A 57,671-nucleotide genomic window follows, 5' to 3' on the forward strand; every position below is an offset into this window, starting at 1 on the left:
GACACCGTCAGACGAAAGTCGCCTCACCGCGTGGCAGCCTGAGCTGGTCCCCGAGCCCTTCTCCCGTGCCGCCCTTCGGCGGTTGATGACTGCCAAGGCGGGGGTGCTTCGGACCGGGGGGTTGCTGCGGGAGGCCGCAGAGTCGCTCGACGCTTGGGCCGACGTCGTGCTTCCTGAGAATGTGCCGGATTCTGCGGATCCGAGCGTGCACGAGGATGCTAATTTGCTCCTTGCCGCGCAGTTGTTGGTGCAGGCGGCGGGGGCGCGGCGGGGGTCCCTCGGGGCGCATTATCGGAGTGACGCCGCCGAAACCCATCGCGACGAAATTGTTCAGAGATACACGATCGGCCGGAAAGCGAGCCTCGTCAATGACTAGCCTGACCCTCCCCGCAGCACCCGTCCGGGACATTTTGGAGCGGGCTTTCGCGGAGGACGCGCCGAGTGGCGACATCACCTCGCAGTTGCTCATTCCCGCAGAAGCCCGGGCCACTGCCGTGCTCAATGCCCGGGTTCCGGGGGTCTTCAGCGGCGGCACGGTGTTCCGCGACGCCATGCTGCTCGTCGACCCGGACACCGAAGTGGAGCTGCTGCTCGCGGACGGTGAAGCATTCGACGCCGGAACCCACCTAGCGCGGGTCAGCGGCCGCGCCCGCTCGGTGCTGCTCGCCGAACGCGTCGGGCTCAACCTTGCCCAGCGCATGAGTGCCATTGCCACCAAGACCGCCGAGTTCGTCAAGCTGGTCGACGGCACCAAAGCCCGTATTACAGACACGAGGAAGACAACCCCCGGGCTGCGGGTATTGGAACGCTACGCCGTACGCTGCGGCGGGGGAGCCAACCACCGCTACAGTCTGTCCGATGCCGTTCTGGCCAAGGACAACCACCTGGCCGTGATGACCGGTGGGGACTCCGCCAAGCTCACCGCGCTGCTCAAGGCCGCCAAAGCCCAGCTGGGCCACACCACGCACTTCGAAGTGGAAGTGGACAATGCCGAGCAGATCGAACCTGTGCTAGCGGCCGGTGTCGACACGATCATGCTGGACAACTTTTCCCTTGAGGAGCTCCGTGCCGGTGTGAAGCAGGTGGCCGGCCGCGCCGTCGTCGAGGCGAGCGGCAACGTCAACGTGAACACTGTGGCGGACATCGCCGCCGCGGGAGTCGATGTCATTTCCATCGGCGGACTCACGCACAGCGTCAACGCGCTGGACCTCGGCCTGGACGTGACGCTCGACGTGACACCGGACCCATCCCTGGCTTTCGGCTGAGGCCATGATCTTCCTCGACGCCGCGGCGACCACACCCGTCCGCAGGGAAGTCCTCGAAGCGATGTGGCCGTACCTGACGGGGGAGTTCGGCAATCCCTCAAGCCATCACAGCCTCGGCGAAGCTGCTGCGAACGCGTTGTCGGGTGCACGGGCGTCGGTAGCGAAAGCCTTGGGTTGCCGGCCCGGCGAGATCACCTTCACTTCCGGCGGCACCGAGGCGGACAACCTGGCAGTGAAAGGAATCGCCCTCGCGAGACGTGCGGCGGACGCTGCGCTGAACCGCGTTGTCATCAGCGCCATCGAGCACCCCGCCGTCGAAGAATCCGCGCTCTACCTGCAACGCGTCCATGGGTTCGAGGTGGACGTGGTCCCCGTGGACCGGCACGGCGTGGTGACGCCCGAGGCGCTCCGGGCTGTGCTGGGTCCGGAGACAGCCCTCGTCAGCATCATGTATGCGAATAACGAGATCGGGACAGTGCAGCCCGTGCGGCAACTCGCGGAGGTGGCTGCGGAACATGGCGTGCCGTTCCACACGGACGCCGTCCAGGCTGCCGGCTGGCTACCGATTGGCGTCAAGGAACTGGGAGTAGACGCGCTGAGTATCTCGGGCCACAAGCTTGGCGCGCCGAAGGGCAGCGGCGTGCTCTACGCCAAGGGAAGGCTGCGCATTGAACCGCTGGTCCATGGCGGCGGCCAGGAGCGCGGCAGGCGCTCCGGGACCGAAAACGTTGCGGGTGCCGTTGCGCTAGCCACGGCACTGACTCTTGCCCATGCAGGGCAGTCGGAACTGGCGGGGCGTGTCTCGGAATTGCGGGATGCCTTCATCCGCGCTGTCCTTGACGCCGTGCCCGTTGCTGTGCTGACCGGCCACCCCTCGCAGCGCTTGCCATCTGTCGCGTCCTTCTGCTTCCCGGGGACGAGCGGCGAGTCGGTCTTGCTTGAGCTTGAGCGGCTTGGCGTGGTGTGCTCGAGCGGATCGGCCTGCGCTGCGGGATCCGACGCTCCCTCGCCGGTCCTGCTGGCCTTGGGAATCGAGGCCGAGGTGGCCCACACTGCTGTCCGTTTCAGCTTCGACTCCACGGTGACGCCAGCGGAACTGGAGCAAGCCGCGGAAGCAGTGGCCGCCGCCGTCGGGAGCGTTCAGGGGCTCGGTCGCCGCTGACGTCCCCGACCCAACTGACTCGCATTTAATGTCGTTTTGAGGGCTCAAAACGACATCTACTGCTAGCCAGTTGGGAATCCGACAGGGAATCAAACGTGGCGGGCCCGGCGGAAAATCCAGTGCCGCAGCATCGTGAACCGCACCGCCGTCGCGACGAATCCGGACAGCGTGGTGGTCCAGAGGTCCTCCTCGAGGGTGGCTTCGGGCCGCAACGCGTGCAGCACGCCCAGGCTCCCGCCGGTGATGACCAGTGCCACAGCGATCACGATCAGCCCGTTGAGGTGGTCCTGGGCTCTCTTCCGGTTGCCGCTGATCTTGAAGGTCAGCCGCCGGTTCAGGGCCGTGTTCATGAGCGAGGTGATGATCAGCGCTGCGGCGTTGGCAGGTTGGGGTCCCATCCACGGCCGGAACAGAGCGTACAGCGCCAGCGACGTGACGGTGCAGATGATCCCGACGCCGGTGAAACGGATGAGTTGCCTGACCGCCGGATAGCGCAGCACGCCTTTGCGGCGCTTGCTTGTATTTGGCCTGGAAGGGGACGTCTGCCGCGTCTCAATTGCCGGCACGGCAGGAGGCTCCATGGCTCAAGCCTTTCATATCTAGCTGGGAAATTTCTCCCAAGATGCTGCGACGACGGGGTTGCTGAGCTCTCCAATGCCCTCAACCCGGCAGGTCACAAGGTCTCCGGGCTCGATCCTGGCGCACTCAGCCGGGAAGCCTGTGAGGACCAGGTCTCCGGGGTGCAATGTCATGAACGAAGTGAGGTAGACGAGGATCTCGTCCACTTTCCATCCGAGGTCGGCCGTGCTGGCCGTCCGCAATTCCTTGCCGTTGTGCACGATACCGATTGAAAGGTCGCCCTCAGCGAGGTCGGTGACGATCCACGGTCCCGCAGGAGTGAAGGTGTCCTGGCTTTTCGCGCTGATCCATAGTTCGTCGGTCTTTTGCAGGTCCCGCGCCGAGACGTCGTTGCCGATCGTGAAACCGAGGATCGCGTCGCGCGCATTGTCGAGCGTGAGCCCGCGGACCTTTCGCCCGACGACGACGGTCAGTTCCGCTTCGGGGTCCACGTAACCGACATCCGAGGCCAGTTCGATGGCGTCGCCCGGTCCGATGACACTTGTGGCGGCTTTGTGGAACGCCTGCGCGGGCAGATCCCGGCCCGGCTGCCCGGTGTTGTGTGCCATACCGAACACATTGGCGGGCACAGACGGCGCAAGGAACGTGAACGCTTCCTCGGAAACCTCGGTGCCCCTCATCCATCCCGGTCGCCCGGCACTGCTGCTGTTTGCCGACGAGCCGGGGAACGGGCTGTCCACTACAGTCCAGTTCCGGCCTTGTGCGGAGGCGAAGTCGTCGGCGTCGTTCGCGACGAAGAAGTGTTCGTCCGGCGAGGCGGGGGAGAGCGGGCGGACCCGGGCGATCCGGTGAGCACGTGTGGAAGTCATGAAGACATCCTACGTCCTTCGGCCTCATTAGACGGGAAGGTAGAGTTCCCCCACGGGGATGTCCGCGGCCAGGCGATTCGCCGGACCGGCCAAGGGGCAGGCCCAGGCCTCGTTGTATGCGCAGGACGGGTTGTAGGCGAAATTGAAGTCGAGCACGAACTCTTGTTGCCCGGATCCGCGAAGACCGTGGAAGGCTCCCTTGATGGTGTCCAGCAAGTAGCGGCCGGCGCCGTAACTTCCTCCGGGTTTGCCGGCCGTGGCGTCGCGGAAGGGCACGAAGATGCCGCCGCCGTAGCTGCGCAGGCGCCACACGGCCAGCGAGCCGAGCTCGTCGAGGTCGAAGGTGCCGAGGCGGACAAACGGCACCACGCCGTCGGTTCCGGTCTGGACGTTCATCTCCTGGCCCGCGCCTTCCGGAGAAAGGGAAGCGTAACGGCGAAACCGGGAATCGTAGTCCGCCGTGCGCAGGCCCGAGAAAGACCGCTTGCTGGCGGGAGTCAGTGCCGAGGCCGGGTGGGTTCCGAACATGCGGTCCCGTTCCTGGCGCCAGTAGACATGGGCTTGGAAGGGGTCGTCCATCGCGATTTTACGCACGTCGTCATACAGGGCAAACGTCCGCAAACGCCAGTCCGCGATGTCCATCGCGGAGATGTCCGCCACATTGTTTTCGTCCTCATCAAGCTGATCGGGGGCCATGCGTCCAGCCTAGCCCTACGATGCGGGCCGAAGCGGCGCCGCAAGTGCATCGGTTGGGTTTCACGTGCGAAACGCCGATCGAGACAGGCAGGCGGTGGCTCGGCGCCGCTAGGCTGGTGCGCATGAGAGCAAAGCGGATCCCGTTGAAGTTTTCAGTCGCCGTCCTCGGTGCCCTCATCGTGGTCGCCACGGCTGGCTGTAGTTCCGAGGGCAAGGGCGGGCCTGTATGGACGGCCGGGTCCAACAGTGCGGCACCAGGGAGCGCGACGCCGTCGGGCTCGGGTACGGCACCGCCGTCGGGCAGTTCCACTGGGAGCCCCTCTGCCGCCAGTACCGCGACGGCGGGGGCGACCGCCTCGGCGTGGAAGACATACTCGGATCCGGCCAAGAAGGTCAGCTTTGATCTTCCGAGTGACTGGATTGCGCAATCGGTGACGCCCGACGCCGGTTCCATGCCGGGCGCACTGAAGATCGAGGTCAAAGACGCCAAGGGCGGCTATCTTGCGACCCTGCACACGGGACTGCCCTCGGCGAGTCCGGCAGACTGCAATCCGGCCGCCAAGCGCCCCTACACGGTGGTCAGCAGCGTGCCCATAGACCTGCCCCATGCCGACGGTGATTCCATGATCCCCCCGCACGTGGTGTTCCGGGTCATCCAAGGCTACAAATTCTTCGGCTCATACGGAATCACCAACTTGGTGGCCGGCACTGATGGCCAGGCCTGCCAGTTGCGGAACCTTGTGGTGGGACCCGCCGGAAAGGGCAACTACTACTTCGGGGACATGCAAGCCGTGCATGCCTTCGCCACGGACGAAGTTGTTGCTCCCGCGAAGTCCTTTGACACCTTGGACCAAGCGGCCAAGTACGTCGACCAGAGTTCGGAATTCGCCAACGTCCAGCGGATGCTATTGTCTCTGAAGGTCAATCTGTAGAACCCGGGATTGACAGAAACTCGTCGGCGCCAACCCTGCATAATTTGTGGGTTGTCCAGCCGCAACACTCCGGAGATCCATGGAACGCAACGTTGCTGCCCAGCTCGTTTTCAAGACCGTAGCCAACACCAAGGTGGCCATGGCAATAGCCGTGGCCAGCAATCCTGGCTATGAATCGTTGACCGAAGAGCTGTCAGTCACGGTGGAAGGCGAAGCTGTTCCGCTCACCGAGCTGACGGACCATCACGGTGGACGTTTCCAGTACATGGAGTTCGAGGAACCCAGCGAGGTAACTGTTGATTACCGCGCCTCGGTGGAGGGCTTGGGTGTCCCCGATGAGTCCTCCCGGATGGAGCTCATCCGCTATGTCCGTCCCAGCCGCTATGCCGAGTCCGATCGGCTTCTTCCGACGTCGTACGCCGAGTTCGGCGGGCTGCACGGCGAGGAGCTGTTGCAGGCAGTCCGGAACTGGGTCCACAACGAGCTCCGTTACGTCAGTGGTTCCTCGCGGGGGACGGACGGCGCAGTGGAAACGCTCCTGCACCGCAAAGGTGTTTGCCGGGACTTCGCCCACCTTGCCATTGCCCTCCTGCGCTCCAAGGACATCCCCGCCCGTCTCGCCGCGGTGTATGCGCCCGGGTTGAGCCCCATGGACTTCCATGCCGTGGCTGAGGCCCACATCGACGGAACCTGGTACGTGATCGATCCCACCGGCCTGGCTCCGCGCGAGTCCATGCTGCGTATTACGGCCGGACGCGATTCCTCGGACACGGCGTTCCTGTCCACGGTGGGCGGCAGCTTGTCGTTGAAGAGCTTGAAGGTCACCGCGATAGTGGCCGACGCTTTGCCGGATGAGGATCCGGCAAAGCTGGTCGTCCTCCGCTAGTTTTCGCTAGCCTTCGCGCGGCTGCTTGTGTGCGACGAACACTTGCAGCTTTTCCGTCAGGCGAAGCAGCTCACGCTGCTCTTCGGCTGTCAGGGCCGGGGCCACAAGTTCGGCGATGTCGCGGATGTGCTCGCGGCCGATCTCCTTCTGTAGTTCCTGCCCGGCCGCCGTAAGCCCCAGCAGGATCCCGCGTCCGTCGTCGGGAGCGATGCTGCGCTCCACGAGACCGCGCTTCTCCAACCTGTCAACCAGCCTGCTCAGGCTGGATTGGCTGAGCAGGACGTGATCGTTGATCTCGTTCAGCCGCAGCTTGCCCGTGGGGCAACGGGAAAGAGTGAACAGGACGTCATACTCCTTGATGGGCAGCTTCTTGAACGCCTGCCCGGCCTGGAGCCGGCGCATCACCGCCACCTGGGAGCGGAACAAGGACTCCCAGGTTTCGGCGGCGAGGCGCACGGCGGACGAGGTGGGTGCTGCGGTGGTCATGGGGTCCGCCCGGCGGAATTGGAAACCGCCTCGCTGGCCGAGGCGATCACGGACGCTGCCACCCGGGATGCATGGGTGGGTGCATCAGGTACGTGGGCCGGCTTGCGGTCCTCGAATTCCTTGCGCAGGACCGGCAGGACTTCTTCGCCAAAGAGGTCCAGTTGCTCCAGGACGGTCTTGAGCGGTAGGCCCGCGTGGTCCACAAGGAACAGTTGGCGCTGGTAGTCGCCAAAGTATTCGCGGAAAGTCAGGGTCTTTTCGATGACTTCCTGCGGACTGCCAACGGTCAGGGGCGTCTGGGACGTGAAGTCCTCGAGCGAGGGTCCGTGGCCGTACACCGGTGCATTGTCGAAGTAGGGGCGGAATTCCTTCACGGCGTCCTGGGAGTTCTTGCGCATGAAGAACTGCCCGCCGAGTCCCACAATGGCTTGGTCAGCGTTGCCGTGCCCGTAGTGCTCATAGCGTTCGCGGTAGAGTCCGATCAGCTGCTGGTAGTGCTCTTTGGGCCAGAAGATGTTATTGGCGAAGAAGCCGTCGCCGTAGTACGCGGCGAGTTCCGCGATCTGCGGGCTGCGGATGGAGCCGTGCCAGACGAAGGGCGCGACGCCGTCAAGCGGGCGGGGCGTGGAGGTGAAGTTCTGCAGCGGCGTGCGGTACTTGCCGCTCCAATTGACGGTGTCCTCATCCCAGAGCCGGCGGAGCAGGGAATAGTTCTCCACAGCGAGTTCGATCCCGTCCTGGATGTTCTTGCCGAACCAGGGGTAGACGGGGGCGGTGTTGCCGCGGCCCATGATGAGGTCCACGCGGCCATCCGCGAGGTGCTGGAGCATCGCGAAATCTTCGGCGATCTTGACGGGATCGTTCGTGGTGATCAGCGTGGTGGACGTTGACAGCGTGATGCGTTCAGTCTGCGCTGCGATGTACGCCAGTGTGGTGGTGGGGGAGGAAGAGAAGAAGGGGCGGTTGTGGTGCTCGCCGATCGCATAGACGTCCATGCCGATCTCTTCGACCTTCTTTGCGATCGCCACGGCGGCCTTGATGCGTTCGTTCTCCGTGGGGGTGTGGCCCGTGGTGGGGTCAGTGGTGATGTCGCTGACGCTGAATACGCCGATCTCCATGATGTGCCTTTCTGCCTGCCCGATTGGTGTGCGGGCTCTGCCAACAGTCTATCCCAAAATAGATGCATTTGCATGTATCACTGCCTGCAACAGGGTACGGCATCATTTTGTTCCCGGTGTATCGCCCTACTCGGCGGGACTGGAGGCAGACCGGCGGCCGGTGAGTTTCGGAATCATTCCGGTAGTCCAGTCCGCGTGTTCGTCCTCGCCGTGTCCGGCGATACCGTCCTTCGCGACGTCGGGGCGTTGCATGAGTGCCTTGAGCAGCGCCTTCTTCTCCCGCCGGCCTTCGACCAGTTTGTAGAGGACGGGCACAAGGACGAGCGTCAAAGCCGTGGACGAAACAAGGCCGCCGATAACCACGATCGCGAGCGGCCGGGAAATGAACCCGCCGCCTCCCGTGAGGCCCAAAGCCATGGGCGTCAGGGCGAATACTGTAGCAAGCGCCGTCATGAGGATAGGACGTAGCCGCTGCCTGGCGCCGTGCGTGATGGCATCCGCCACGGTCATTCCGGGGCTGCCATCGTGTGGTTTGCGGTACTGGTTGATGAGGTCGATCAGCACGATCGCATTGGTCACGACGATTCCCACCAACATCAGCATGCCGATCAGGGAAGGCAGTCCGAGAGGAACACCCGTGACCAGGAGCAAAGCGATGGCGCCGGTCGCCGCGAAAGGCACGGAGACCAACAGGATGAGGGGCTGGATGAGGGACTTGAACGCGGCCACCATGATGACATAGACAATGGCGACGGCGGCCAGGAGCGCGAGGCCGAGCTGGCGGAAGGAGTCCGCCTGCTGAGTCGTGGCGCCGCCGATGGTGGCGGTAACGCCCGCAGGCAGCTGCACCGAGGCCAGCCGGTCGCTGACGGCCGTGCTGACGGCGCCAAGATTGGAGCCCGACGGCGTCACGGTCACCTTCGCGCTCCGCTGGCCGTTGCTGCTGGTGATGGAGACCGGAGTGTCCACTTGGTCTACGGACGCGATGCTCGAGAGCGGAACCGGCCCCGCCGGCGTCGGGAGATTGATGGCCCTGACATCGGCGATGCTGCTGAAGTGCGTGCCTTCGCCGATCTGTACCGGGAAGTCCGTGGTGTCGATACGGACAGTGCCTGCGGGGACGGGACTGACGGTGGACGCCAGGACGCCGGCAACTTGTTCTTCGTTCAGCCCGGCGGCGACGGCCTTGGCGCGATCAACCTTCACCTGCACTACCGACTGGCTGGCATCCAGGTTTGTGGCTACCTCGGCACTCCCGGGCACGCCGTCCATGGCCTTGGCCACCGCGTCGCTTGCCGTCTTGAGATCCGCCGAGTTGGCAGCGTTGATGGTGATGTCGACGCTGGAGGACGTGCCGAGGCCGCCTTGCTGCGCACCAACAGTGACCTTCCCGGGAGCCGAGGCGCTGGCGAGGCGGGACCGGACTGTGTCCTGCAGTTTCTGCTGGTCAGCCTTATCGTCCGTCACCACCGTGAAAGTCGAGTTGGAAGCGCCACTTGAGGTGAGGGCGGCGAATCCCGTTTGGGCGTTGCCCGAGGTGACCTGGACGTCCTTGATTCCGTCGATCCCGCGGAGGACCGATTCCAGCTGCGCGGCGGCGGCGCCGGTCTGCTCCAGGCTGGTGCCGGCAGGAAGGACCTGGCGCACGGTCATGCTGTTCTGGCCGGAGTTGCCGAGCAGGTCCGTGGCGAGCAGAGGGGACATGGCAGCTGTTCCACCCAATACCAGGACCGCGGCGACGATCGTCATGACCGGGTGCTTCTGGGTCTTGGACAGGATGGGCAAATAGCCGCGCTGCAGCCGGCTGCGTTGCTCTGCCTCGTGCGCCTTGGTTCGGGCATCCTCCGCGGCACGGACGTCCTCCGCGGCCGTGGCCGGCGACGGCGATTTGAGGAACCAGTACGCCAGCACCGGAACGATGGTGAGGGACACGAGCAACGAGGACAACAGGGCGATGGTCACCGTCAGGGCGAACGGCCGGAATAGTTCGCCCGCCAGGTTGCCCACAAAGGCGATCGGCAGGAAGACGGCAACCGTGGTGAGGGTGGACGCCGTGATGGCGCCGGCGACTTCCCGGATCGAATTGAGGATGGCCGCGAGCTTGTGCTCGCCGTAGCTGAGGTGCCGTTTGATGTTCTCGATCACCACGATCGAGTCGTCCACAACACGGCCGATTGCGATGGTCAGTGCGCCAAGCGTGAGGATGTTGAGCGAGTAGTGGGTTGCCGATATGCCGATGAACGTGATTAGGAGCGACAGCGGAATGGATACCGCCGTCACGAGCGTGGAGCGTACGGACATCAGGAACACGAGGATGATTGCCACCGCGAAGCTAAGTCCAAGAAGGCCTTCCGTGGTGAGGTCCTTGATGGACTTTTCGATGTACGGGGCCTGGTCGAACACTGGCGTGAAGTGCGCATTGGAGCCGAGTTCGGCTTCCATCTGGGGAATGGAATCCTTGACAGCGTGCGAAATGGCGACGGTATCGCCGTCGGGCTTCTTCGTGATGGACAGGGCCAGCGTGGGTTTCCCGTTAGTCCGGGTAATCGAGGTTGCGGCGTCGTCCTTGATGCCAACGTCGGCAACCGAGCCGATCGTGGTTCCGGCCTTCGCTCCGGTGAGCGGCAAGCCCTTGATGACGTCGAGGGAGTCCACCGGGCTGCCGATCTGCAGGGAGAGGGTCTTGCCCTGATCCTCGATGGTTCCGGCCGGGACGAGAGTCCCGTTGTTCTTGAGGGCGTTCGTAAGGGACTGAACCGTGGCGCCGCTGGCGGCCATGGCCTGGGCTTTGGGTTGGATCAGGATGTGCTGGGTAGCCCCGCCCGTCACGTCGGCGCTCCGGACCCCGTCCAGTTTCTGGAGCCGGGGGACGCTCAAGCGCTGCAGGTCCGTGTTCAGCTCGCTGAGGGACTTGTCCGAAGAGACCGCCAGGTACACGATCGGGAAGTCGCTGATGCTGCCGGCAAAAGACCGGGGCTCGACGTCGGCAGGCAGAACGCGCTTGGCGTTGGAGATGGCGCGATCGATCTGGTTGCGTGCGCGGTCCAGGTTCGAACCGTAGGTAAACACCATGGAGATCTGCGAAACACCGTTCCGCGACGTCGACGTGGTCGATTCCAGGCCCTCGACGCTGTTCAGTGCCGCTTCGAGGGGACGGCTGAGTTGCTTGTCGACAACTTCCGGGGACGCGCCCGGCATCGCCGTGATCACCGAGATCTGCGGGAACTCGATCGAGGGGATGAGCTCCTGCTTGAGGGAAGACATGGTGATCACGCCGAACACCGCCGCGAAGACGGTGATCAGCGCAATCAATGCCCTGTTCGCCAGTGAAAGCTTTGCCAGACGGAACATTGCACTGTCTCCTGGGATCTACGGTCTGTTTCTTGTCTCGAACCGGCCGCAGCCCGGACGGTTGCTAGTGCTGAACGGCGTCGGCGGGCTCAAGCTGGAGCGAACGGGCAGTGCTCGATTCCAGCTCGGCGGCAAGGTCCGGATTGTCGTTCAGTTTGACGCCGTAGCCTGGCATCATTTCCTTGAGCTTGGACTGCCAGCCCTTGAAGTTCTTCGGGAAGGACCGCTGGAGCATCTCGATCATGATCGGGACCGCGGTTGAGGCTCCGGGGGAGGCGCCGAGCAGTGCCCCGATGGAGCCGTCACGAGCCGTGATGACTTCGGTGCCGAACTGCAGCACGCCGCCCTTCTTGGAGTCCTTCTTGATGATCTGCACCCGCTGGCCCGCGGTGATGAGCTCCCAATTGCCGCCGTCGGCCTGGGGGTAGTACTCGCGGAGGGACTCCACCTTGGCGTCGTGGCGCTTGGCGACTTCCTTGATGAGGTACGCAGTCAGGTCCATGTTGTCCTTGGCCACGGCCAGCATCGGGATGATGTTGCTCGGGCGGATGGACAGCGGCAGGTCAAGGTAGCTGCTCGTCTTGAGGAAGTTGGTGGAGAAGCCGGCGTACGGGCCGAAAAGCAGGGAACGCTTGCCGCCAACGTAGCGAGTATCCAGGTGCGGCACGGACATGGGCGGGGCACCCACGGAGGCCTGGCCGTATACCTTGGCGCTGTGCTGGCCGGCGATAGCCTCGTCAGTGCAGCGGAAGAACTGCCCGGAAACCGGGAAACCGCCGTAGCCCTTGCTTTCCGGGATGCCTGATGCCTGGAGCAAGTGGAGCGCTCCGCCGCCGGCGCCGACAAAGACGAACTTGGCGTGGATCTGGCCGTGTTCGCCGGAAGCGGGGTGCTTGAGCGAAAGGTCCCAGCCGCCGTCGGAGGCTTTGCTCACATTGGTGACGTCGTGGCCGTAGTTGACTTCAACGCCGTTGGCAGCGAGGTAGCCGGTCAGTTCGCGGGTCAAGGCGCCGAAGTCGACGTCGGTGCCTTCCGCCGCGCGGGTGGCGGCAACGCGCTGCTTGGCGTCGCGGCCCCTGACGATGAGCGGAGCCCACTTGGCGATCTGTGCCTGGTCTTCCGTGTATTCCATGCTGCGGAAGAGCGTGTTGGGCTTGAGTGCCTCGTAGCGGGTCTTGAGGAAGTCTGCGTGCTTGTCTCCGATGACGAAGCTCATATGCGGGACGGTGTTGATGAAGCCCTTGGGGGAGCCGATCAACTTGTTGTCCACGAGGTGGGACCAGAACTGCCGGGAGAGCTGGAATTGCTCGTTGATGTGGAGGGCCTTGGACGGGTCAACGGAGCCGTCCTTCGCTGCAGGTGAGTAATTAAGCTCACACAGCGCTGCGTGCCCGGTTCCCGCGTTGTTCCACGGTCCGGAGCTTTCCAGGCCGGCTTCGTCGAGTCGCTCAAAGAGGGAGATGGTCCAGCTGGGTTCGAGTTGCTTGATGAACGCACCCAAGGTTGCGCTCATGATCCCGCCCCCAATAAGGACGACGTCAGCGTGGTTTGTCTTGGAAATGAAGGTCACGATCAATCTCCGATAGCGGCGGCACTGGCTGTCACAGAATATCCCCGCGTAGGCGCATAACTGAAATTGCGGCGGGACGTCAAGACTTCAGGCGAACGTTTGTAAAAACTTCGTTTAAGACAGGCGACGCCGGGTACTTCTCGACGCGGTCGGAAAGGGCCAACGCCGAGATCGGGAAGGCGATGGGTACCGCAGGGACCGTGGCAGCGATCTGGGCATTGATGGTCTGGTACTGGGAGTTGCGGTCAGCGCCGTCGGGCAGACCCCGGGCCCGGTCGATCTTTGAGAACACCTGTGGATCGCTGTAGCCGAACTCGCCGTTGTTTTCGCCGAACAGCGTGCCCACGAAGTTGTCCGGGTCTGAGTAGGCGCCATTCCAGCCGAGCAAATGGAGCGCATGGTCACCGGGGGACTGGACCTTCTGGAGGTAGCCGTCGTCCCAGTTCACGGGTACCGGCTTGATGTTCAGCCCGATGGCGGTGAGCTCCGCACTGATCTCCGCGTAGATCTTCTCCGGAGTGGGAAGGTAGGCGCGCGTGACATTGAGCGGGTAGTAGAACTTGAGTTCCTCGCCTTTGTAGCCGGACTTGGCGAGCAGTTGCTTGGCTTTGTCCGGGTCGTATCCCAGGGACGGTGCGTTGTTGTTGAAGCCGCTCAGCTTGGGGGGAACGAACTGGGTCGCCGGCGAGGTGTTGTCGATGAAGAACTTGTGGATGAGGGTGTCTTTGTCGATGGCCATCTCGATTGCCTGGCGCACGCCAAGGTTCTGGAGGGGCGCCACGGACTCGTTCATCCCCAGGTACATCACGGAAAACGGATCCCGTTGGACGATTTGCATGCCCTTCTTGACCAATTGGTCGAAGGTGCCGGCGGTGACAAGGTCATATCCGTCGATGGTTCCTGCGAGCAAGGCCGAGAGCCGGGCCTGCGGATAGTCAAACGGAATGAAGTTGACTGTGGCTATCTCTCCGCGGTCGCCCCAGTAGCCCTTGTAGCTGTTGAGCGTGATGCGGTTCTGGGTCCATGAGGAGAAAACGTACGGGCCCGTGCCCACGGGGTGGGAGGCGTAGGCCGATGCCGGCTGACCGGACAGTTTCTTGTCCAGGGCGTCGGCCTTGCCGTCCGTCATCGCTTTCGGGGACGACATCGCGAACGCCGGCAGCGTCAAGGCCTGAAGGAAGCCCGTGAAAGGCTTGGCCAGATTGATTTGGACGTGGTCGGGAGAGACAACCTTGCAGTTCTTGAAGAGCGAAAGGGAAGGTTCGTCCGAGAAGGATTTGAAGACGCTCTTGAATGCGATGCCCGGTGCCTGCTGACGCACGGCCACCGGGAAGTTGAACCAACGGTTGAAATTGCTGCAGACGGCTGCGGCGTCAAAGACGGTTCCATCGTGGAAGGTCACCTTTGACCGCAACTTGAAGTCGTAGCTAAGTCCGTCATTCCCTTGCGACCAAGAGGTGGCCAGCAGGGGAGTTGGCTGGCCGGTGGACGCGTCGACCCCTACGAGGCCTTCCATCACTTGCCGGGTGACGCGATACGACTCGGAGTCGTTCGTCACGGCGGGATCGAGCCCAAGCGGCATCGACGGGGTGCCAAAGTTGAAGGTCTTGCTCGGCTCTGCCGAGGCGCCGCCCGCGGCCGATGTCGACGGTGCCGGTCCGGGACTTACAGTGCACGAGGTCAAGGCCACGGCCAGAAGGCCTGCGCCGATTTGTAGCGTGACTCGGCGAAGCTTGCTGCTTACCACTCTTGTCCCCTCAAGGCAGTTGGACGGGCTGAGGCCCGCGGCAGCCGGACCGCAGTCCAGTCTAGTTCAGGGCCCTGAGTCCCGGCTGGAAACCGGAAGTGCCCCGGCCAAGGACCGGGGCACTTCCTGAATGTGCGCAAGGGGGGACTTGAACCCCCACGCCCGAAGGCACAGGAACCTAAATCCTGCGTGTCTGCCAATTTCACCACTCGCGCTGGTGTTGGTATCCGGACCGGGATCCAGGGATTCCCGCTCCGGTCATATACCGGCCTCCATTGTACCCGCGGTTTCGCGCCACCTATTCCAGCCGCGCCTATGCGGCGATGCCGTGGCTACTTGTCGAGTTTGAGGTCCCTGCGGAGTTTGGCGACATGGCCGGTGGCCCGCACGTTGTACTGTGCCACGGCCACCTTGCCGTCGGGGTCCACCACGATCGTCGAGCGGATGAGCCCTTGGTAGGTGCGCCCGTAGTTCTTCTTTTCGCCCCAAGTCGCATAGGCCTCAGCCACGTGGTGCCCTTCGTCGGACAGCAGGGGGAAAGTCAGTGCTTCTTCGGCCACAAACTTTTCCAGGTCCTTCACCGTGTCCGGAGAGATGCCAAGGACCTCGTAACCGGCAGCCTGAAGGGTTGCGAGGGAATCGCGGAAGTCGCAGGCTTGCTTGGCACATGCCGGCGTGGAAGCCGCGGGGTAGAAATAAATAACGGTATTGCGGCCGCGGTACGAGGCCAGGCTGACCTCGCGACCCGTGTGATCCTTGAGGGTGAAGTCCGGGGCAGTGCCGCCTGGAATGAGTCGTTCGGCCATTTGTGCTCCTTGCTAGCGTTCGCGATCACTTAGCTTAGTGACGGGCTGGCCGCTTCACGAATTGAACGTCGGTCCTGATCTGCGCGCTGCGGTCTATATACTGGCCCTTATGCCTGATATGGAACGGTGGCCCACCGGGCGCCTGCTCTCCACGGCCGCGCGACTCGTGGAGCATGCCTGGAACGAGAAACTGCGCGGTATGGACCTGACCCATGCCGGGGTCATTGTCATGGAAGTACTTGCCGTCAACGGACCGACCACGCAGTTGACGCTCGCACAGATCGTCCGGGTTCAGGCTCAGACAATGGGGAAGACGCTCACCAGGCTGGAAGCCCACGGCCACGTCAGCCGCGCGCGCAGCGTGTCCGACCGCCGGAGCCAAGTAGTCAGTTTGACCGAGGCGGGGGAGCACACCCTCGGGCTCGCCACGCAATTGGAACGCGAAGTGCTTGCACCTGTGCCCGTGGACACTGCCAAACTGCGGCGGGAGCTCCAGTCGCTGGTACGCGAACTGGCGAACAATCATTCCTCGGCAGTCGTAAACGACATTGTGGCCGCAGCGGATTCAGGCGCGGCGCCGGGCGAAGCCTCCAACTAAGCTTCTGGGGCCTGGTCCGGTGAAGCTGGTCCGGTAAAGTCCGGCCCGCGGCGGAGCCGGCGGAAAAGCAAAAAGATCCCTGGACGGCCATTCAGCCATCCAGGGATCTTCCCTTTGGTGCACCCCCCGGGACTTGAACCCGGAACCCATTGATTAAGAGTCAATTGCTCTGCCAATTGAGCTAGAGGTGCAATTGTTTGTTGCTCGCAACGCAAAGAAATAACCCTTGAGCGGCTGCTGCCGCTCAAGGGTCCTTCCCTTTGGTGCACCCCCCGGGACTTGAACCCGGAACCCATTGATTAAGAGTCAATTGCTCTGCCAATTGAGCTAGAGGTGCATTTGTCGATTTCGATCAACGGAGGGCTTTTCTTCCCTCGTTGATCTCCGCAACGACATGTAACTCTACACGACAGTTGCCGAAGTGTGAAATCGGCCCGGCCCTCCTGCGCGTCACTGGCGGGAAGGCTTCAGGACCAGCGCAAAGTCAGGGTTTTGGTTGTTGCTAAGGACCCAAAGCGTGCCGTCCGGCGCAAGCGAAATGTCCCTGAGTCGCCCGTAGTCCGCAGTGAGGTATGCCACGGGATTCCCCGCCGTTTCTCCGTTGAGCGGTACCGTCCACAAACGCTGCCCGCGCAGCGCGCACGTGAACGCCGTTCCGTTCACGATCTCCAGCCCGCTCGGCGAGGCATCCGCCGTCGACGGCCAGACCACTTTGGCGTCGATGTAGCCGGCGCGGCCGGGCGCCCCGGTCACTACCGGCCAGCCGTAGTTGCCGCCCGCCTCGATGAGGTTGAGTTCGTCGTTGACGTCAGGGCCGAATTCGCTCGCCCACAGCCTGCCGGAGCTGTCCCAGGCGAGCCCTTGCACATTGCGGTGCCCGTAGCTGTAAACGGGGTTGCCAAACGGGTTGCCCGGCGCGGCTTTGCCCTCGGGGGTAAGCCGCAGGATCTTCCCGCCGAGCGCATTGCGGTCCTGCGCCCGCTCGGGGTGCTGCGCATCTCCCGTGCCGACGTAGAGGAACCCGTCGGGGCCGAAGCGGATGCGGCCGCCGTTGTGGGTCGAGGCTTTGGGGATGCCTGAGAAGATGACTTCCGGTGTGCCGAGGCTCAGCCGCCCGTCCGCGGCCTGCTCCAGGCGGGTGCGCGAAATTCTGTTGTCCGATTCGGCGGTGAAATAGGCGTAAAGCAGGCGGTCGCTGGCGAACGCGGGGGATAGGGCCAGCCCCAGCAGTCCGCCTTCGCCGCCGGGTACGACGCCGGGAAACTCGCCAACCGTCGTGGACCGGTCGTTCCGGACCGATTTGATCAGCTTGCTGTCGCGTTCGGAGATGATGGCAGTTCCGTCGCTGAGGAAAACGATGGACCACGGGAGTGTCAGATTCAGGTCAAGCTTCCGAAGCAGCTCCGGTCCGTTGCCTTGGGTGGGCACCGGACCGGGAGTACTCCCTGTGCAGGCGCCTACCAGCAAAGCCACGAGGCAGGCCACCGCTATCAGGGCCCGGGCAAGCGCAAGGCGGGACCGGAAAACGCTCCCCGATCCCGCCTTTGCGTGGTTCATTGCTCGTCCTGGTTGCAGGGCCCCTTGCCGCCGTGGATCCTCAGGTCCGTGGGGCCCTCAGCGGCGGTTCCTGCGAGGCGGACGGAAACCGGCTGCCTCGGCGTGGGCGCTCGAAATAAACCAGACCTCGGCCTTGACCTCGTCGTACGACGGGCTGTCTTCATCGTGGTAGGTCATGGTGTCCGCGTTGCCTTTGACCGTGTAGCCAGCGGGGCCGCTCCCGTCGGCGCCGGCCGCAGCCGATCCTTCACCGTAAGGCTGGTCAGCGGCAAGATGCCCGCCAAGCGGCGGCGCGCCGGTGGAATCCCCGGCCTGGGTGGTTGACTCAAAAGGCGCCGGAGCCGCGTCGGGAGCCTCGGCCCGGTCTTCTTGCATTTCCGCAGCAGGGTCGACTGCCTCCGCCGCGGCGGATTCCGCACCGGGAAGCGTCGGTGCGTGGGCGTCCGTGTATTCGCGGTGGTGGATCGGAGCGGGGGTTACGGGTGCGCCGCCTTCGCTCCAGGTAGCTTCCCACTCGGCGCTGTCGGCCAATTGTTCGGGGGTTGCTGGTTCCGTAGTCGACGAGGCCGGAACGCCGGCAGCCGCGGGAACGGAGGGTCCGGCGTCGGCCGCCGTAACGTCGTCGGCCGTCACGCCCTCTTCAAATTCGGGCTCGGCAGCAACCGGCCCGGTGGCCTCTGAAAGCGCATCCTCTGAAAGCGCATCCGCGGACAGTACGGGTTCTGAGAGCGTGGGCTCCTCGAACATGGGCTCCTGCGCCGAGGTTCCGGCCGAGGGCGGCTCTTCCGGGGCGGCCATTCCGGTGTCGAGGGGAGGGGAAGGTCGCTCCCAATCGTCGACGTCGAGGCCCCCCGCCTCAGGTTCCGTTTCCGGCTCCGGCTCGGCTTCGGGTGCGGCCGCCTGCGACCCGGCCACGTCTTGATGGGCGGTCGCAGTTGCGGCGACCAAAGGGGCGGAGCCTGTCAGGGCGGCGGCTGTGACGTCCATCTGTGGGGACGAGGCGGTCGGCGACGGTGATGCCGGGGCCATGGCGCCCGGGGAAGACTTCGCGCTATTGCGGCTCAGGAGCCACCAAACAATCGCGACGATCAACACGATGACGATGACAGCGATCAACCATTCCATGGGAGGAGCCCTTCTGTCTGTTCAAGTGGCGCAGGTCTGTTCGAGTGGCGCAGTGGTCGTGATTTGACGTTACGTCCGTGTCACCGGGCTGTCTAGGTTAGTCAATCGATTCGCGCCCTTCAGCGCTCCCGTGGTCCTGTCGGATGGAACTGCGGTCGACGATGAGACTGATGTCTCACATATCGAGACGACTGTCCATTATTTGAATGAAATATTGAATGAAATAGCGCTAAATTCGCCTTAACCCGCCAAACATGTTCGTTGGCCACAGCCCAAAAGTCATAGACTCGTGCCCATGAGTGACCACACCCCAATTGCGACAGACAACCAGCCGGACATCAAGCCACGCAGCCGGGTCGTAACGGACGGCATCCATGCCGCCCCCGCGCGAGGCATGTTCCGGGCCGTAGGCATGGGCGATGACGACTTCGCCAAGCCCCAAATCGGCGTCGCGAGCTCGTGGAACGAAATTACGCCGTGCAACCTTTCGCTGAACCGACTCGCCCAGGGTGCCAAGGAAGGCGTTCACGCCGGCGGTGGTTTCCCCATGCAGTTCGGCACCATTTCCGTTTCGGACGGTATTTCCATGGGCCACGAGGGCATGCACTTTTCGCTTGTTTCGCGCGAAGTCATTGCAGACTCCGTTGAAACCGTCATGCAGGCCGAGCGCATTGACGGCTCCGTCTTGCTGGCCGGTTGCGACAAGTCCCTCCCGGGCATGCTGATGGCGGCCGCCCGCCTGGATCTCGCCAGCGTCTTCCTTTACGCCGGCTCCATCATGCCGGGCTGGGTCAAGCTCGAAGATGGCTCGGAGAAGGAAGTCACCCTCATTGACGCCTTCGAAGCCGTGGGCGCGTGTGCTGCCGGAAAGATGAGCAGGGGCGACCTGGACCGCATCGAACGTGCGATCTGTCCCGGTGAAGGTGCCTGCGGCGGTATGTACACGGCCAACACCATGGCCTGCATCGGCGAAGCCCTCGGCATGTCCCTGCCGGGCTCGGCTGCCCCTCCCTCGGCAGACCGCCGTCGTGATGACTTTGCCCGCAAGTCCGGCGAGGCAGTGGTCAACCTGCTGCGCCTCGGCATCACCGCCCGGGACATCATGACCAAGAAGGCGTTCGAGAACGCCATCGCCGTCACCATGGCGTTCGGCGGTTCCACCAACGCCGTCCTGCACCTGCTCGCAATCGCCCGGGAAGCCGAGGTCGAACTGACCCTGGACGACTTCAACCGCATCGGCGACAAGATTCCGCACCTGGGCGACCTCAAGCCCTTCGGCCGCTACGTCATGACCGACGTCGACAAGATCGGCGGCGTGCCGGTCATCATGAAGGCGCTGCTCGACGCCGGCCTGCTGCACGGCGACTGCCTGACGGTCACGGGCAAGACCCTTGCCGAGAACCTGGCTTCCATCAACCCGCCGGACCTCGACGGCAAGATCCTGCGTGCCCTGGACAACCCGATCCACAAGACCGGCGGCATCACCATCCTGCACGGTTCGATGGCCCCGGAAGGTGCCGTCGTGAAGAGCGCCGGCTTCGATGCCGATGTCTTCGAAGGAACCGCCCGCGTGTTCGAACGCGAGCAGGGTGCCCTTGACGCCTTGGACAAGGGCGAGATCAAGGCCGGGGACGTCGTCGTGATCCGTTACGAAGGACCCAAGGGCGGCCCGGGCATGCGTGAGATGCTCGCCATCACCGGCGCCATCAAGGGCGCGGGCCTCGGCAAGGACGTGCTCCTGCTGACCGACGGCCGCTTCTCGGGCGGAACCACGGGTCTCTGCATCGGGCACGTTGCGCCTGAAGCCGTCGACGGCGGTCCTATCGCCTTCGTCAAGGACGGCGACAAGATCCGCGTGGATATTGCTGCCCGTTCGTTCGACCTCCTGGTGGAAGAAGCCGAACTCGAGTCCCGCAAGGTCGGCTGGGAGCCCCTCCCGGCCAAGTTCACCAAGGGCGTCCTCGCGAAGTACGCCAAGCTGGTGCACAGCGCCTCCACGGGAGCCTACTGCGGCTAGTTCCCGGTTCCGGCCCAACTGACTCGCAGTTGTTGTCGTTTTGACGCCTCATAACGACAACAACTGCTAGTCAGTTGGGTGGCCGGGGTAGGACCAACCCGTGGACAATGGGGTCCACATAGTGAGATGACATCTTTATCGTTTGACACCTATCTCACTAAGAGGGAACACTGAACGCATGATCGCATTCGTTACTGTCGGCGCCACCGTGGGCACTGTCGTACTTACCAAGCGCGTGGCCTCCTAGCCCGACTGGTAACGAACCGTCACGCGCAACCCCTCGAAGAGCCGCAAGGCTGAGGGGTTTTTTTATTTCCCGCAGGGGACGGCGCATTGAGCAAGAACCCGCATGAACGCAGTACCCAAGTAGTAACTTTCACTAATTGAAGATCCCCAAAGGAAGAGTCCGATGAGCAAAGGATCGCCGATCAGCCCCTCGCTGATGGCTGCAAAGTCCGCTGGAGCCCCCAAGGCTCCGGAAAAGGTCGACCGTACGGCTGACGCCGTCGTCGACAATGCTGCAACTCTCTCTCCTGTACTCGGGCCGAACAACGTTGTACCCCCAACGGTGATGACCGGCTCGGAAGCTATTGTCCGCTCGCTCGAAGAACTCGGCGTGGACGATATTTTTGGTTTGCCCGGTGGCGCGATCCTCCCCACCTACGACCCTTTGATGGCCTCCAAGATGAATCACGTCCTGGTCCGTCACGAACAGGGAGCCGGCCACGCAGCGCAAGGCTACGCCATGGTTACCGGACGGGTTGGCGTCTGCATCGCCACCTCGGGCCCCGGTGCCACCAACCTCGTTACCGCCATCATGGATGCCCATATGGACTCCGTGCCCCTCGTTGCGATTACCGGCCAGGTATCGGCTTCTGTCATCGGCACTGATGCCTTCCAGGAAGCAGACATCGTCGGCATCACGATGCCGATCACCAAGCATTCCTTCCTGGTGACGGATCCCAACGACATTCCGCATGTCATGGCCGAGGCTTTCTACCTTGCGAGCACGGGGCGTCCCGGTCCCGTATTGGTGGACATCGCCAAGAACGCCCAGCAGGGCACCATGACCTTCTCCTGGCCGCCCAAGATCGATTTGCCGGGCTATCGTCCGGTGGTCCGCGGCCACAACAAGCAGGTGCGCGAGGCTGCCCGGCTGATCGCTGCGGCGAGCAAGCCCGTCCTGTATGTCGGCGGCGGTGTGGTCAAGGCCCACGCATCGGCCGAACTGCGCGAGCTCGCGGAACTCACCGGCGCTCCCGTGGTGACCACACTCATGGCCCGTGGCGCATTCCCGGATTCCCACCCCCAGCACGTCGGCATGCCCGGCATGCACGGCACGGTTTCTGCGGTTACCGCACTGCAGCAGTCCGATCTGTTGATCACCCTCGGTGCGCGCTTCGATGACCGCGTGACGGGTGTCCTCAGCACCTTCGCTCCGCACGCAAAGATCATCCACGCGGACATCGACCCCGCGGAGATCTCCAAGAACCGCACGGCCGACGTTCCGATCGTGGGCTCCGTCAAGGAGATCATTCCGGAACTGAGCGAGGCTGTCCGCAACGCGTTCGAGCAATCCGGCACTCCGGACCTCGACGGATGGTGGGCGTTCCTCAACAACCTCCGCGATACCTACCCTCTGGGTTGGACCGAGCCGGAAGACGGACTCAGTGCCCCCCAGCGGGTCATCGAACGCATTGGTGCGCTCACGGGCCCGGAAGGCATCTACGTTGCAGGCGTTGGCCAGCACCAGATGTGGGCCGCGCAGTTCATCAAGTACGAGCGTCCCCACGCCTGGCTGAACTCCGGCGGTGCCGGCACCATGGGTTATGCCGTGCCGGCAGCCATGGGCGCCAAGGTCGGCGAACCCGACCGCGTGGTCTGGGCGATCGACGGCGACGGCTGCTTCCAGATGACCAACCAGGAACTGGCCACCTGCGCCATCAACAAGATTCCCATCAAGGTGGCCATCATCAACAACTCCTCGCTGGGCATGGTGCGCCAGTGGCAGACCCTCTTCTATGAAGGCCGCTACTCCAACACGGACCTGAACACCGGCCACGACACCGTCCGTATTCCCGACTTCGTCAAGCTGGCAGACGCCTACGGCTGCGCAGCCTTCCGCTGCGAGCGGGACGAGGATATCGACGCAACCATCCAGAAGGCCCTGGAAATCAATGACCGTCCCGTGGTCATCAACTTCGTGGTCAGCCCGAACTCCATGGTGTGGCCGATGGTCCCCTCCGGAGTCTCGAATGACCAGATCCAGGTTGCCCGCAACATGACCCCGGAATGGGAAGAGGAGGACTAGCCATGAGCCGCCACACACTGTCCGTTCTGGTCGAAGACAAGCCCGGTGTGCTGACCCGCGTGGCCAGCCTCTTCGCCCGGCGGGCCTTCAACATCAACTCCCTGGCCGTCGGCCCCACCGAGGTCTCCGGGATTTCCCGGATGACCGTCGTCGTCGACGCCGATGGCGACCTCATCGAGCAGGTCACCAAACAGCTCAACAAACTGATCAACGTGATCAAGATTGTCGAGCTGACTCCAGAATCTTCCGTGCAGCGTGACCACATCCTGGTCAAGGTACGTGCGGATGCCGCGACACGCCTGCAGGTCACCCAAGCTGCAGACTTGTTCCGTGCCTCAGTGGTTGACGTTTCCACAGACTCGGTGGTCATTGAGGCAACCGGTACCCCGGAAAAGCTCGCAGCGCTGCTTTCAGTGCTCGAGCCGTTCGGCATCCGCGAAATAGTGCAGTCCGGCACCTTGGCCGTTGGGCGGGGATCCCGCTCCATGAGTGACAGGGCGTTGCGCAGCGCTTAGGCATTGTCCTATGTACTGCGTAGTAGCCCGATACCGAACCACAGACAATATCTACAAAACCACTCAAGAGGAGTTACGCAAGTGACTGAAATGTTCTACGACGACGACGCAGACCTGTCGATCATCCAGGGTCGCAAGGTTGCCATTGTCGGCTACGGTTCCCAGGGCCACGCCCACGCGCTGAACCTGCGCGACTCGGGCGTCGAGGTTGTCATCGCGCTCAAGGAAGGCTCGAAGTCGATCGCCAAGGCCGAAGACGCGGGCTTCACGGTCAAGAACGTTGCCGACGCCGCCGAATGGGCCGACGTCATCATGATCCTGGCACCGGACCAGCACCAGCGCGCGATCTACAACGACTCCATCAAGGACAAGCTGACCGCCGGCAAGGCCCTTGCCTTCGCCCACGGCTTCAACATCCGCTTCGGATACATCGAGGCGCCCGAGGGCGTTGACGTTATCCTGATCGCCCCGAAGGCTCCCGGACACACCGTCCGCCGCGAGTTCGAAGCCGGCCGCGGTATCCCGGACATCATCGCCGTCGAGCAGGACGCTTCCGGTTCCGCTTGGGAACTGGCCAAGTCCTACGCGAAGGCAATCGGCGGCACGCGCGCCGGCGTCATCAAGACCACCTTCACCGAAGAGACCGAAACCGACCTCTTCGGCGAGCAGGCTGTCCTGTGCGGCGGTGTCTCCCAGCTGATCCAGTACGGCTTCGAGACCCTGACCGAAGCCGGCTACCAGCCGCAGATCGCCTACTTCGAGGTTCTTCACGAGCTCAAGCTCATCGTTGACCTCATGTGGGAGGGCGGCATCGCCAAGCAGCGCTGGAGCGTTTCCGACACCGCAGAGTACGGCGACTACGTCTCCGGCCCGCGCGTCATCGACCCCCGGGTCAAGGAAAACATGGCCGGCGTCCTCGCCGACATCCAGTCCGGTGCCTTTGCCAAGCGTTTCATCGACGACCAGGACAACGGCGCCGTCGAGTTCAAGGAACTGCGTGCCAAGGCTGAGCAGCACCCCATCGAGGGTGTCGGCCGCGAGCTGCGTTCCCTGTTCTCCTGGCAGCAGCAGGACGAGGACTACGTCGAAGGCTCCGCAGCCCGCTAGTCAAGGCACACGTTGAAGCCGCGGCAGGAGCCGTAGCAATTCAACACAGAACGCCGTTCGGGATAGGCTCGAAATGAAGCCGCCCGGCATGGAGGCCGGACCCGGTATACCGGGTCCGGCCTTCGTCGTCAAAGAATCGTTTCACCAAAACCCCACCTGAAAAAGAGAGCTAAAGAGGTCACCGGTGACTAGCACCAAGCCAGTAGTACTCCTCGCTGAGGAACTTTCGCCCGCCACGATCGAGGCCCTTGGTCCGGACTTCGAGATCCGCCAAACCGACGGCGCGGACCGCTCCCAGCTGCTCTCCGCAATCGTCGACGTCGACGCCATCCTCGTGCGTTCAGCCACCCAGGTGGACGCCGAGGCAATTGCCGCAGCCAAGAACCTCAAGATCATCGCGCGTGCCGGTGTCGGCCTGGACAACGTGGACATCAAGGCCGCCACCCAGGCAGGCGTCATGGTCGTCAACGCCCCGACGTCGAACATTGTGTCCGCTGCCGAGCTGACGGTCGGCCACATCCTCAGCCTCGCCCGCCACATCCCGCAGGCCAGCTCCGCCTTGAAGGGCGGCGAGTGGAAGCGCTCCAAGTACACAGGCATCGAACTCTTCGAGAAGAAGATCGGCATCATCGGCCTCGGACGCATCGGAGCGCTCGTCGCTGCCCGGCTGCAAGGCTTCGAGACCGAGATCCTCGCCTACGACCCCTACATCACCTCGGCCCGTGCGGCCCAGCTCGGTGTCAAGCTCGTCACCCTCGACGAGCTGCTCGAGAAGTCGGACTTCATCACCATCCACATGCCCAAAACCCCGGAAACAGTGGGCATGCTGGGCGCCGACGCCTTCAAGAAGATGAAGGAAACGGCCTACGTTGTCAATGTCGCCCGTGGCGGCCTGATCGACGAAGAGGCCCTCCACGAGGCCTTGGAAGACGGACAGATCGCGGGCGCAGGCATCGACGTCTTCGTCAAGGAGCCGAGCACCGACCTTCCCTTCTTCGGCATGGACAACGTCATCGTGACGCCCCACTTGGGTGCCTCCACTGACGAAGCCCAGGAAAAGGCCGGCGTGTCCGTGGCGAAGTCCGTGCGCCTCGCCCTCGCCGGCGAACTCGTGCCGGATGCCGTCAACGTTGCTGGTGGCGTGATCGCTTCCGACGTCCGCCCCGGAATCCCGCTGATCGAAAAGCTCGGCCGGATCTTCACGGCCCTGACCCACGCATCCCTGACGCAGATCGACGTCGAGGTCGCGGGCGAAATCGCGAGCCTGGACGTGAAGGTCCTCGAACTGGCGGCGCTCAAGGGCGTGTTCGCCGACGTCGTGACCGAGCAGGTCTCCTACGTCAACGCGCCCGTCATCGCAGAGCAGCGCGGCATCAACACTCGCCTGATCACGACGCCGGAAGCCGAGGACTATCGCAACGTCCTGACCATCCGCGGGGCACTCAGTGACGGCTCACAGATTTCCGTGGCCGGCACGCTCACCGGACCCAAGCAGGTCCAGAAGCTCGTGGGCGTCAATGGCTACGACGTCGAAATCCCGATCAGCGAACACTTGGTGGTTGTTTCCTACGCGGACCGTCCCGGTGTCATCGGCACCATCGGCCACATCCTGGGCATGAACAACATCAATATCGGTGGCATGCAGGTGGCACGCCAGAGCGAAGGCGGCCAGGTCTTGGCGCTGCTGACGATCGACACTTCGGTGCCGCAGCAGGTCCTTGAAGCAATCAAGGCCGGCATCGGCGCCGACATGGTTCGCGAAGTGGATCTGGAGGACTAGCATCCTCACCGTTTGAGCTAGAATAGTGTGCCGCACTTCACATCGGCCACATATCATTGGCCGGTCTGCCTACAATGGCTTGGTCCGAAATTCGGAACCGGCGGCAGGCCGGCCAATAACTTTTGCACGCACCCGGTGGATTCCTATTGCCTCGGCATGGTTCCAGGGACAGCAGTGTGCACACCCGCAATCCAGGACTCAGGGAGCCCTATGAACGCCGTCCAGAGGTTCATCAGAAGCCGTGTGCTTCTGTTGACCGCGGCCATTTTGATCGTCGCCATGTGTTTGTCCGTATTCATCCAGAGCCAGTCGCAGGCCGCGCTGAACCGGACAGTGGATGAGAACTCACGCGGCCTGTACGACATCCTGGTCCAGGCCAAGTCCGCGAATACCAAGGACGGCGGGGCACTCCTCCAGCCGGACATCGCGAACGGCCAGGGCGGCATCAGCTTCCCGCAACTCGAGAAGATCCGCGGGCTGAGCGGTGCGTCGGTAGCGGCACCCATCAGCCTCGTGTCCCGGGTGACGCAGAACCTGGAAACTCCGCGGCTTGATGCTATGGATTACCTTGGCTACAACGCGGGGCTGGCTGGTGGAGCCACCGCGGGAGATCCAACCGGAACGGACTCCAAGAGCTGGCCCGCGCCGGAGTCCGTCCTCCCCGCGCAGCCGAAGAAGTACCGCCTCACCGCCACTGCCGTGAGCTCCGACGGAGTGTCCCAGCAAACCCTCTTCCAGACCAGCGCTGAAGGCACGCTCGGCAAGGGGCAGGTCAAGGAGCAGCAGACTGCCGGAGGCAAGAGCATCCGCATCGCCGGTCCCGCGGGAGAGACCGGCATCAAGTTCCCCGCTCCTGCCGGTGGCTCGGAGCACAACCTCTTCAACCTGTCGGTGGCGCTGCCCATGGCTCCACAGGTCACCGAGTCTGTCGTCGCCGTCGATCCGACAGCTGAACGCGCCCTCCTGGGCTCGGCCGGAGACTTCCTCGCCCCGCTGCAAAAGGCGCCCCCGGCCGACACCCGCAACGCGGGAGCCATCGGCCGCTACTTCGAACAACTCTTCGCCAAGAGCCCCACGCAGCAGGAACTCGAACAGGGCCCGGATTTCATGGGCGTCAAGCTCAAATACTGGGCGCCCCTCATGACCCAGTACCAGCAGGCAAAACTGTCCGGCCAGATCACAGATGCCTCGCAGGCCATTCCTTTGATCGTCCGGCAGGGAACCTCGCTGGACCTGAAGTACTCGGTCAAAATCCAGGAAATCGATGATTCGGGCAAGGTCGTCAACGACGTCGGCACTGTCTCACGTTCCTTGGACAAGGACTACCTGCCGTTCGTGTCAAAGTCGCCGTTCGCCCTGTCATGGCCCGGGTCCACCGACCACAGTCAGTTGCTCGGTAACATGGGCAACTTCAGCCAAGGCCTGTACCAGCCGGCCCAGTGGAGCACGGACTTCGCAGCCGCACCCAAGTACAAGGACGGCGAAACCTCTGCGAATGGAGCCGTCGCCAAGTCCGCCACACCGGGGGACTGGGTTACCGTCAACAAGCTGCCTGAGAAGTCGGCCTTCGGCGCGATCGTGGACCAGAGCCAACGCAAGCCGGTCGACGAGCGCTCCTACCGGGAGAACCTTGCCACGGGATCGAAGCCCGCTACCCCGCTGCCGATGGTCTACGGGACGTTTGATCCTGCCCAGATCCAGAAAGCGGCCGGCGACGTCAACAAGCTGCCCTTGGGTGGCTACGACCCGGCCCCGATGACGCTCCAGAAGGACGCTTCGGGCAATGACACCGCCGCCAAGGGCCTCAAACCCTCGCTGAGCGATACTGGCCTCGTCAGCCAGTCTGCCGGTGCCATTACCGACTACTACGGCCTTGCCGCAGCGCGCGGTTACGATTCCAACGCCAACGTTATCGATGCCGTCCGGGTCCGCGCCAGCGCACCGGGCAACTGGAAGCAGGCCCAACCGGAGGTCGACAAGCTCGCAGCCCAGATCCGCGACATGGGTCTACAAGCCACAGTGGTGGCCGGCTCCGCGCGTGAAGACGCCAACATCTTCGTCCCGGGGTATTCCAAGGACGACGCCGGCAAGGAATCCGCCCTGGGCACCGTCCAGCAATCGTGGGTTCGGCAGGATGCCGCCGACGCCGTGTCCGGTTCCCTGACGGGCACCAACATCACCCTTCTCTTCCTGACGCTGTGCGGGGCCACTCTCCTGACCGGCGCTTCCACAGTCAGCTATATCCGCCAGCGACGCAGCGAGGCGGGGATCCTCCGCGCCATGGGCTGGACCCAGAGGAAAATCCGAAGTTGGGTCCTCGAGGAGTTCGGCATCGGTGCGGGGATCGTCGCTGTGGCAGGCATTGCGCTCAGCCTTCTGAGCTGGAACCTGGCCACGGTCATTGTTTCCGCGTCCGTGTTGCTCATTTACTGCGCCGCCGCATACATCGCGGCCCAGCAATTGCGGCACCGCGACATCGTTGACCAGGAACCCCAACACGATGAACGCCTGATCCCGGTGGATTCGCCGCTGACGTTTGCGTACCGCCAACTGGTCACACACCGCTTCAGCTCAGTAGCGCTGGCTGTGGCTGTGGGAGTGTTCGGGGCGGCCGTCGGTGCCCTGATCGCCTTGCTCATTGACATCCCGCGCGCAGCTGGAGCCAGCGCCCTCAGCGGGCTCGCCTCAGCTACCGTAGCCCTGCCGAGCGTCATCCTGGCAGTCTGCGGAGTGCTCGTGGGCCTCGTACTGACCTTGGTCACGGGTCGGTTCGAACTCCAGGCCAGGCGGGAGCAGCTCGGCACTCTCCGGGCCATGGGCTGGAACCCGGACATGCTGGGGCAGGTCCGGTTCTTCGAAAATGCCTTGGTCGGAGCAGTGGCACTGATCCTGGGCGTCGTGGGGGCGCTGGGTCTGGGCCTGTTGCTCGCTCCTTATGCCGCACTTTGGGCCGCTTTGGCCGGAGTGGTGGCCGTAATTTGCTGGATTCCCATTGCAACGAAAGTGGTCAAATGACTGACAACCTCGAACCCGATCTGACCGCGACCACGGAATCCACCGACGAGTCGTTCCAGACCCGCGCCAACACCATCGTGCGGGCCGCTGACCATGGTATGCCGCTGCAGTTGAGCAACATCACCATCCGCTACGGCGGTGACAAGGGTGGCGCGGAGCCAGTCACCGTCGTCGAGGACTTCAACCTGACGCTGCACGCCGGTGAGATGCACTGCGTCGCCGGGCGAAGCGGCTCAGGCAAGACCAGCATCCTGACGGTGGGAGCGGGACTCACGCTTCCGACGTCGGGCCGTGTCCTCTGGGAGGGCGATTCCCTCGAGAAGATGGGCGACGACGAAATCGCCGACCGTCGCCGCGCCCTGATCGGGTACGTGGATCAGGGCGGCGCCTTGATCGACGGCATGAGTGCTTTGGAGAACGTGCTGTTGCCGGCCGTTCCCGACGGCGAAGTGGAGCAGCGCACCGAAATGGCCAAGGACCTGCTGGACCTGGTGGGGCTGGGCCGGCGCATGCGCCACCGTCCGGCGCAGCTGTCTGGCGGTGAGCGCCAGCGTGTCGCGATTGCGCGGGCCCTGATCCTGGGAACCCGTGTCCTGGTGGTGGACGAGCCAACGGCCAGCCTGGACCGCACTTCGGCAAACCGCATCATCAGCATCCTGAAGGACACCACCAGCGACGGCATCGCCGTGCTGGTGGCGTCGCACGACCACGAGCTTGTCAGGCTCAGCGATACGCTGACTGAATTGAACTAGTCCCCACCGCCACCCTCGCCTCGCAAGTCCCCAGCCGCCCCCTAGCTTCGCAAGCTCAGCCAGGGAACCCGGCGGCTGTGGGCCCACGGCCAGGGAACCCTGGCGGCGTGGGCCCCCCGGTGCTTCCGGACCGGCCGTCACATGCCGCCGGTCCGGTCTTTCCATCTCCAAGAGAAGGTAACTTCGTAGAGTGACGTCTCCACATAAACCCCCGTTCTACATCACCACCGCCATTACGTACCCGAACGGCGAGCCGCATATCGGGCATGCCTACGAGTACATTGCCACCGATGCGATGGCCCGGTTCAAGCGCCTCGACGGCTATGACGTGATGTTCCTGACCGGTACGGACGAGCACGGCATGAAGATTGCCCAGGCGGCGGAGAAGGAAGGCATCTCGCCCAAGGAACTCGTGGACCGGAATGCCGAAATCTACAAGGCCGCCCACGCTGCCTTGGGCATCTCCTACGACCGCTTCATCCGCACGACGGACGCCGATCACTACGCCGCTTCGCAAGCCATCTGGAAGAAGATGGAAGCCAAGGGGGACATTTACCTGTCCAAGTACGAGGGCTGGTACTCCGTCCGCGACGAGGCTTACTACACCGAGGACGAGACCGTCCTGAAGGACGACGGCGTCCGCTACTCGCGCGGTACTGACACCGAAGTGACGTGGACCGCGGAGGAGAGCTACTTCTTCCGCTTGTCCTCCTACCAGGACAAGTTGCTGGCCTTGTACGAGGGGCAACCGGAATTCGGCGCTCCCCAGTACCGCTTCAACGAGGTCATCAGCTTCGTCAAGCAGGGCCTTCAGGACTTGTCCATCAGCCGCACGACTTTCGACTGGGGCGTCCCGGTCCCGGGGAACGACAAACACGTCATGTACGTGTGGGTCGATGCCCTGACCAATTACTTGACGGGGGTCGGCTACCCGGACGCCGAATCGGAGGCGTTCCGGAAGTTCTGGCCCGCGGACGTCCACGTCATCGGCAAGGACATCTCACGGTTCCATGCGATCTTCTGGCCGGCCTTCCTGATGAGCGCCGGCCTGGAACTGCCGAAGCGCGTCATGATCCATGGCTTCCTGACCAACAATGGCGTCAAGATGTCCAAGTCCCTCGGCAACGTGGTGGCCCCTAAGGACTTCGTGGAGCAGTACGGCCTGGACCAGGTGCGCTTCTTCTTCCTCCGCGAAGTGCCCTTCGGTGCCGACGGCAGCTACAACCACGAGGCGATCGTGGGCCGCATGAACGCAGACCTCGCCAACAACTTCGGCAACCTGGCACAGCGTTCGCTGTCCATGGTGGCGAAGAACTGCGAAGGCAAGGTTCCGGTTCCGGGCGATTTCTCGGCGGAGGACACCGCGCTGCTGGCCCAGGCCACCGGACTGCTGGACGTGGCCCGCACCGCTTTCGAGAAGCAAGAGTTCAGCCGTGCCCTCGAGGCAATCTGGGCCGTGCTGGGTGACACCAACGCGTACTTCGCCGAGCAGGCCCCGTGGGTTCTGCGCAAGACCGACGTCGAGCGCATGAACACCGTCCTGTACGTCACCCTGGAGGTTGTCCGCATCGTGGCGATCCTCGTCCAGCCGGTCATGCCGACGTCGGCGGCCAAGCTGCTTGAGGTCCTGGGACAGCCGGAAGGGGAGGCCCGCCAGTTCGCGGCCATCGCGACGCCGATCGTCCCCGGCACGGAACTCCCGGCCCCGGCCCCGGTGTTCCCGCGTTACGAGGAGCCCGCCGAGTCATAGACGCCCGCTCACATATATGGTGCGGGACGCAAACGCTCCTTTAGATCTGACCCGTCAGCCGGGCAGATCTAAAGGAGCGATTGTTTTGCCCGCTCATATGTGAGCGGGGATCGACGAAAATGCCATATATGTGAGCGAGCGTCGGAGGGGAGAGCGTTCAAATGGTGAGACGATTTTGACCAATATGTGGATGCGTTGGCAGTCTGAAAACATGAGCGCAACGCAACCCGCCGCAACGATCAACCTGGCTGTCATTCCCGGCGACGGCATTGGCCCCGAAGTTATTGCCGAAGCCCTCAAGGTCCTGGAAAAAGTCGTCGCCGAAGAAGGCGTCACCTTGGAACAGACTGAATACAAGCTCGGAGCCCAGCACTGGCTTGAGACCGGCGAAACGCTCCCGGATGAGGTCCTGGCCGATCTGCGCACCCGCGATGCCATCCTCTTCGGCGCTGTCGGTGCGGCCCCGGGGGACACCCGCATTCCTTCCGGGATCATTGAACGCGAGATGCTGCTGAAGCTCCGCTTCAGTCTGGACCACTTTGTGAACCTGCGCCCCTCGCGGCTCTACGGCACGGTGGGCAGCCCGCTGGCCAACCCTGGCAACATCGATTTCATCGTTGTCCGCGAAGGCACCGAGGGTCCGTACGTCGGCAACGGCGGTACGTTGCGCGGTGGCACCCCCCACGAGGTTGCCACCGAAGTGTCGCTCAACACGGCCCACGGCGTCGAGCGCGTCGTCCGGGACGCCTTCCGCCGCGCCAGTGAGCGTCCCCGCAAGCACGTCACCCTCGTGCACAAGCACAATGTCCTGGTCTTCGCAGGCCACTTGTGGAAGCGCACCGTCGAGGCCGTGGCCAAGGAATTCCCCGAGGTCACCCACGACTACCTGCACATCGACGCCGCGACGATCTTCATGGTCACCGACCCCTCTCGTTTCGACGTGATCGTCACCGACAACCTCTTCGGCGACATCATCACTGACCTCGCCGCGGCCATCACCGGCGGCATCGGTCTGGCAGCCTCGGGCAACATCAACATGGACCGCACCGCGCCCTCCATGTTCGAACCCGTCCACGGCTCCGCGCCGGATATCGCCGGACAGCAAAAAGCGGATCCGACCGCCGCCATCTTGTCCGCGGCCCTGTTGCTGGACCACCTCGGCTACACGACCGCCGCCCGCAGGATCGAGGCCGCCGTCGTCGCTGACATCGAAAGCCGCAATGGCGAGAGCCGCAGTACCGCGGCCATCGGCGACGCCATCACCGCCGCACTTTAGGGTCTGTACTGGCACTTTAGGGTCTGTACCCGGGCGTAAGCTTTACTTGAATTATTTACTGCTGCCGTGGTCCGTCGCTGAACCATATCCTCCAAGAGATGGTTCGCTCTGCCTGGTAGCCGACTGGAGGAAACATGACTCAGACTGCCCACGGCGTCGAATTCAGCCAGCAGCTCTCGGAGACCCCGAAGTCTGCTGAGGAGCGTGCAGCTATCCTGGCAAACCCGGGATTTGGCGACTACTTCACCGACAACACCGTCATTGTCGACTACAGCGTTGACACCGAGGGCAAGGGCGGCTGGCACAGTGCCCGCGTCGAGGCCTACGGACCGATTTCGCTTGATCCTTCGGCGGCAGTGCTGCACTACGGCCAGGAGATCTTTGAAGGGCTGAAGGCATACCGCCATGCAGACGGTTCCGTTTGGACGTTCCGTCCCGAGGCCAATGCCGCCCGGTTGAACAAGTCGGCCCGTCGCTTGGCCCTCCCGGAACTGCCCGAGGAATACTTCCTCGGTGCCATCCGCGAACTCGTGCAAGCGGACAAGGAATGGGTTCCGTCCGGCGACGGCGAAGCCCTGTACTTGCGCCCGTTCATGATCGCGACGGAAGCGTTCCTCGGTGTCCGCGCCGCCCGCGAGGTGTCCTTCCGGGTCATCGCGTCTCCGGCCGGCAACTACTTCGGCGGCGAGCTCAAGCCGGTATCCATCTGGATCTCCCGTGAATACGCGCGTGCCGGCCGTGGCGGAACCGGTGCAGCCAAGTGTGGTGGAAACTACGCCGCATCCCTGATTGCCCAGATGGAAGCCGAGGAGAACGGCTGCAAGCAGGTCCTCTTCCTGGACCACTTCAACGACGACGCCGTCGAGGAACTCGGGGGCATGAACGTCTTCTTCGTCATGAAGGACGGCTCACTCGTCACCCCGGCACTCACCGGAACCATCCTCGAAGGTGTGACCCGTTCTTCCGTCATCCAGGTGGCGAAGGACATGGGCCGCGAGGTTTCCGAGCGCAAGATCACCCTCGCTGAATGGCGCGACGGTGTGGCCTCCGGCGAAATCGCCGAGGTCTTCGCTTGCGGAACCGCGGCCGTCATCACGCCCATCGGCGTGCTCAAGGACAAGACCGAGTTCATCGGCTCCGAGGATGCCAAGGCGGGCGAAACCACCATGGCCATCCGCGAGCAGTTGCTCGGCATTCAGACCGGAACGGTCGAGGACAAGCACGGCTGGCTCACCCGCCTGGCCTAAGTCCCCACCGGCTCCCAAGCCTCGCAAGCTCGGCTCGGGTCCCTCGCCGGCGTGGGCCCTACCGGCTCCCAAGCCTCCCAAGCTCGGCTCGGGTCCCTCGCCGGCGTGGGCCCTGTCTTGGAAAATGCCCGACGGCGGCCTCCCACTTTGGTGGGCGGGTCGCCGTCGCCGTTTAACCAGCGACCGGGGTGCTCCCGGGGCTGGCTTGCTGGATCCTCGGTCCGATGAGCGCTTCCATTTTGGCCTGCAGATACTGCTGGCCGGCCACGGACGGGTGATCGCCGTCGGGACCAATGAGGTCCGAGGCATCGTCCATGATCCAGCCGAGGTCGATCGGATCGATGAAATCGGCCCCGGCTTTCAGGGCAGCGGCTTTGTCCTGGTCGCGGATGTCGAGCCTTTCCGCCTCGGGGGTGCGCGTATACGAAGGCGGCCCTATCACCAGGATGTCGGCTTGCGGAGCGCGGGCCTTGACTGAGGCGAACGCCCGTGCAGCCGCAGCCTCGGTTTCTCCGGGGGAGGTGCCCATGTCATTTTCGGACCCAAAGAACAGCACCACGCGGGTCCCGTCGGTTACCGCCGCGTCCACTTGGGAACCGAAGGTCGATCCGTCTTCGCCAACGCTGACATAGCCGCTGCCATCATGCGCGGCATTGACGATGGTCGCCTGGAACCGTTGGAAACCGGGATCGTTCCTCACCAGGTTGGGCCAGGCCTCGTCAGGGGAAGTGCCGCGACCCGTGCTGAGGGAGTCTCCGATGATCACTATGGTGGGCGGGCCCACGGCGGATCGGGGTCCGGTGGCGGAGAAACAGGCGCTGAGGACCGCGAGGACGGAGAGGCAGACGGCGGCGATCGCCATCGTCGTCAAGAGAGGATTTCGTCGGGTGTGATTCCGCAACAAACCGACTCCTCCTCCGCAACTGTCCACATGTATCCGTCCCGGTTCCTTGGCACCATGCTACGTCGTGTGCCGTTCCTGCCTCTTGGAACCGGGTTTCCCGTTGCCGGGTCCGGCTCATTGGCGTGTGCCAAGATGGAGAAGTGAATCCGGTCAATGACGCCACTTTCCAGAACAGCAGTCCCCTCACCCGATCGTTGCTCGCTCCCAATCCGGGTCCGATGAGCCTCGACGGCACCAACTCGTACGTCATTGCCGCGCCGGACGCTCCCGGAGTCGTCGTCGTCGATCCCGGGCCGCTCGACGAATCGCACCTCGCGGCCCTGGCCGCCGCGGGATCCGTGGAGCTCGTTCTCATCACCCATCGCCACAAGGACCATACCGAGGCCTCTGCGCGCTTCCACGAAATCACCGGCGCACCTGTCCGCGCGGCGGATCCGGCGCACTGCCACGGAGGCGAACCGTTGCGGGGTGGCGAGGTCATCGAGGCTGCAGGTGTCGAGATCCGCGTGCTTGCCACGCCGGGCCATACTTCGGACTCAGTCTGCTTCCACCTTCCCGGCGACGGACCCGATGGCTCTGTGCTCACGGGCGACACCATCCTGGGACGCGGAACCACGGTCCTGGACTATCCCGATGGACGGCTGGGGGATTACCTCCCCAGCCTCGACATACTCGAAAGCCTCGGCCCCGCAACACTGTTGCCCGCTCACGGTCCCGTGCTGCCGGCCGTCGACGTCGTATGCCGCGAGTACCGGGCTCACAGGGAGATGCGACTGGACCAGATCCGCGAAGCACTCGCGCGGCTCGGGCCCCAAGCCGGGGTCCAGGCCGTCACCGACGCGGTGTATCCCGACGTCGATCCTTCCGTGCGGTGGGCCGCTGAAACGTCGGTGGCGGCGCAACTGGACTATCTGCGAGGCTAGCGGGCGTCCACCACAGTGCGCGCGTGGTGGCCGCCGGCGGGCGGTACGCTAGAAACCATGCGTATCGCCCGGTTTGTTGTTGATTCTGATCCCGTCTACGGCGTCGTCGAAGGTGAGCCCGGCAGTGAAGTCATCACTGTCATCCACGGCGACCCCTTCTTCAACGGCGTTGAGCGGACCTCGGTCCGCCACAAGCTGGAGGACGTGCGCCTGCTGGCACCGATCATTCCGCGCAGCAAGGTCATTGGCGTCGGACGGAACTTCGCAGAGCACGCCCGGGAACTCGGTAACGAAGTTCCGCAGCACCCCTTGTTGTTCCTGAAGCCGAATACCGCCGTCGTTGGCCCTAACGATCCGATCGTGTTGCCTGAGTTCTCGGAGGAAGTCTCCTTTGAGGCTGAACTCTGCGTTGTCATCGGCCGCATCTGCAAGGATGTGCCCGAAGATCGCGTGGACGATGTCATTTTCGGTTACACCTGCGGAAACGACCTCACGGCCCGCGACGTCCAGAAGACGGACCTGCAGTGGGCGCGTGCCAAGGGCTTTGATACCTCCGCGCCGCTCGGCCCGTGGATCGAGACGGAACTCGACCCCGAGGACCTGGCCATCAAGGGGTGGCTCAATGGTGAGCTCCGCCAGGACGGCAGCACGAACCAGATGATTCGCAGCGTTCGGGAGCTGGTGTCCATCGTTTCGCAGGCTTTCACCCTGCTTCCGGGTGATGTCATCATGACCGGGACTCCGGCCGGCGTCGGCCTGGTCCAGGAGGGCGACCGCTATGAGATCGAGATCGAAGGCATAGGCCGCTTGTCCAATCCGGTGGTCCGCCGGTAGAGGTTTGGCGGTCCGCCGCGTCAACCGCTTTGCACCCACGGGCACTGGGCTTTCCGTCCTGCGGCACGGGGTAAAGTTGGAACCATTATGACTACTGTTGCTGCGTCGAACTCTGCCGCCATTCCTGCCGTGAACGCTGAAACCCCGGTCCGCGTCCGGTTCTGCCCCTCACCCACGGGAACTCCGCACGTTGGGTTGATCCGTACGGCCCTCTTCAACTGGGCCTACGCACGGCACACCGGTGGCAAACTGGTTTTCCGGATCGAGGACACGGACTCGGCCCGCGACAGCGAGGAGAGCTACCACCAACTGCTTGACGCGTTGAAGTGGCTCGGCATCGACTGGGACGAGGGCGTCGAGGTTGGCGGCCCGCACGAACCGTACCGGCAGTCGCAGCGCAGCGACATGTACCAGGACGTCATCGCCAAGCTCAAAGCCGGCGGTCACATCTATGAGTCGTACTCCACTCCCGAGGAGATCGAGGCACGGCACCGGGCTGCGGGCCGGGATCCGAAGCTCGGGTACGACGGCTTTGACCGCCACGTCACCGAGGAACAGCTCGCCCAGTACAAGGCCGAGGGCCGCAATGCTGTGTTGCGCCTGCGCATGCCGGACGAAGACCTGACCTTCAACGACCTTGTGCGCGGGGAGATCACGTTCAAGGCCGGATCCGTGCCCGACTTCGCCGTGGTGCGCGCCAACGGCGCCCCGCTGTACACGCTCGTGAACCCCGTTGACGACGCACTCATGGGTATCACGCACGTCCTCCGCGGCGAAGACCTGCTCAGCTCCACTCCGCGGCAGATCGCCCTCTACCGGGCCCTCTACGCCATCGGTGTGGCCGAGTACATGCCCGAGTTCGGCCACCTTCCCTACGTCATGGGCCAGGGCAACAAGAAGCTTTCCAAACGCGATCCGGAATCCAGCCTCTTCCTGCACCGTGAACGTGGCTTCATCCGCGAAGGACTGCTCAACTACTTGTCCCTCCTGGGCTGGTCCTTGAGCGCCGACGAGGATATCTTCACCGTGGAGCAGCTCGTGGCCAACTTCGACATCCACGACGTCCTTGGCAACCCGGCGCGCTTCGACATCAAGAAGGCCGAAGCCATCAACGGAACGCACGTGCGCATGCTCACTCCGGAGGACTTCCGTCAGCGGCTCGTTCCGTACCTGCGTGCCGCAGGCTTCGTGGGGGAGATCCTGACTCCGCGCCAGGAAGAGATTCTTGCCGAGTCCGCGCCGCTGATCCAGGAGCGGATCACCCTGCTGGGCGAGGCTCCCGAGATGCTTGCCTTCCTGTTCAAGAACGACGACGCGATCGACGTCGCCGACGACGCCCGCAAGGGACTCCCCGAGAACCTGGGCGAGGTGCTCGACGCCGCGTTGGCTGCGCTCGAACCCCTCGCCGACTGGACAGCAGAAAGCATCCAGGCAGCACTCAAGCAAGCCTTGGTGGAGGATCTTGGGATCAAGCCGCGCCTCGCGTTCGGCCCGGTGCGCACGGCAATCTCCGGCCGCCGCATCTCGCCGCCGCTGTTCGAATCGATGGTCATCCTGGGCAAGGATTCCTCGCTCACCCGCTTGCGCGCGTTCCGCGGCTAGTTCAGGCACTCCGTGATCAGCGCACTTCATGAGTCATTCGGCACGGTCCGGGGTGTCCTGTTCGACATCGACGACACCTTGGTGGACCTTGAGTACGCCATGACCACGGCCCTACGTGACGTGAGCGAACACCTCCTGCCCGGCCTGGACCAGGCCGGGTGGGAGAAGTTCGGACGGATCTTCACGCACGAAACCACGCACTTCTATGACCGGTACCTCGCCGGCGAGTTGACGTTCAACGAGCAGCGCCTCCTGCGGGGCCGTGCGGCCCTGGGGCATTTCGGGGTGGAACTCGGCGGCGAGGACTCCCATACGTGGCTCAATGACTATTCCCGCCTGCAGCCCAGTTATGTCAGGGCCTTCAGCGATGTCCTGCCCGTCCTCGACGCCCTCGACGCCGCGGGCATCCCCTATGGCGCCGTGAGCAACAACGTCCACGACTACCAGCGGGTCAAGCTCGACAGTGCGGGGCTTGCCCGGGTCTCGGTCCTTGTCGGAACGGACACCGTAGGTGTGCCCAAGCCGGACCCCGCCATTTACCTGGAAGGGGTCCGGCGCTTGGGCACCAACCCGGGTGAGACCCTCTTTGTGGGCGACAACCGCCTTCTCGACGCCGAAGGCGCCACTTCCGCCGGATTGCTGGGCATCTGGTTGAACCGCACAGGTGAGCTCGCGTCCGACTTTTCCGGCCGGGAAATAGACGCCTTGACGCGACTGCTCGCCTGAGGCTTCTGCAGCTACGCGCCCAGCCGGAACTTCCGCAGGAAAACGAACGTTCCGACGGAACCCGCCCCCAGGACGCCCACAAGTCCGAGCGCGGTGCCGGTATCCGACTTTTCGGACATGCTCGACGGCGATACCGCCGCAGCTCCCTGATGCAGTTCCGCTGTGCCCGCCGCGATTCGCGCATTTCCGTCCGCGAGTTTTTCGGCACCGGTGGACAACTGGGCTGAGCCCGCGGCCAGTTTGGCATTTCCATCGGACAACTTGGAGGCGCCGGCCGCCAATGCGGTGGAACCGTCCAGGAGACCGGGGGAGGAGGGATCTGCAGGGCTGCCCTTGATGCCCGTCATCAACGAGTCCGTGCCTGCAGCCAAGCGGGATGTTCCGTCCGTCATGCTGGCGGTGGCCTTGAGGAGTCCCGGGTGCTCAGGGTCTCCAGGTACGCCGTCCATGCCCACGCGGATCTTTGCGGTTCCATCGGCGAGCATCTGGGTTCCCAGAACCACGCCGGGGGACGCGGGATCCTGGCTGTTGAGCTTCTGGGCGAGCGTGGCGAAACCGGCCGTCAGCTTTCCGGTCCCTGCCGCGAGCTTCCCGGTGCCGTCTGCGAGCCGTCCGGTGCCATCGTGCAGTTGCGCCGCCCCAGCCGAAAGCTGTCCCGCTCCGGCCTGCAATTGCGAGGCTCCGGCATCGAGGCGATGCGCGCCGTCGTTGAGCGCGTTGATCTGCGCCTTCAGCGTTGCCAGGGGCACCACGCCCTGGATGCCGTTGGCCGCATCGGCGAGCTGCTGGAGTCCTTGGGCCAACGCAGCGGAGCCCGTTCCCTTGGTGGGATCGTCTCCTGCCCCCGGGTAACCTTTGAGCTGATCGGTGCCCGCCGCGAGCCTCGAAGCGCCCGCGTCGAGTTGGGCAGCACCGGCGTTGAGCTGGGCGGCTCCGTTGTTGAGCTGGTTCGCGCCGGTGTTTAGTTGAGTGGCGCCGTCGCCGAGATTGTTTTCAGCGTTGCCGCCCGGCGTCGGGGTCAGCGCCGCGGAAAGCTGTACGGCACCGGCCGCGAGCTGCTGTGCGCCGTCGTCCACCTTGTAGACTCCCGGTGCAAGCTTGGCGTTGACGTCATTCTGGATCTTCACGGCCCCCGTGGCGAGTTTGTCGGCTCCATCCTTCAACTGCTGGGCTCCCGGAGCCAGCTTGGCCTGGATTCCGTTCTGGACTTTCGACGCGCCATCCGCCAGCTTGGCCGCACCTGTCCCGGCTTCCGCAGCTCCACCCGCGAGCCTTGCGGCGCCGTCCTTCAGTTGGCCGGCACCGGCAGACGCCTGGCCGGCGCCGTCATTGAGCTGCGCCGACCCGGCCGCGATCTTCCCAATGACCAAGGTATAGAAGCCAAGGAGCGCGATGAGCAGGAGTGCGAGCACGGCAATAGCGATTATCTGGGCACGGCTTCGTGTTCTGGTGGCAATCGCAGGGTTCGGTGTCATGGGCAATTCCTCTCGATGACTTCCCGACAGCGGCGCTGCTGCCGAGGATCCCCCCATGTGACGCAGCTAACAGGAGATTCGGCCTGCAGCTGCGCCACGAAACAAGTGCGTGGCGTAGGTTACCGATTGGTAACCTACCGAGAGTAAACCTAAGCTCCCCTCGATTGCAAGGGTTTTTTCATGCCGGCATCCACATCGGCGGATCGCTGAGGTGTGCACCAACGTGGACACGGGCGCATGTTCTCGATTTGTGCCCATCGAAAGTCTCGGGTAAAGTAATTACTCGTGCTGAGGGGCACGGAGCGAAGGTTTACGCCTTCGAATCCGGCCTAAAAGCACCAATGGGATATGGTGTAATTGGCAACACTACGGTTTCTGGTACCGTCATTCTAGGTTCGAGTCCTGGTATCCCAGCTCCGAATAATCCACACATTAGTGCGGAAATTCGGGCTTTCGAAACGGTTCGCCGATTTGAAACAAAGTTGAATGTATGAAATACTCATTCAGCTTGAATGCCGGAAACGGCGTTCAAAATGCTGTAATTAGAGTGCAAGGCCCCATCGTATAGCGGCCTAGTACGCTGCCCTCTCACGGCGGTAACGCGGGTTCGAATCCCGCTGGGGTCACAAATCGAGTCCCCCGGAACCAACAGGTTCCGGGGGATTTTTCTTTGCCTCAAGGAAGACCCCAGAACCTTCGTGCGCCGTACCTTTCTCCCCTTGTTCGAGGAGCGAAAGCCCGGGAATGATGCAACTCGCCGCGTCGGAAGCGCTTTCCTATTTCAAAACAGGGGAGAACGCTACTCGTGGCAGCTCATTCTTACTTCTGGAGGGCCTTTGCGGCGTCCCTGACCTTGATGAGCGTGCGCAGGTTCCGGGTGGTGGTGCTCGCCTTGTAGCGGGCCTTTGCCGAGAGCTTGCTGAAGGGGCTGTCCAAGGTCCCTCCCGCCGGGGCAAGCCAAGCCGAGGCTTCGGGACCCAGCCGGACTTGATCGACGCCGCCCTCCCCGGCAGCGCCGAGGGCTGTACCGGCGTCGAATAGTTCGTCCAACATTGCCGCGTCGGAAGCGAGGGTGATGTAGCTGTGCGTCGTTTTGTCGTCGGCCGGATAGGGGCAGGTTTCCACCAGTTCGGCAACCCGCTCGGCGGTCAGGACCACTACCCAGGCGTCATAGCCAAATGCTTCCCTCAAGCACTTTTCAAACTCATCCTTGACTCCCGAGGCGTCGAGCTCGCTCTGGAGCACCACGTTGCCACTGGCCAGCAGGGTCTTGACGTCGGCGAAGGGGTACGCCTTGAGGGCTGCTTTGAGGTCGGCCATCTTGATGTTGATCCCGCCCACGTTGATTCCACGCAGGAACACGGCAAAGCTGTTCATGCGCCTACCCTACCTTCGCCCGTCTCCAGGGAGGCCCCGACGGCAAAACGGGAAGCGCCTAGTCGCTGTTCTTACGCAGGGCTTCAGTCAATACCCGGGCGGCGTTGCAGACGACTTCGGCATGCAGACGTCCCGGCTGGCGGGTCAGGCGCTCGATGGGGCCGGAGATGGACACCGCGGCAATGACGCGGCCGGAAGGGCCGCGCACGGGTGCGGAGACCGAGGCGACTCCAGGCTCGCGTTCGCCGAGGCTCTGGGCCCAGCCCCGGCGTCGTACTCCTGCCAGGACGGTCGGCGTGAACCGGGCGTTCTGAAGTCCGTCCAGGAGGCGGTCGTGGTCTTCCCACGCCAGCAGGATCTGGGCGGCGGAGCCGGCCTTCATGGAGAGTTGGGTGCCCACGGGAATAGTGTCCCGCAGGCCGATGGGACGTTCGGCAGAGGCAACGCAGACGCGCCAGTCGCCCTGGCGTCGGAAGATCTGGGCGCTCTCTCCCGTGGCGTCGCGCAACTGGATCAAGACCGGGCCCGCAGAAGCGATGAGCCGGTCTTCGCCGGCCGCCGAAGCAAGCTCAACAAGGCGGCTGCCGAGGACGAAGCGGCCTTGGATATCACGGCTCACGAGGCGGTGGTGGACGAGCGCCAGCGCGAGCCGGTGCACCGTGGGGCGGGCCAAGCCTGTTGCTGCCACAAGTTGAGCCAAGGTGGTTGGCCCCGCCTCAAGTGCGTCGAGCACCTGGGCCGCTTTATCGATGACGCCGACTCCACTAGAATTGTCCATGTAATGATATTGCCGTCTCAATATCTGAGATGCAAGTTGTTTCACTGGCGCAGTTCGGATCGCTGATGTTCAGTGGAAGTAGTCAAGCCAACCGCAGTGAAGGGAGCAGGCCGTGGGAAAGACACTGGCCGAGAAAGTTTGGGATGCGCACGTGGTGCGCAAGGGCGAAGGCGAAGGTGCCAACGCCCAGCCCGATCTTCTGTTCATCGACCTGCACCTCGTGCATGAGGTGACCTCCCCGCAGGCCTTCGAGGGTTTGCGGCTGGCCGGGCGCCCCTTGCGCCGCCCCGACCTCACCATCGCCACGGAAGACCACAACACGCCGACCCTGGACATCGACAAGCCGATCGCCGATCTGACCAGCCGTACGCAGATCCAGACTCTGCGCAACAACTGCAAGGAGTTCGGAGTCCGCCTGCACTCGCTCGGCGACGCCGAACAAGGCATTGTGCACGTCGTCGGCCCGCAGCTGGGCCTCACCCAGCCCGGCATGACGGTAGTCTGCGGCGATTCGCACACCTCGACCCACGGCGCTTTCGGAGCGCTCGCCATGGGTATCGGCACCTCCGAGGTGGAACACGTCATGGCCACCCAGACGCTGTCCCTCAAGCCGTTCAAGACCATGGCCATCAACGTTGAAGGCACCCTGCGCCCGGGCGTTTCAGCGAAGGACATCATCCTGGCCGTCATCGCCAAGATCGGTACCGGCGGCGGCCAGGGCTACGTCCTGGAATACCGTGGATCGGCCATCCGGGCGCTCTCCATGGATGCCCGCATGACTATCTGCAACATGTCAATCGAAGCCGGTGCCCGCGCCGGCCTCGTGGCTCCGGACCAGACGACCTACGACTACATGTACGGCCGGCCGCACGCCCCGCAGGGGGAAGAGTGGGATGCCGCCGTCGAATACTGGAACACGCTGCACACCGACGACGACGCTGCTTTCGACGTCGAGGTGGACCTCGACGCCGATACCTTGGAGCCGTTCGTGACCTGGGGGACCAACCCGGGACAGGGTATTTCGCTCAATGAAGCGGTACCGTTCCCCGAAGATTTCGGTGACGAGAACGCCAAACTGGCGGCCGAGCGCGCGCTGCAGTACATGGGCCTCGAAGCCGGCACGCCCATGAAGGACATTCGGGTGGACACTGTCTTCCTCGGATCCTGCACCAACTCCCGCATCGAGGATCTCCGTGCCGCCGCCGATGTCATCCGCGGTCGGGAAAAGGACCCGAAGGTTCGGATGCTGGTGGTTCCCGGCTCGGCACGCGTCCGCCTCGAGGCCGAAGCAGAGGGCCTGGACAAGGTGTTCAAGGAATTCGGCGCTGAATGGCGCTTTGCCGGCTGCTCCATGTGCCTGGGCATGAATCCGGACCAGCTGGAACCGGGGGAGCGCTGCGCATCCACCTCGAACCGCAACTTCGAAGGACGCCAGGGCAAGGGCGGCCGCACCCACTTGGTTTCGCCGGTCGTCGCCGCAGCCACCGCAGTACGCGGAACGCTGAGCTCGCCTTCGGACCTGGAGCCCGCCTCTGTTTCCGCATCCACCACCACCGACGCCGCCTAGGAGGACCCCATGGAAAAGTTCACCACCCACACCGGCATCGGTGTCCCGCTGCGCCAGAGCAATGTGGACACGGACCAGATCATTCCAGCGGTCTACCTGAAGCGGATCACGCGTACCGGTTTCGAAGACGCGCTGTTCTCAGCATGGCGCAAGGACCCGTCCTTCATCCTGAACCAGGAACCGTTCAACGCCGGCTCCGTGCTTGTGGCTGGACCCGATTTCGGTACCGGCTCATCCCGCGAGCACGCAGTCTGGGCACTGAAGGACTACGGGTTCAAAGCCGTGCTGTCCTCGCGGTTCGCGGATATTTTCCGCGGCAACTCGGGAAAGCAAGGCCTCCTGGCGGCGGAGCTCGCCCAGGACGACATCGAGCTCATCTGGAAAGTCCTCGAAAACGCGCCCGGCACCGAAGTCAAGGTGGACCTCGTGTCCAAGACCGTTGAGTGCGGAAACGTCGTGGCACCCTTCGAGATCGATGACTACACTCGTTGGCGACTCCTGGAAGGCCTGGATGACATCGGACTGACGCTCCAGCACGAGGAAGACATCACGGCCTACGAGGCCACAAGGCCTTCCTTCAAGCCGAAAACCCTCCCCGCGCGAATCCAGTAGATCAGCCGAAGAGGACCTGAGGCTGCCTGAGTAGCTTTTGCACCCTGAAAGGACCGGCGCACCCGAATGAACGGGTGCGCCGGTCCTTTTCGTGTGCGTGGCACCGCATCTGGTGGCCAGCCCGTGGTCGTCGTTCGGGTTGGAATGGGGAGTTATCCATGGATCGGGCACGAACGCGGGGTCACTTACGGCCCATGCCGGGCGGCAACATGGGCCGTAAGTGACCCCGCGTCGCTGAAATCCAGCCTTGGGGGCACAAGCAGCACCAGCAAACCCGCCTTCGCCACGCCCCTCCATTTCGAATCGGTAACGTCAGCTTTTATGCTTAGCTGGAGCCTTCGTAAGTGTGGGGGCATCAACTCGTGAGGAAACCGGTATAGATGAGTAGTGTTCTGACAATCCGCGGCGGCGTCCCTTTGACCGGCCGCGTCACCGTCAGAGGTGCCAAGAACCTTGTTCCCAAGGCCATGGTGGCTTCCCTCCTCGGCAACGAACCCTCGGTGCTGCGGAACGTCCCGGAAATCAAGGACGTAGAGGTAGTCACCAGCCTGTTGCAGCTCCATGGCGTGACTGTTCAGAAGGATCCCGTCACCGGTGATCTCACCCTGGATCCCAAGAACGCGAAGACCGCGTCCAGCACGGCGATCGACGCCCACGCCGGGGACTCCCGTATCCCGATCCTGCTGTGCGGTCCGTTGATCCACGCCATCGGCGAAGCGTTCATTCCCGATCTCGGCGGTTGCAAGATCGGCGACCGGCCGATCGATTACCACTTGAACGTCCTCCGCCAGTTTGGCGCCGTCGTCGAAAAGCGCCCGGGCGGCATCCACATCTCCGCTCCCAAGGGACTCCACGGCGCCAAGATCTCACTCCCGTACCCGTCGGTGGGAGCCACGGAGCAAGTCCTTCTGAGTGCCACACGGGCCGAGGGCATCACCGAACTGAGCGGTGCCGCTACCGAACCGGAAATCATCGACCTTATCGCCGTGCTGCAGAAGATGGGTGCCATCATCAGCGTCCAGACCGATCGCACCATCAGGATCGAGGGTGTTCGGGACCTGGGTGGCTACGACCACCGCGCACTGGCAGACCGCAATGAATCAGCGTCGTGGGCTTCGGCTGCCCTGGTGACCCGCGGAGACATCTTCGTGGAAGGTGCTTCCCAGCGGGACATGATGACTTTCCTCAACACCTACCGCAAGGTGGGCGGCGGCATGGATATCCGTGAGGACGGCATCCGTTTCTACCACCCCGGCGGAAAGCTGAGCCCGCTCGTCCTTGAAACCGATGTGCACCCGGGCTTCATGACCGATTGGCAACAGCCACTGGTGGTCGCCTTGACCCAGGCTGAGGGCGTGTCGATTGTCCACGAAACCGTGTACGAAAACCGCTTCGGCTTCACCGATGCACTGACCCGCATGGGCGCAACCATCCAGGTCCACCGCGAATGCCTTGGGAGCGTGCCATGCCGCTTCGGCCAGCGCAATTTCCTGCATTCCGCCGTCGTCTCGGGACCCACTCCGCTGAGGGGCACCGACATCGACATCCCTGATCTCCGTGGCGGATTCAGCCACCTTATTGCGGCGCTCGCCGCGAACGGCACGTCCAGGGTGACCGGGATCGACATCATCAACCGCGGCTACGAGCGCTTCACTGAAAAGCTCGCCGGGCTGGGCGCCGATTTCGACCTCACCGAATCCAAGTAACGGGGGACACCTTGAAGGAATCGGCCCAGAGCCGTGCCATGTTCGCTGTTCTTGCGGGAATTGCGCGACCGATCATGAACATCCTCATGGCGAAGAAGTGGGAGGGGACCGAAAAGCTCCCCGCGGGTGGCTTCATCGCTGCGCCGAACCACTGCACCGAGATCGACCCCATTGTCGTGGGGCACATGCTCTACAACATGAAGCGTCCACCGCATTTCCTCGCGAAAGCGGGCCTCTTCAAGGCCCCCGTCCTGGGTAGCCTGTTGCGCGCCGCGAACCAGATTCCTGTAGAGCGTTCGACGACGGGGGCGAACCGCTCGTTGCAAGCCGCCCAGGAAGTGGTGGATGCCGGTGGCGCGATCATCATCTATCCGGAGGGCACCCTGACCCGCGATCCGGATTTGTGGCCGATGAAGGGGCACACGGGAGCGGCGCGCCTGGCACTCCAGACCGGTGCTCCCGTGGTTCCCATTGCCCATTGGGGTGCCCAAGAGGTGTTCCCCCGGTACGCCAAGCGCCTGCATGTCTTCCCGCGGAAGACTTCCCGCATCTTGGTCGGCGATCCCGTGGATCTCAGTGCTTTCCAAGGCCGGCCGCTGGACCGAGCCACCCTGGTTGAGGCTACGGACGTCATCATGGACGCCATCACGGAGCTCCTTGCAACCTTGCGCGGGGAAGAACCGCCCAAGGAACGCTGGGACCCTGCCGCCCACAACCAGTCGAAGCACGGTCGCTTCCAAGCGACTGAAGGAACCACGGGCGCCGACGGCACGGACGGACAGAAGTGACCTCAGGGGTAGAACTAACAGGCGACAAAGGTGTTGTCGCCGTGCTTGGCGCCGGATCCTGGGGTACGACGTTCGCAAAGGTCCTGGCGGATGCCGCAATTGCCACCGGCGCGGAGCGCAGTATCCGCATTTGGGGCCGGCGGGATGAAGTGGTTGCGCAAATCAATGTGGAGCACCGCAACGTCCAGTACTTGAAGGACATAGAGCTGCCTGGTTCCATCACGGCGTCTACAGATGTGGCAGAGGTCCTCGCGGGTGCCGGAATCGTGATTTTGGCCGTGCCGGCGCCGTCGCTGCGGCTTCAACTGCGCAAATGGAAACCACTCGTTGCCCCGGGCGCCGTGGTCGTTTCCCTCATGAAGGGCCTCGAACTCGGTACGGATTCCCGCATGAGCCAGGTCATTTCCGAGGAACTCGACATTCCGCAGGAGCGGGTGGCCGTTGTTTCGGGGCCAAACCTGGCAATGGAGATCGCTCGCCAAGAACCGACGGCTTCCGTCGTGGCCTGCAGCGACGAAGCTACGGCTGCATCGTTCGCGCTGTATTGCACCGCACCGTACTTCCGCCCTTACACGAGCAATGACGTGGTCGGTGTCGAAATCGGGGGGATCGTGAAGAACGTGATCGCCTTGGCCGTCGGTATCTGCGAAGGCAAGCAAATGGGCGACAACACCAAGGCCTCAGTGATCACGCGGGGCCTCGCGGAGACCTCCCGACTGGCCCTTGCCTTGGGCGGCGAGGCCCGCACTATGGCAGGCCTTGCCGGGCTGGGTGACCTCGTGGCTACCTGCTCTTCGCCACTGTCCCGGAACCACACGGCGGGACGGTTGCTCGGCGAAGGTTTGACCCTGGACCAGGTCACCGAGCGTATGACGCAGACGGCGGAAGGCATTAAATCCGGGTACGCTGTCTACGAACTAGCCGGAAAACTCGGCGTCGACATGCCGATCACCGCGGCCGTGGTAGCCGTCCTCGAAGGCAAACTGTCCGTTGATGAACTTGGGCCCAGACTCCTGGCCCGCTCCCTGAAGTCCGAAGGCGATTACTGACTGTGACCGAAGAATCCCTGTCCGCCGGAACTGCCGCTCCTGCTGGAGCTGCCGAGTCCGCGAAGCCGGCCGAACACAGGCGGCCTCGCGTCGCCGTACTCTTTGGCGGCCGATCCAGCGAGCACGCCGTCAGTTGCGTGACGGCGGCCGGGGTCATGGGCGCTATCGACAAGAACAAGTACGACGTCGTCCCCATCGGGATAGCCAAGTCGGGGCAGTGGGTGATCCCTTCCGCTGACATCAGCCAGTGGTCGCTGAGCGCGTCGGCCCTGCCTGAGGTGCTGCCCTCCGGGAGGACCGTAACCCTCGCTGAGGTAGGTGGGGCCCACCAATTGATCGTCACGGCACCGAATGCGGTGCCTGAGGAACTGGGCTCCGTGGATGTCGTGTTTCCGCTCCTGCACGGCCCTTGGGGCGAGGATGGCACCATCCAGGGCCTCTTGGAGCTGTCCGACACCCGTTACGTGGGAGCCGGAGTCCTCGCATCCGCCGTCGGCATGGACAAGCATTTCATGAAGGTCGTTTTCGAAGCCGCCGGACTGACGGTGGGACCGTATGTCGCCGTCACTGACCGTGAATGGATCAACGACGCCGAAGCCGTGCGCAAGCGCGTGGACCGCCTCGGGTTCCCGGTTTTCGTGAAGCCCGCCCGCGCCGGTTCCTCGATGGGAATTTCCAAAGTCGACTCTATGGATGAGCTGGACGCAGCTATTGAAGAAGCACGGCGGCACGACCTCAAGCTGGTGATCGAGGCCGGCATTGTCGGCCGTGAGATCGAGTGCGCCGTCCTTGAAGGACGTGGCACGGCGGCTCCTCGAACCTCCATGCCGGGGGAAATCGCCGTCGCTCCCGGCGAACACGAATTCTACGACTTCAACGCCAAATATGTGGAGGACGGCGCCGCGGCCCTTAGCTGTCCCGCCGATATTCCGGACGAGGCCATTGCGCGCGTCCGCGAGCTCGCGGCGGCTGCGTTCGACGCTGTGGGTGCGGAAGGCCTGAGCCGCGTGGACTTCTTCTACACTCCGGACGGCGAACTCATCATCAACGAGATCAACACGATGCCCGGTTTCACACCGAAGAGCATGTATCCGCAAATGTGGGCGGCTTCCGGCCTGGGCTACGCCGAGTTGATCGACGAACTCATCTACCTGGCACTCAACCGGAAAACCGGCCTGCGCTGATAGCCGGCCCGGCTAATAACAGGCCTGCGCTAATAGCTGGCAGGGCGGCGCCGGCTACTTGCCAGGAGTAGTCGTGGGCAGGTTCTGCAGCAGCTCCGGCTGGCCGACGCACTTGCGGACGGCCTTGATTTTCGCCGCGGCGGGTGCCAGATCGGCAAGGACCGTGGCGGAGCTGATCTTGTTGGGGTCCATGAGGATTTCAGTTGCGGGCTCGCGCCCGTAGGTAGTCAGGGTCCATACCGGGTCGCCTTCCTTGATGACCCAGTCAACGTCGTTGACGGTGACGCAACGGTCCGTCGTGGGGCCGGGCACATTGACGCCGCACCGCAGAATCAACACAGACGGGTCGCCCCATGCCGCCGTAGCCTGGCTGTTGGTCTTCCGCAGGGCGGCGTCGCCGATGGTGTCCGGGAGCGACACCATCATGGGTGCGCAGGCAGCATTCGCGGCATCAGCGGCAGGCTTCACGTCGGCGACGGGAGAGCAGGCTGCAAGCGTAAGGACCGAAACCGCCGCGGCTGTCAAAGCACAGAAGGCGCGGACGTACACAGCGGCTTTCGTTTGTTGCATTGATCAAGCCTATCGCGGCTGCGGCAAACCGAGGATCGGGGCAACGGACGCGAAGGGACAGCCCATTGTTGTCGGCGGTTCGCGATAGCGTAGAGCTGTGTCCATAGAACAACAGACTGTCGGCGAGCTGTCCGAAGGCGAGCTCCTCGCGCGCATCTTTCCGCGCCTGAACCCCAGCAGCAGCGTGCTGCTCGGGCCGGGGGACGATGCCGCCATCGTCGCCGCGCCGGATGGCCGGACCCTCATTTCCATCGACACCCAGACCCAGGACCAGGACTTCCGCCTGGAATGGAACAACGGATACCGGACCACGGGGTATGACGTCGGCTGGAAATCGGCAGCGCAGAATCTCAGCGACATCAACGCGATGGGCGGTACCGCGGTGTCCCTCGTCGTCAGCTTGACCATGCCGCCCGACACTAGCGTCCAGTGGGTCGAGGACTTCGCGGACGGCCTGACGGCCGGCATTGTCGGCTTGGGGGCTGCCGACTGCTCGGTTGCCGGGGGAGACCTGGGCCGTGGCCGCGAAATAGCGGTGACGGTCGCCGTCGTCGGGACAATGCACGGGCTCCCTGCGGTCCTGCGCTCCGGGGCAAGTCCGGGAGACACCGTGGCCCTTGCCGGAACTGTTGGACGCGCCGCAGCCGGCCTGGCCCTGCTCGAAAGCACCATACCCGTAGGCGAGCTGAACGCTGCCCAGCGCGGACTCATGGATAGCCAGTGCCGGCCGCTGCCGCCTCTTACCGCAGGACCGCTGGGGGCGAAGGCAGGAGCCACGGCCATGATGGATGTCTCGGACGGGCTTTTGCGCGACGGCGCCCGTCTCGCCGAAGCCAGTGGCGTGGCACTCGACCTCGACCCCATCGCACTCAAGGCCCTCGCCACTGCCTTGGAAGCTGCATCGGCTCCTCTTGGCCGCGATCCCATGGACTGGATCCTGGGGGGCGGAGAGGACCACGGCCTGTTGGCGACATTTCCAGCGAATGTTCAGCTACCTTCCGGCTTCACTGCGATAGGCTCGATCCAGGCCGTTGCCGAAGGACAGCACAGCGGCGTCCGGATAGCGGGAATCCCCGCTGACACCGTGGGATGGGATCACTTTGCAGACTAAGATTGCCGCCAATACGCACGCCATGAAGCGGTGGCTGGGCAAAGCGGAGACGACGCTCGGGAACCACAGCGACCGGCTCAACGCCATCAACATCTTCCCGGTGGCAGATGGCGACACGGGCACCAACCTCTACCTCACAGTCCGCGCTGCTGCCGCGGCATTCGCCGATCGGTCCACCGCGGACGAACCGGTGAACGACGTCGGAGCCGTTCTGGCCACGGCAGGACGCGCGGCCATGGAGCAGGCCAGGGGTAACTCAGGAACACTCTTCGCTGTCTTCTTGTGCGCAATGGCCGAGCCGCTGGCCGGGCACACGCGCCTCAGCGCGCCCCTGCTCGCCGCCGCACTGAACCGGGCCCAGATCCGGGCTTGGTCTGCCTTGAGCGAGCCGGTACCGGGTACCATGCTCTCCGTTCTCGAAGCTGCCGCCAGGGCAGCGGGCGAATGCGATAGTGCCCACAACGGCGACGACAGCAACCAGGCGTTGGGCCTGGCCCTCGATGCCGCCGTCAATGCAGCGCTGGACGCAGTAGTGCTAACCGAGGACCAACTGGCCCCGCTGCATGCGGCCCATGTAGTGGACGCGGGTGGGGTGGGCATGTTGTTGATCCTGGATTGCCTCCGCTCGGCTGTGCTCGGCGAAGAACTCCAGGATGAACTCCTGGACGGGCTGCACGGCTATGACCTGCAGGATCCGCACATCCATGCGGGAATGCCCGACGACGACGGCGTCGAGGTCATGTGCACCATCAGCCTTTCACCGCTAGCCGCCGCCACGCTCCGTCAGCGGTTGGACGAACTCGGCGACTCCGTCATCATGAGCCAGGTGGGCAGCGCGAACCCGGTGGGCAGCCCGTCTGGACCGAATGATTCCGGGGACGACGACGATGACGATGAGGACTCGGCGGAAGCCAGCTACCGGTGGCGCGTGCATGTCCACGTTCCGGACGCTGAACCAGCTGTGGCAGTCATCCGCGCACTCGGCGAGCCCACCGACATCTCCATCAGCCAGCTCTCGATGCCGCGCGACCCAGGCCTTCCGGCAGGCCAGCACGGGCATGAATACTGAGCTTCACCTTCCCCTCGAGCGGAGGATCGGCAAACGGTCGGCGTCCGTCATCGAGAAGCACCTTGGCCTGGACACTGTCGGGGAGCTGCTTAACTACTTTCCCCGCCGCTACCTGAGCCGCGGGGAACTCACGCCCATCAGTAAACTGCCGCTGGATGAAGAGGCCACCCTCATTGCCAGGGTCCTGTCCAATTCCACCCGGCAAATGCGGGCAAGGCGCGGATCGTTGACGGACGTCGTGGTCACGGACGAGGCCAGCGGCGAGCAGATTCCCGGAACCTTGAAAATCAGTTTCTTCAACGGTTTCCGCGCCCGCAGTGAGCTTCAGCCGGGCCGCCGCGTGATGTTCTCCGGCAAGGTCAGCCGCTACGGTGGATCCTTGGGCATGACCAATCCGGACTTCATGCTGCTCGACGAGGACCCGGAGCTGGCCGGTTCCGTCGATCCGGAAAAGCTGGCGGCCATGCCCATTCCCGTGTATCCGGCCACCGCGAAGCTCACCAGTTGGTCCATCCACAAGGTCATCACCACGCTGCTGGACACGATCGACGTGGACAGCATCGAGGACCCGCTGCCTGCCGAAATTGCGTCCCGGGAGAAATTCCTGGGGGTAGGGGAAGCGTACCGGCTGATCCATTCGCCGGTAACGGCGGCGGATTGGCAGCGCGCCCGTGACCGGTTCCGCTACCAGGAAGCACTGGTTCTGCAGACTGCCCTGGCGCGGCGCCGGGCCCAGCTGGCTGCAGAAGAGGCCACCGCTCGTCGGCCCGTGCCTGAAGGGCTCCTTGCCGCCTTCGACCGGCGGCTGCCGTTCACGCTGACTGCCGGCCAGGCTGCCGTCGGAAAGACGCTATCCCACGAGCTGGCACAGGACTCGCCGATGAACCGCTTGCTGCAGGGCGAGGTTGGTTCCGGAAAAACGATCGTGGCCTTGAGGGCCATGCTGCAAGTGGTGGATGCCGGCGGGCAGGCCGCACTTCTCGCCCCCACGGAGGTCCTCGCGGCACAGCATTTCGATTCCATCCGGAGGACCCTGGGCCCGCTGGCCCGGGACGGTTTGTTCGGAGGCGCCGGGATGCTGGGCGGGGCCGGATTGTTGGGCACCGACCCCGGGAATGGCCCCGGGTCGGTCCAGGTCGCCTTGCTGACAGGCTCCATGCCGACGGCTGCCCGCAAGCAAGCCATGCTGGACGCGGCCTCGGGCAATGCCGGCATCGTGATCGGCACCCATGCGCTGCTGAGTGACAAAACCTCGTTCCAGGACCTCGGGCTGATCGTGGTGGACGAGCAGCACCGCTTTGGGGTGGAGCAGCGTGACGCCCTGCGTGCCAAGGCCAACCGGCCGCCCCACCTGCTGGTGATGACCGCTACTCCGATTCCACGCACTGTTGCCATGACCGTCTTCGGCGACCTCGAAACGTCCGTGCTGGACGAACTCCCTGCAGGCCGCGCGCCCATCTCCACCCACGTTGTCGGGCTCGCGGAAAACCCGGGGTGGGCGGCCAGGATCTGGAAACGCTCGCGGGAAGAGATCGACGCCGGCCACCAGGTGTACGTCGTGTGTCCCAAGATCGGAGACGACGACGACGGCGACTTCAGCCCGGGCGAAGCGGAACCAAGCGACGCCGAACTTTCGGAGGAGGGCCCCGCCCGCGAGCTCGCTTCGGTGAACGCCGTCGTCGAAACGCTCAGCCAGGAGCCTGCCCTGCGCGGTGTCCGGGTGGAGCCTCTCCACGGACGGCAGGATCCGGCACTCAAGTCCGAAACCATGGCCTCGTTCACCGCCAACCAGACCCAGCTGCTGGTGTCCACGACCGTGATCGAGGTGGGGGTGGATGTCCATAACGCCACGCTGATGGTGATCCTTGATGCTGACCGTTTCGGCATTTCGCAACTCCACCAGCTACGCGGGAGGGTGGGCCGAGGCGGCCTTCCAGGCACGTGCCTGCTGGTCACGACGCTCGAGCCCGGCCATCCGAGCCGCAGGCGCCTTGATGCCGTTGCGTCGACTACCGACGGCTTCGAACTTTCCCAGGAAGACCTCAAGCTGCGCCGCGAAGGCGATATCCTTGGCGCCTCGCAATCCGGTGGGCGCTCCACCCTGAAGCTGTTGCGCGTCCTGGAGCATGAGGACGTGATCGCCCGCGCCCGCACCGATGCCCAGCGGCTCGTCGCGGACGATCCCGGGCTGGACGGCCAACAGGCCCTGGCAGCCGCGATTGACGAATATCTGAACCCCGAAAAGGAGGCGTTCCTTGAACGCGGCTAAGGAATCCACGCTTGAACGCACGCCTGTGTGCTCCGTCCCGGGAATTGGCCTGTGAGCCGGATCATTGCCGGCGTGGTCGGCGGCAATCCGCTGGTCAGCGTCCCTGGAAACGCCACCAGGCCGACGACGGACCGCGTCAAGGAGGCGTTGTTCTCGCGGCTCGAGGCACTAGACGCCATCGACGATGCCCGGGTGCTGGATCTTTATGCGGGTTCTGGGTCCCTCGGCATCGAAAGTGCCAGCCGGGGCGCGCGCTCGGCCGAACTCGTGGAATCCGATGCACGCGCCTCCGAGGTCTGCCAGCGAAACGCCGACATGGCCAACCAGGTGCTGGGACGGAGGATTGTCTCCGTCACTCGTTCCAAAGTGGAGTCCTTCCTCGAACGCGCGGCGGATGACGTTCTCTGGGACCTTGTGTTCCTGGATCCGCCCTATCCCTTGGATGAGCCTTCCCTGAAGTCTGTCCTCGCCAAGCTCGCCTTCCACCTCGATGAAGGCGCCGTGGTCGTCGTCGAGCGTTCCTCACGGTCCCCGGAACCGGACTGGCCGGACACCCTCGAACGGTTTGCGGACAAGAAGTATGGCGAAACCAAGCTCTGGTTCGCCGAACCCGTCTAGCGCGAGCCCGAAAGGCGGGGCTAGCCCGATAGCCGGTCCAACTCCACTCCGCTCAGCACCGCCGCGGGGTGCGGCCCACGGGCCAGGAGTTCGGCCGTCCACTCGGCCGGCCACGGCCGGCGCGTCCCCACCAGGATGATGTTGCCGGGGTACCGGCCGGCGAACATGCCGCTCTCGGCGAAGGCCGCGACGTCGGGCATCGCCCGTCGCATCGCGGCGGCCTGGCTGCGCACCAAGGTCAGGGCCGCTTCGTCCCCGACATTGACGATGAGCACCCCATCGGGCCGGAGCCGCGCCGCGGCCTCTTCATAGAACTCCCGGCAGGCGATATGTGCCGGAGCCTCGGGACCGGAGAAGATGTCCAGGATCACGACGTCGAACTTGAGTTCCGTGGGCAGTTCGGCGAGGGTTTCGCGTGCGTCGCCGATATGCGTCTCCAAGCGGGTGCCGTCCGGCATGGGCAACTTCTGCAGCACGAAGTCGAGCAATTCACGTTCGAGTTCGACGGCGTGTTGTTCCGAACCGGGCCTCGTCGCCCCGATGTAGCGGGCCAGGGTCAAGGCCCCCGCGCCGAGATGGAGGGCAGTAATGGCTTGCCCTCCTGGCGCGAGCAGATCCACTACATGGCCGATCCTGCGCAGGTACTCGTAGAAGATTTCCGTGGGCTCCGCGAGATTGACATGGGATTGCTCTGCGTCGCCGATGCGCAGGATGTAGGCTCCGTCAATCAGTGTGTCGGCCTCGATCGCGGCATGTTGGCCGGTGGCTCGCAGGAAGCGCCGTCCCTCGTGGTTTTGGCCGGCTGACACAGTCAGAGCTTGTCCCGCAGGGTGGCCAGCCTGGCGGCCGCTTCTTCCAGTACTTCGGTCTTCTTGCAGAACGCGAACCGGAGAAGGCTGCGCGTCCTTTCCGCCCCTTCCGGGTGGCAAAACACGGGGACGGGGATGGCCGCCACTCCTACGAGCTCCGGCAGTCGTCGGGCCAAGTCCACGGAGTCGTTGATGCCGAGGGGCGCAGTGTCGACGTTGATGAAGTATGTTCCCTGCGGCGTGTAGACGCCGAAGCCGGCGGCCCGCAGTCCCTCGGCCAGGGTGTCCCGCTTGTGCTGGAGAATGGACGCGATGCCGGTGTAGAACTCATCGGGAAGGGCAAGGCCTACCGCGATCGCACTTTGGAACGGGGTCCCGGAACTGTAGCTGAGGAATTGTTTGACCGTGCGGATCGCCGCCACAAGGTGCGCCGGTCCGCTGAGCCAGCCGATCTTCCAGCCGGTGAACGAGAACGTCTTGCCGGCCGAGGAAATCGTGACAGTTCGTTCGGCCGCTCCCGGGATGCCGGCGACCGGAAGGTGCTGCACACCGAAGGTGAGGTGCTCGTAGACTTCATCGCTGAGGATCAAGGCATCGTATTTCCGCGCGAGCTCGACGACTCGTTCCAGCACCTCGCGAGGGAAAACCGCGCCCGTGGGATTGTGCGGATTGTTGAGGAGCACAACCTTCGTGCGCTCGCTGAATGCCGATTCCATCGCGTCCACGTCCGGAAGGAAGTCCGGCGCCAGCAAGGGAGCGGTCACATGCCTGGCCCCGGCGAGTCCGATGATGGCGCCATAGGAGTCGTAGAAGGGCTCGAAGGTCAGGACCTCGTCGCCGGGTTCGATGAATGCGAGCAATGCGGCGGCGATGGCTTCAGTGGCCCCGGTGGTCACAATGACCTCGGTCTGCGGGTCCGGGGTCAGTCCGTAGAAGCGTTCCTGATGTGCGGCGATGGCCTCGCGAAGTTCGGGGATCCCTTTGCCTGGCGCGTACTGGTTGGCTCCCGCCGTGATGGCTGCCTGCGCTGCTGCCTTGATTTCCGCCGGCCCGTCCTCGTCAGGGAATCCTTGGCCCAGGTTGATGGCTCCGGTGGACATTGCCAGGGTGGTCATCTCTTCGAAGATGGTCACTCCGAGGCTGCCGTCGGCCGCGAGCAGGTTGGCGCCGCTTGCGGCACGTT

General features: G+C 63.9%; 48 protein-coding genes and 5 tRNA genes (2 of these 53 only partly in view). 32 read left to right on the forward strand and 21 right to left on the reverse strand.

The features are described 5' to 3' along the window. The 3 genes in view from ACSVHC_RS18835 to ACSVHC_RS18845 are tightly spaced (at most 4 nt apart) and all read left to right on the forward strand, a layout consistent with a single transcriptional unit that may run on beyond the window. On the forward strand, positions 1–376 hold the 3' end of the coding sequence (locus ACSVHC_RS18835) for an L-aspartate oxidase (protein ID WP_437770722.1). 1,445 nt of this gene lie to the left of the window's left edge; the window shows 376 of its 1,821 coding nt (coding positions 1,446–1,821); its start codon lies beyond the left edge, outside the window; it ends in the stop codon at positions 374–376. Beyond that, the gene (gene nadC, locus ACSVHC_RS18840) at positions 369–1,265 is read left to right on the forward strand and encodes a carboxylating nicotinate-nucleotide diphosphorylase (RefSeq protein WP_437770721.1); all 897 of its coding nucleotides are present in this window, start codon (positions 369–371) and stop codon (positions 1,263–1,265) included. Before ACSVHC_RS18835 ends, nadC begins: the two co-directional genes overlap by 8 nt. Positions 1,266–1,269: 4 nt before the next feature. Further along, positions 1,270–2,427 (forward strand): cysteine desulfurase family protein, encoded by a 1,158-nt coding sequence (locus ACSVHC_RS18845; RefSeq protein WP_437770720.1) that lies wholly within the window; start codon positions 1,270–1,272, stop codon positions 2,425–2,427. 89 nt (positions 2,428–2,516) lie between these two features. Here the strand turns inward: ACSVHC_RS18845 and ACSVHC_RS18850 are convergent, their stop codons facing one another. Genes ACSVHC_RS18850 through ACSVHC_RS18860 form a run of 3 tightly spaced genes read right to left on the reverse strand, consistent with a single transcriptional unit; the run spans position 2,517 to position 4,571 of the window. Beyond that, on the reverse strand, positions 2,517–3,008 hold the full coding sequence (locus ACSVHC_RS18850) for a GtrA family protein (RefSeq protein ID WP_437770719.1): 492 nt from the start codon (positions 3,006–3,008) through the stop codon (positions 2,517–2,519). Between the two features lie 18 nt (positions 3,009–3,026). Next, positions 3,027–3,875 carry a fumarylacetoacetate hydrolase family protein gene (locus ACSVHC_RS18855; protein ID WP_437770718.1) on the reverse strand — a complete coding sequence of 283 codons (849 nt, stop codon included), beginning with the start codon at positions 3,873–3,875 and terminating at the stop codon, positions 3,027–3,029. Between the two features lie 27 nt (positions 3,876–3,902). Continuing rightward, the gene (locus tag ACSVHC_RS18860) at positions 3,903–4,571 is read right to left on the reverse strand and encodes a DUF1684 domain-containing protein (RefSeq protein WP_437770717.1); all 669 of its coding nucleotides are present in this window, start codon (positions 4,569–4,571) and stop codon (positions 3,903–3,905) included. A 122-nt stretch (positions 4,572–4,693) separates the two neighbouring features. Here ACSVHC_RS18860 and ACSVHC_RS18865 point away from each other — a divergent pair, with 122 nt between their 5' ends. Then, the gene (locus ACSVHC_RS18865) at positions 4,694–5,503 is read left to right on the forward strand and encodes a hypothetical protein (protein WP_439181205.1); all 810 of its coding nucleotides are present in this window, start codon (positions 4,694–4,696) and stop codon (positions 5,501–5,503) included. Between the two features lie 79 nt (positions 5,504–5,582). Next, positions 5,583–6,389 (forward strand): transglutaminase-like domain-containing protein, encoded by an 807-nt coding sequence (locus ACSVHC_RS18870; protein WP_437770715.1) that lies wholly within the window; start codon positions 5,583–5,585, stop codon positions 6,387–6,389. A gap of 6 nt (positions 6,390–6,395) precedes the next feature. Here ACSVHC_RS18870 and ACSVHC_RS18875 read toward each other — a convergent pair whose 3' ends face one another. From ACSVHC_RS18875 to bcp, 7 genes are all read right to left on the reverse strand, one after another. Further along, positions 6,396–6,875 carry a MarR family winged helix-turn-helix transcriptional regulator gene (locus tag ACSVHC_RS18875; protein WP_437770714.1) on the reverse strand — a complete coding sequence of 160 codons (480 nt, stop codon included), beginning with the start codon at positions 6,873–6,875 and terminating at the stop codon, positions 6,396–6,398. Beyond that, complete coding sequence (locus ACSVHC_RS18880) at positions 6,872–7,993, reverse strand: LLM class flavin-dependent oxidoreductase (RefSeq protein WP_437770713.1); 1,122 nt, start codon at positions 7,991–7,993, stop codon at positions 6,872–6,874. Before ACSVHC_RS18880 ends, ACSVHC_RS18875 begins: the two co-directional genes overlap by 4 nt. A gap of 126 nt (positions 7,994–8,119) precedes the next feature. Beyond that, positions 8,120–11,344, reverse strand: a complete 3,225-nt coding sequence (locus ACSVHC_RS18885; RefSeq protein ID WP_439181206.1) for an efflux RND transporter permease subunit — start codon at positions 11,342–11,344, stop codon at positions 8,120–8,122. A gap of 64 nt (positions 11,345–11,408) precedes the next feature. Beyond that, positions 11,409–12,914: a malate:quinone oxidoreductase gene (locus ACSVHC_RS18890; RefSeq protein WP_437770711.1), complete on the reverse strand. Its 1,506-nt coding sequence runs from the start codon at positions 12,912–12,914 to the stop codon at positions 11,409–11,411. A 79-nt stretch (positions 12,915–12,993) separates the two neighbouring features. Then, complete coding sequence (locus ACSVHC_RS18895) at positions 12,994–14,661, reverse strand: ABC transporter substrate-binding protein (RefSeq protein ID WP_437770710.1); 1,668 nt, start codon at positions 14,659–14,661, stop codon at positions 12,994–12,996. Between the two features lie 133 nt (positions 14,662–14,794). Further along, positions 14,795–14,876 (reverse strand) — tRNA-Leu (locus ACSVHC_RS18900). Between the two features lie 117 nt (positions 14,877–14,993). Continuing rightward, entirely contained in the window at positions 14,994–15,467 is a 474-nt protein-coding gene (bcp, locus tag ACSVHC_RS18905; protein WP_437770709.1) for a thioredoxin-dependent thiol peroxidase, read from the reverse strand. Between the two features lie 109 nt (positions 15,468–15,576). Between bcp and ACSVHC_RS18910 the strand changes: the two genes are divergently transcribed. Further along, complete coding sequence (locus ACSVHC_RS18910; RefSeq protein ID WP_439181207.1) at positions 15,577–16,065, forward strand: MarR family winged helix-turn-helix transcriptional regulator; 489 nt, start codon at positions 15,577–15,579, stop codon at positions 16,063–16,065. Between the two features lie 115 nt (positions 16,066–16,180). Here the strand turns inward: ACSVHC_RS18910 and ACSVHC_RS18915 are convergent. The 4 genes from ACSVHC_RS18915 to ACSVHC_RS18930 form a co-directional block, all read right to left on the reverse strand. After that, positions 16,181–16,256 (reverse strand) — tRNA-Lys (locus tag ACSVHC_RS18915). Positions 16,257–16,326: 70 nt separating this feature from the next. Beyond that, positions 16,327–16,402 (reverse strand) — tRNA-Lys (locus ACSVHC_RS18920). A gap of 113 nt (positions 16,403–16,515) precedes the next feature. Next, entirely contained in the window at positions 16,516–17,622 is a 1,107-nt protein-coding gene (locus tag ACSVHC_RS18925) for a PQQ-dependent sugar dehydrogenase (RefSeq protein WP_437770707.1), read from the reverse strand. A 57-nt stretch (positions 17,623–17,679) separates the two neighbouring features. Next, the gene (locus ACSVHC_RS18930; RefSeq protein WP_437770706.1) at positions 17,680–18,747 is read right to left on the reverse strand and encodes a sunset domain-containing protein; all 1,068 of its coding nucleotides are present in this window, start codon (positions 18,745–18,747) and stop codon (positions 17,680–17,682) included. Between the two features lie 295 nt (positions 18,748–19,042). Between ACSVHC_RS18930 and ilvD the strand changes: the two genes are divergently transcribed. The 10 genes from ilvD to ACSVHC_RS18980 all read left to right on the forward strand — a co-directional run bounded on the left by ilvD (position 19,043) and on the right by ACSVHC_RS18980 (position 34,517). Further along, positions 19,043–20,764, forward strand: coding sequence for a dihydroxy-acid dehydratase (gene ilvD, locus ACSVHC_RS18935; protein ID WP_437770705.1), 1,722 nt, complete (start codon positions 19,043–19,045; stop codon positions 20,762–20,764). Positions 20,765–21,173: 409 nt separating this feature from the next. Continuing rightward, positions 21,174–23,075 carry an acetolactate synthase large subunit gene (locus ACSVHC_RS18940; RefSeq protein WP_439181209.1) on the forward strand — a complete coding sequence of 634 codons (1,902 nt, stop codon included), beginning with the start codon at positions 21,174–21,176 and terminating at the stop codon, positions 23,073–23,075. Positions 23,076–23,077: 2 nt separating this feature from the next. Beyond that, on the forward strand, positions 23,078–23,590 hold the full coding sequence (gene ilvN, locus ACSVHC_RS18945; RefSeq protein ID WP_236811607.1) for an acetolactate synthase small subunit: 513 nt from the start codon (positions 23,078–23,080) through the stop codon (positions 23,588–23,590). An 81-nt stretch (positions 23,591–23,671) separates the two neighbouring features. Then, positions 23,672–24,697 carry a ketol-acid reductoisomerase gene (ilvC, locus tag ACSVHC_RS18950; RefSeq protein WP_078108575.1) on the forward strand — a complete coding sequence of 342 codons (1,026 nt, stop codon included), beginning with the start codon at positions 23,672–23,674 and terminating at the stop codon, positions 24,695–24,697. Between the two features lie 184 nt (positions 24,698–24,881). Beyond that, the gene (gene serA, locus ACSVHC_RS18955) at positions 24,882–26,477 is read left to right on the forward strand and encodes a phosphoglycerate dehydrogenase (protein ID WP_236811602.1); all 1,596 of its coding nucleotides are present in this window, start codon (positions 24,882–24,884) and stop codon (positions 26,475–26,477) included. 210 nt (positions 26,478–26,687) lie between these two features. Further along, entirely contained in the window at positions 26,688–29,492 is a 2,805-nt protein-coding gene (locus ACSVHC_RS18960; RefSeq protein WP_437770703.1) for an ABC transporter permease, read from the forward strand. Then, positions 29,489–30,244, forward strand: a complete 756-nt coding sequence (locus ACSVHC_RS18965; protein ID WP_078108578.1) for an ABC transporter ATP-binding protein — start codon at positions 29,489–29,491, stop codon at positions 30,242–30,244. Before ACSVHC_RS18960 ends, ACSVHC_RS18965 begins: the two co-directional genes overlap by 4 nt. 190 nt (positions 30,245–30,434) lie before the next feature. Beyond that, the gene (gene metG / locus ACSVHC_RS18970; protein ID WP_437770702.1) at positions 30,435–31,994 is read left to right on the forward strand and encodes a methionine--tRNA ligase; all 1,560 of its coding nucleotides are present in this window, start codon (positions 30,435–30,437) and stop codon (positions 31,992–31,994) included. 211 nt (positions 31,995–32,205) lie between these two features. Continuing rightward, entirely contained in the window at positions 32,206–33,270 is a 1,065-nt protein-coding gene (locus tag ACSVHC_RS18975) for a 3-isopropylmalate dehydrogenase (RefSeq protein ID WP_437770701.1), read from the forward strand. Positions 33,271–33,404: 134 nt separating this feature from the next. Beyond that, positions 33,405–34,517: a branched-chain amino acid aminotransferase gene (locus ACSVHC_RS18980; protein ID WP_437770700.1), complete on the forward strand. Its 1,113-nt coding sequence runs from the start codon at positions 33,405–33,407 to the stop codon at positions 34,515–34,517. Positions 34,518–34,689: 172 nt separating this feature from the next. Here ACSVHC_RS18980 and ACSVHC_RS18985 read toward each other — a convergent pair whose 3' ends face one another. Continuing rightward, positions 34,690–35,418 (reverse strand): SGNH/GDSL hydrolase family protein, encoded by a 729-nt coding sequence (locus ACSVHC_RS18985; RefSeq protein ID WP_439181211.1) that lies wholly within the window; start codon positions 35,416–35,418, stop codon positions 34,690–34,692. 143 nt (positions 35,419–35,561) lie between these two features. On the opposite strand from ACSVHC_RS18985, the gene ACSVHC_RS18990 reads away from it, so the two are divergent. The 4 genes from ACSVHC_RS18990 (at position 35,562) to ACSVHC_RS19005 (ending at position 39,506) form a co-directional block, all read left to right on the forward strand. Next, positions 35,562–36,344, forward strand: coding sequence for an MBL fold metallo-hydrolase (locus ACSVHC_RS18990; RefSeq protein ID WP_437770699.1), 783 nt, complete (start codon positions 35,562–35,564; stop codon positions 36,342–36,344). A 57-nt stretch (positions 36,345–36,401) separates the two neighbouring features. Further along, a complete protein-coding gene (locus ACSVHC_RS18995) occupies positions 36,402–37,178 on the forward strand; it encodes a fumarylacetoacetate hydrolase family protein (protein WP_241707477.1) in 777 nt (258 codons plus the stop codon). A gap of 87 nt (positions 37,179–37,265) precedes the next feature. Then, entirely contained in the window at positions 37,266–38,780 is a 1,515-nt protein-coding gene (gltX, locus tag ACSVHC_RS19000) for a glutamate--tRNA ligase (RefSeq protein ID WP_437770698.1), read from the forward strand. A gap of 12 nt (positions 38,781–38,792) precedes the next feature. Further along, positions 38,793–39,506 carry an HAD family hydrolase gene (locus ACSVHC_RS19005; protein WP_437770697.1) on the forward strand — a complete coding sequence of 238 codons (714 nt, stop codon included), beginning with the start codon at positions 38,793–38,795 and terminating at the stop codon, positions 39,504–39,506. An 11-nt stretch (positions 39,507–39,517) separates the two neighbouring features. Here the strand turns inward: ACSVHC_RS19005 and ACSVHC_RS19010 are convergent, their stop codons facing one another. Beyond that, positions 39,518–40,981, reverse strand: coding sequence for a hypothetical protein (locus tag ACSVHC_RS19010; RefSeq protein ID WP_437770696.1), 1,464 nt, complete (start codon positions 40,979–40,981; stop codon positions 39,518–39,520). Between the two features lie 342 nt (positions 40,982–41,323). On the opposite strand from ACSVHC_RS19010, the gene ACSVHC_RS19015 reads away from it, so the two are divergent. Continuing rightward, positions 41,324–41,395, forward strand: a tRNA-Gln gene (locus tag ACSVHC_RS19015). A gap of 139 nt (positions 41,396–41,534) precedes the next feature. After that, a tRNA-Glu gene (locus ACSVHC_RS19020) sits at positions 41,535–41,607 on the forward strand. Positions 41,608–41,800: 193 nt separating this feature from the next. On the opposite strand, the gene ACSVHC_RS19025 is transcribed toward ACSVHC_RS19020, so the two are convergent. Both ACSVHC_RS19025 and ACSVHC_RS19030 read right to left on the reverse strand, forming a co-directional pair. After that, positions 41,801–42,358 carry a DUF1697 domain-containing protein gene (locus ACSVHC_RS19025; protein WP_437770695.1) on the reverse strand — a complete coding sequence of 186 codons (558 nt, stop codon included), beginning with the start codon at positions 42,356–42,358 and terminating at the stop codon, positions 41,801–41,803. Positions 42,359–42,416: 58 nt separating this feature from the next. Beyond that, positions 42,417–43,136, reverse strand: coding sequence for an IclR family transcriptional regulator (locus ACSVHC_RS19030; protein WP_437770694.1), 720 nt, complete (start codon positions 43,134–43,136; stop codon positions 42,417–42,419). A 112-nt stretch (positions 43,137–43,248) separates the two neighbouring features. Here ACSVHC_RS19030 and leuC point away from each other — a divergent pair, with 112 nt between their 5' ends. From leuC to ACSVHC_RS19060, 6 genes are all read left to right on the forward strand, one after another. Beyond that, complete coding sequence (gene leuC / locus ACSVHC_RS19035) at positions 43,249–44,703, forward strand: 3-isopropylmalate dehydratase large subunit (RefSeq protein WP_437770693.1); 1,455 nt, start codon at positions 43,249–43,251, stop codon at positions 44,701–44,703. Positions 44,704–44,712: 9 nt separating this feature from the next. Further along, complete coding sequence (gene leuD, locus ACSVHC_RS19040; RefSeq protein ID WP_078108589.1) at positions 44,713–45,315, forward strand: 3-isopropylmalate dehydratase small subunit; 603 nt, start codon at positions 44,713–44,715, stop codon at positions 45,313–45,315. Between the two features lie 380 nt (positions 45,316–45,695). Further along, a complete protein-coding gene (gene murA, locus ACSVHC_RS19045) occupies positions 45,696–47,021 on the forward strand; it encodes a UDP-N-acetylglucosamine 1-carboxyvinyltransferase (RefSeq protein WP_437770692.1) in 1,326 nt (441 codons plus the stop codon). An 11-nt stretch (positions 47,022–47,032) separates the two neighbouring features. Then, complete coding sequence (locus tag ACSVHC_RS19050) at positions 47,033–47,809, forward strand: lysophospholipid acyltransferase family protein (RefSeq protein ID WP_437770691.1); 777 nt, start codon at positions 47,033–47,035, stop codon at positions 47,807–47,809. Next, on the forward strand, positions 47,806–48,858 hold the full coding sequence (locus tag ACSVHC_RS19055) for an NAD(P)H-dependent glycerol-3-phosphate dehydrogenase (protein ID WP_439181212.1): 1,053 nt from the start codon (positions 47,806–47,808) through the stop codon (positions 48,856–48,858). Before ACSVHC_RS19050 ends, ACSVHC_RS19055 begins: the two co-directional genes overlap by 4 nt. Positions 48,859–48,875: 17 nt before the next feature. After that, on the forward strand, positions 48,876–50,042 hold the full coding sequence (locus tag ACSVHC_RS19060; protein WP_437774050.1) for a D-alanine--D-alanine ligase family protein: 1,167 nt from the start codon (positions 48,876–48,878) through the stop codon (positions 50,040–50,042). A gap of 54 nt (positions 50,043–50,096) precedes the next feature. Here ACSVHC_RS19060 and ACSVHC_RS19065 read toward each other — a convergent pair whose 3' ends face one another. Continuing rightward, entirely contained in the window at positions 50,097–50,612 is a 516-nt protein-coding gene (locus ACSVHC_RS19065) for a DUF3515 family protein (RefSeq protein ID WP_437770689.1), read from the reverse strand. A gap of 97 nt (positions 50,613–50,709) precedes the next feature. Between ACSVHC_RS19065 and thiL the strand changes: the two genes are divergently transcribed. Genes thiL through rsmD form a run of 4 tightly spaced genes read left to right on the forward strand, consistent with a single transcriptional unit; the run spans position 50,710 to position 55,679 of the window. Next, positions 50,710–51,723, forward strand: a complete 1,014-nt coding sequence (gene thiL, locus ACSVHC_RS19070; RefSeq protein WP_437770688.1) for a thiamine-phosphate kinase — start codon at positions 50,710–50,712, stop codon at positions 51,721–51,723. A gap of 22 nt (positions 51,724–51,745) precedes the next feature. Further along, a complete protein-coding gene (locus tag ACSVHC_RS19075; protein WP_437774049.1) occupies positions 51,746–52,792 on the forward strand; it encodes a DAK2 domain-containing protein in 1,047 nt (348 codons plus the stop codon). Then, the gene (locus ACSVHC_RS19080; protein WP_437770687.1) at positions 52,782–55,061 is read left to right on the forward strand and encodes an ATP-dependent DNA helicase RecG; all 2,280 of its coding nucleotides are present in this window, start codon (positions 52,782–52,784) and stop codon (positions 55,059–55,061) included. The genes ACSVHC_RS19075 and ACSVHC_RS19080 overlap by 11 nt, the downstream gene beginning before the upstream one ends. A gap of 51 nt (positions 55,062–55,112) precedes the next feature. Next, the gene (rsmD, locus tag ACSVHC_RS19085; RefSeq protein WP_437770686.1) at positions 55,113–55,679 is read left to right on the forward strand and encodes a 16S rRNA (guanine(966)-N(2))-methyltransferase RsmD; all 567 of its coding nucleotides are present in this window, start codon (positions 55,113–55,115) and stop codon (positions 55,677–55,679) included. Between the two features lie 20 nt (positions 55,680–55,699). Here the strand turns inward: rsmD and ACSVHC_RS19090 are convergent, their stop codons facing one another. Both ACSVHC_RS19090 and ACSVHC_RS19095 read right to left on the reverse strand, forming a co-directional pair. After that, complete coding sequence (locus ACSVHC_RS19090) at positions 55,700–56,488, reverse strand: spermidine synthase (RefSeq protein ID WP_439181213.1); 789 nt, start codon at positions 56,486–56,488, stop codon at positions 55,700–55,702. A 2-nt stretch (positions 56,489–56,490) separates the two neighbouring features. After that, positions 56,491–57,671 carry the 3' portion of an aminotransferase class I/II-fold pyridoxal phosphate-dependent enzyme gene (locus ACSVHC_RS19095; protein WP_437770684.1) on the reverse strand. 49 nt of this gene lie beyond the right edge of the window, so the window shows 1,181 of its 1,230 coding nt (coding positions 50–1,230); its start codon lies beyond the right edge, outside the window — the gene reads right to left on this strand; it ends in the stop codon at positions 56,491–56,493.

This window comes from Arthrobacter sp. KNU-44 (assembly GCF_051843155.1).
GTDB lineage: Bacteria > Actinomycetota > Actinomycetes > Actinomycetales > Micrococcaceae > Arthrobacter.

What these genes read in the sequence shown, in the direction of transcription:
- ACSVHC_RS18860 (WP_437770717.1), bottom strand. Translation starts at nt 4,571, where the DNA reads ATGGCCCCCGATCAGCTTGATGAGGACGAAAACAATGTGGCGGACATC.
- ACSVHC_RS18925 (WP_437770707.1), bottom strand. Translation starts at nt 17,622, where the DNA reads ATGAACCACGCAAAGGCGGGATCGGGGAGCGTTTTCCGGTCCCGCCTT.
- ilvN (WP_236811607.1), top strand. Translation starts at nt 23,078, where the DNA reads ATGAGCCGCCACACACTGTCCGTTCTGGTCGAAGACAAGCCCGGTGTG.
- ACSVHC_RS19065 (WP_437770689.1), bottom strand. Translation starts at nt 50,612, where the DNA reads ATGCAACAAACGAAAGCCGCTGTGTACGTCCGCGCCTTCTGTGCTTTG.
- ACSVHC_RS18850 (WP_437770719.1), bottom strand. Translation starts at nt 3,008, where the DNA reads ATGGAGCCTCCTGCCGTGCCGGCAATTGAGACGCGGCAGACGTCCCCT.
- ACSVHC_RS18845 (WP_437770720.1), top strand. Translation starts at nt 1,270, where the DNA reads ATGATCTTCCTCGACGCCGCGGCGACCACACCCGTCCGCAGGGAAGTC.
- ACSVHC_RS18885 (WP_439181206.1), bottom strand. Translation starts at nt 11,344, where the DNA reads ATGTTCCGTCTGGCAAAGCTTTCACTGGCGAACAGGGCATTGATTGCG.
- ACSVHC_RS18855 (WP_437770718.1), bottom strand. Translation starts at nt 3,875, where the DNA reads ATGACTTCCACACGTGCTCACCGGATCGCCCGGGTCCGCCCGCTCTCC.
- murA (WP_437770692.1), top strand. Translation starts at nt 45,696, where the DNA reads ATGAGTAGTGTTCTGACAATCCGCGGCGGCGTCCCTTTGACCGGCCGC.
- ACSVHC_RS18930 (WP_437770706.1), bottom strand. Translation starts at nt 18,747, where the DNA reads ATGGAATGGTTGATCGCTGTCATCGTCATCGTGTTGATCGTCGCGATT.
- ACSVHC_RS18965 (WP_078108578.1), top strand. Translation starts at nt 29,489, where the DNA reads ATGACTGACAACCTCGAACCCGATCTGACCGCGACCACGGAATCCACC.
- ACSVHC_RS18875 (WP_437770714.1), bottom strand. Translation starts at nt 6,875, where the DNA reads ATGACCACCGCAGCACCCACCTCGTCCGCCGTGCGCCTCGCCGCCGAA.
- ilvD (WP_437770705.1), top strand. Translation starts at nt 19,043, where the DNA reads ATGAGTGACCACACCCCAATTGCGACAGACAACCAGCCGGACATCAAG.
- ACSVHC_RS18995 (WP_241707477.1), top strand. Translation starts at nt 36,402, where the DNA reads ATGCGTATCGCCCGGTTTGTTGTTGATTCTGATCCCGTCTACGGCGTC.
- ACSVHC_RS18975 (WP_437770701.1), top strand. Translation starts at nt 32,206, where the DNA reads ATGAGCGCAACGCAACCCGCCGCAACGATCAACCTGGCTGTCATTCCC.
- ACSVHC_RS18910 (WP_439181207.1), top strand. Translation starts at nt 15,577, where the DNA reads ATGCCTGATATGGAACGGTGGCCCACCGGGCGCCTGCTCTCCACGGCC.
- ACSVHC_RS19030 (WP_437770694.1), bottom strand. Translation starts at nt 43,136, where the DNA reads ATGGACAATTCTAGTGGAGTCGGCGTCATCGATAAAGCGGCCCAGGTG.
- bcp (WP_437770709.1), bottom strand. Translation starts at nt 15,467, where the DNA reads ATGGCCGAACGACTCATTCCAGGCGGCACTGCCCCGGACTTCACCCTC.
- ACSVHC_RS18980 (WP_437770700.1), top strand. Translation starts at nt 33,405, where the DNA reads ATGACTCAGACTGCCCACGGCGTCGAATTCAGCCAGCAGCTCTCGGAG.
- ACSVHC_RS18865 (WP_439181205.1), top strand. Translation starts at nt 4,694, where the DNA reads ATGAGAGCAAAGCGGATCCCGTTGAAGTTTTCAGTCGCCGTCCTCGGT.
- nadC (WP_437770721.1), top strand. Translation starts at nt 369, where the DNA reads ATGACTAGCCTGACCCTCCCCGCAGCACCCGTCCGGGACATTTTGGAG.
- ACSVHC_RS18880 (WP_437770713.1), bottom strand. Translation starts at nt 7,993, where the DNA reads ATGGAGATCGGCGTATTCAGCGTCAGCGACATCACCACTGACCCCACC.
- ACSVHC_RS18870 (WP_437770715.1), top strand. Translation starts at nt 5,583, where the DNA reads ATGGAACGCAACGTTGCTGCCCAGCTCGTTTTCAAGACCGTAGCCAAC.
- ACSVHC_RS18960 (WP_437770703.1), top strand. Translation starts at nt 26,688, where the DNA reads ATGAACGCCGTCCAGAGGTTCATCAGAAGCCGTGTGCTTCTGTTGACC.
- ACSVHC_RS19010 (WP_437770696.1), bottom strand. Translation starts at nt 40,981, where the DNA reads ATGACACCGAACCCTGCGATTGCCACCAGAACACGAAGCCGTGCCCAG.
- gltX (WP_437770698.1), top strand. Translation starts at nt 37,266, where the DNA reads ATGACTACTGTTGCTGCGTCGAACTCTGCCGCCATTCCTGCCGTGAAC.
- ACSVHC_RS19025 (WP_437770695.1), bottom strand. Translation starts at nt 42,358, where the DNA reads ATGAACAGCTTTGCCGTGTTCCTGCGTGGAATCAACGTGGGCGGGATC.
- ACSVHC_RS19075 (WP_437774049.1), top strand. Translation starts at nt 51,746, where the DNA reads ATGAAGCGGTGGCTGGGCAAAGCGGAGACGACGCTCGGGAACCACAGC.
- ACSVHC_RS19080 (WP_437770687.1), top strand. Translation starts at nt 52,782, where the DNA reads ATGAATACTGAGCTTCACCTTCCCCTCGAGCGGAGGATCGGCAAACGG.
- leuD (WP_078108589.1), top strand. Translation starts at nt 44,713, where the DNA reads ATGGAAAAGTTCACCACCCACACCGGCATCGGTGTCCCGCTGCGCCAG.
- ACSVHC_RS18940 (WP_439181209.1), top strand. Translation starts at nt 21,174, where the DNA reads ATGAGCAAAGGATCGCCGATCAGCCCCTCGCTGATGGCTGCAAAGTCC.